Genomic DNA, 57,671 nt, shown 5'->3' on the forward strand with positions numbered 1-57,671 from the left:
TACACCCATTTACAGCGCCGTCAGGGCGTAGCGAATGAATGCGGGCTGTTTACAGAAGACGGGCGGCTTCTGGGGGGCGTGGGGCTGCGTTACAGCAGCGGACCCGATATCCCTGCCGCTCTTGGTTACTGGGTACGACGTAGCGAACAGCGTAAAGGTATTGCCCGTCAGGCTGTGTGCCAGATTGCAGCGCAGGCTTTTGAGCAACCGGATATTGACGTCATCGAAATCCTGGCGGCTGAAAGCAATATCGCCAGCCGCGCTGTTGCCACCCGCGTAGGCGCAGAGCTGATTGCCATACGCTTCGGGCTTATCGTATTAAAGAGTGGGCCAATTAACACTGCCATCTATCGGCTTTACCGCCCGCATCAGGTTGCCGAGTGACTGACGCTGCTGCCCGCTGGCATCAATATTCTCTGCAGAAAGCCACTGAACCAGCGCCTGATTGATCGCAGGCCACTCACTATCAATAATCGAGAACCAGTCTGAATCCCGTGAACGCCCTTTGCGTGCCATCATTTGACGAAAGGTTCCTTCCCAGGTAAACCCCAGGCGCAGTGCCGCCTGACGTGAGGGCTCGTTCAAAGAGTCGCACTTCCATTCACAGCGACGATATCCCAGCGTAAAGGCATTGTTGATCATCAGCCAAAGCGCTTCCGTACCGATCACCGTGCGTTTCATCAGAGGTGACCAGGTGACACCACCAATCTCCAGCACGCCGTTAGACGGATCGATGCGTAAATACGATACCAGGCCGACAGGCTTATCACGCCTTGCACAAAAGAGGGTAAAGGTCACAAAGCCGTTCTCGGCTGCACGCTGACTGAGCCAGATACGAAAGGCCTCCACCGATTCAGGACGTTCTTCCGTCAGCCAGGTCCAGTCCCGACCATCGGGCGCTGAAGCATAGGCCGTATAAAGATCCTCGCAATGAAGCTCAACATTCAGGGGTTCCAGCCGGCAGTAAATGCCGACCATTCGGTTTGCTTCTGGTACCGACACTGATTGCCAATAAGGCAATGCCGGACCGACAGGTTGACCAAATTCATTCATACGCTGCGTCATGTCTCTCTCCTTAATCTGCGTTAATTTTCAGCTTAGAAATAACTTTAGCGGCTTGCCAGCATCATGACTGTGCAGTAGCATCCTTTTTTACCTGCACAGGAAACACTCATGATCCGTTTAGCTCTGGTTGGTGACTATCGCCCCGATGCCGTTGCGCATCAGGCCATTCCAAAAGCAGTTCAACTTGCCTCACACGCCCTTCAGCTCAATGTCAGCCCGCAGTGGCTTCCCACTGAATCCATCACCGACAGCGGTGTTTTACAGGAATATGATGCCCTGTGGCTGACGCCGGGTAGTCCGTATAGTAACGACGAGGGGGCATTCCTCACTCTTCGTTATGCCCGGGAAAACAACGTGCCCTTTCTCGGCTCCTGCGGGGGGTTTCAGTATGCCATTGTTGAGTACGCGCGTAATGTCATGGGTTGGAGCGATGCAGGACATGCCGAAACCGACAGCGGTGGGCGTCTGGTGATCGCGCCATTAAGCTGTTCGCTGGTCGAAAAAACCGGGGATATTGTGATTGAACCTGGCTCGCTTCTGGCACAGGCTTACGGTAAGACAGAAATCAGCGAAGGGTATCACTGTAACTTTGGCGTCAACCCGGATTTTGTTGCCGATCTAAAAACGTATCCGCTGCGACTGACAGCCTGGGATCGTGAGGGGGATGTGCGGGCAATGGAACTTCCGGGACATAAATTCTATACCGCTACATTATTCCAGTCCGAACGCGCTGCACTGCGTGATGAGCTGTCACCACTGGTCGTCGAACTGCTGCGCGCGGCCAGATAATGATGCTGCCTCGCCCGCGATAGCCGACGAGGCAGAGTCTCTTTAGACTGCTTCAGGGGGCGGTGATAACGACCGCTACACGACGATTTTCTGCCCGACCCTGTGATGTTTTGTTGCTCTGTACCGGGTCGCTGTCACCCAACCCCCGGGTCGTGATATTGTTGCGTGCTACACCGGCTCCGCTTGCCCAGGCATCGGCTACCGCGTTGGCACGCTTCAGTGACAACGCCTCGTTATATTTCTCATCACCATAGTTATCGGTATGCCCATCAAGGCGCGCGTGATGCAGCCCAGTGCTGGAGAGTAACTTAGCCATGCGCTGAACGGTTGCAACACTCTCCGGCGTCAGCTCTGACTTATTTTTACCAAACAGGATCTTCTCAGAGATCCCCAACATCCATCCTTCCGGGATTTCACTAAACCCCTGTGATCGCATAGCGCTGATCTGTTCAGGCGAGAATTTACCCTGAGGTGCGCTCTGGCAGGCCGCCAGTAACAGCACCAATACGAGTCCAGTCATCATTCTTATTGTTTTCATCATATCTCCCATGATTATCACTAAGAAGCAGCACGCTGATGGTGCTGCTGCTTCTCCAGATACATACTGCGATCGGCCGCTTCCATCACGCCTTCGGCAGTCGCAGCCTGGCTGGCTACCGCGCGGCCAATACTTAGTGTCATCACCACGGACTCACCGCCCTGAAGATCAATCGGCTCAGCCATGCGCAGATTAATCGCGTCAATCACCGCCTGGACTTCATTATCATGGCTGACATTTTCAAGGATCATGGCAAATTCATCCCCCCCAAAACGGCAGACAAGATGGGTATTTGCAGCACAGTCAGATAATCGCTGCGCTATCGCCATCAGGACTTCATCTCCCGCTGCATGCCCCCAGGTATCATTGATACCCTTAAAGTTATCCCCATCCATAAACAGCAGCGCAGTATGGGTTTTACGGGCACTATCACTCAGCACACTGTCCAGTGCACTGCGAAATGCAGCACGATTGGCCAGCCCGGTCAGCGGATCGTGCAGCGCACGCTTCAGCAGAGAATCTCGCTCCTGTTGCTCACGCAGTTGCCACTTTTCAATTTCGATCAGCAGGCTGTTAAAATCCTCACCGAACACGTGCAGTTCATTAATTTTTGAGGGAGGAACCCGACGTGAAAAATTACGCGTGGCGCGAATATCATGCACAACGCCGGTCATGCTCCTTAACGCAGCGATCAGCCCACTGAATAAATGACGAGTAAACAGGAGTGCGACCAGCGAGGCCAGCAGCAAACAGATCGTCAGCACACTGAGGGAGCGGTAGACAAAGTCCGTCACGGTGGCATCTTCGCCTGTTAGCGTGATATTGCCGACTTTTACCCCATTATGCAGGATGGGTTGCTGTACCGGTTTGGGGAATAACCAGCCGGAGACCGCACGCGCCAGTGGGTCTGTATTCATTTCATGTTCATTCCCCTCACCCCAATGGGCAAGTTCATTGCCTTTTATGTCGGTCACCACTGCCGAAGAGAACTGTCCCTGTTTTCCCAGCTCATTCAGGGTGTCCATCGCGGCATTACCGTCACGAAACACTACTGCAGCTTCCAGGCTGTGGCTGACGGTATAAGCCAGCAGTTGCAGATTCTTATCTGCATACTGACGGAATGACAGCATTGAGGTGGCGGAAATAAACAGCCACGCCACGGTCATCGTGGTCACTACGCTGATCACACTGATACGTAACAGCGCATTGCGAAAGCTGGCCCTGTTGTAATCTGCCGAGGATTTATCCATGTCGCTTACTCCCTGAAGATGCCAGCATTAATACATCGGGATGCACCCGAACGCCGCTTCGACCCAGCGAGTCGAGGTTCACCGAAAAACTCACCCGGTGATTAATAAATTTAAGGCAAAATGCGCTGCCGGTTGCGCACTCAGGGGTTTGTTCAGCAATGGTGAGCAGCGGGCGCAGCTGATAGCTGTTAATCAGTTCAACCTGCTGCTGCGAAGATTCACGGCCAAAGTAGAGAATATCGCACTGCGAGACCAGCGCCTGTTGTGCATCCTCTACGGGGATTGCCTGCCAGACAGCAGGAGGGTGCTCAACTGAAGCTGCGGTGAGCGCAGGAGCGAAGTACGCAGAACGAAAGATACACAGACGGGGAAGCCCGGTAAGGTGTGGCCATCGGGTATAGCTGATAATACCCGCGACGGTCTGGCGCACGTCTGCCGCTGACACGCCCGAAGGTGCATCAGTTAACGTTTCACTCCTGATCGGCAGAGTGACGCTACTCAGCAAGAGTGGCAGTAACAGCACGCATATTTTCGCCATGAAACCTCTATCATCCCGGCCATTAATTTGGCCTCGTCATCACGGGTTTCATCACCCCACCTCTATTCAGAAATATCCTAACATCCTGTGAAACATTCGTCATCATGTGGCAAATGACAAAAAAGGCCAGCCTCACGGCCAGCCCATTATTCATCCCGACCTATTGCTCTCTCAACCGCTCACATTTAGCGGCGTGATCGCCCGGCGATGGCGCCGTTCAAAATACATGGAAATCATCCCACCAGTCACGACCAGACCCGCGCCGAAAATGGTCGCTGACTCTGGCAATGTGTCCCAGAACAGGTAGCCAATAAATACCGACCAGATCAACGTACTGTAATCAAACGGCGCCAGCAAAGAAGCATCTGCATATTTCAAACTCAAGGTCAGCAGGATTTGCGTAATCCCTCCCAGCAGACCGCAACCAAGCAGCAACATCAGTTGCCTGCCATTCGGTATCGTCCAGCCAAACCACAGTGTGAAAAGCGATGTCAGCGTGGTGGTTATCGCAAACCAGAAAGCAATGGCTCCTGGCTTCTCAATACCATTCAGATAACGAATCTGTATCGATGCACCTGCAATACACACTGCTGCCATCAGCGCCAGAATCATGCCAAGCGTAGACAGCCAGCTCACCGAGCTTAATGCCCCTTCCCGACCAAAAAATAGCTGGCCAGACATCATCACCAGGATGCCAATAAATCCGGCAATCACTGCCACCCAGCGATGATACTTGACCTTCTCACGTAGAAAAATTGCCGCCATGATCACGGTAATCAACGGCGCCGCATAGTTGATGGCAGTCACATCGGTCAGGGAGATATAGAGCAGTGCAAGGTAGCTAAAGTACAGGCCCCCCGTTCCGGCCAGTCCACGCAGAAAATGCCCTTTCACATTGCGGGTACGGATGCCATCAAGGATGTTGCCCTGGCACCACAGCCAGATAAACAGAGGGATCAGCGCAACAGAAGAACGAAAGAAGATCACTTCCCCGACCGGAATGGTGCCATCCAGGCCTTTCACGCAGGCCATCATTAACGTAGAGGTCAGGGCACCGGCGATTTTCATCGACACACCGGTCGAGGGACTGGGCGAAGGGCGCATAGCGTGCAGAATTCCTGGCAGTAGATAGGTATCTATCAAACATACGCGGAATTTTTTTTATATCAGCTTAAAAATCAGCATGAAACGACTTTTTATTTTTTTTCGCGGAGGCAAAAGGCAGGAAATTTCGCAAGATGTATGCGATCGTGACAAACTCAAAAAAAAGGGGCCAACCTTTCGGTCAGCCCCTTTATTGCTATTAACTATCAGATGTCGCTTAAGCGCCCAGACGTTCTTTGATACGTGCAGACTTACCAGTACGCTCACGCAGGTAGTACAGTTTGGCTTTACGTACAGCACCACGACGTTTCACAGCAATCGAGTCGATTACTGGGGAGTGAGTCTGGAATACACGCTCAACGCCTTCGCCGTTAGAAATTTTGCGAACAGTGAATGCAGAATGCAGACCGCGGTTACGAATAGCGATAACCACGCCCTCGAATGCCTGCAGACGCTTTTTAGCACCTTCAACGACCCATACTTTCACTTCCACGGAATCACCCGGACGGAATGAAGGTACGTCCTGTTTCATCTGTTCTTGTTCGATCTGCTTAATAATGTTGCTCATAATTAAATCTCTTATCCTGGGTAAACTGATAGTTAAGGCGAACTAAGCGCTATGCCCGTTCAACCGTATCATCGTTTTGTTGCCTGGGTGTGTTCCCGTTGGAACTCAGCCAGCAACTTTGCTTGCTCTTCAGTCAGAGCCAGGTTTTCCAGAAGTTCAGGTCTTCTAAGCCAGGTACGGCCCAGCGACTGTTTCAGGCGCCACCGGCGAATATCAGCATGGTTGCCCGACAGTAAAACTGGCGGAACCTCCATCCCTTCTAACACCTCAGGCCGGGTATAGTGTGGGCAATCCAGCAAACCATCGGAAAACGAATCTTCCTCGGCTGACGCCTGTTTTCCCAGTACCCCGGGAATAAACCGGGAAACCGAGTCAATCAGCGTCATTGCTGGCAGCTCGCCACCACTGAGTACGTAATCCCCAATCGACCATTCTTCATCGATTTCGGTTTTAATCACGCGCTCATCAATCCCTTCGTAGCGACCACAGACCAGAATTAATTTCTGGTTGGTCGCCAGCTCGCAAACCCCATCTTGATCGAGTTTACGCCCCTGAGGTGACAGATAAATCACCTTAGCGCCTTCTCCTGCCGCCGCTTTTGCTGCGTGGATGGCATCCCGTAAAGGTTGAACCATCATTAGCATTCCCGGACCGCCGCCGTATGGACGTTCGTCCACGGTGCGATGCCGATCATGAGCGAAGTCACGAGGACTCCAGCTCTGAATGCTGAGCAGGCCATTTTTTACTGCCCGGCCAGTTACTCCGTAATCGGTAATTGCGCGAAACATTTCAGGAAACAGGCTGATTACACCAATCCACATACTTTGCGCCGGAGTATTACCGTTTTGTTCGGAGCTCAAAAACCAGGATCCCAATCTACCGTGATAACACGAGTAGTGAGATCGACATTCTTGATAACCTGTTCATCGAGGAACGGAATTAACCGCTCCTGCGCACCGAATGCATCCTTCAGGTTTGCCTTAACGACGATAACGTCGTTCGAACCGGTTTCCATCATATCGATGACTTTACCCAGCTCGTAGCCTTCAGTCGTGACCACCTGGCAGCCCATAAGGTCTTTCCAGTAGTAGTCGCCGTTATCCAGCTCTGGCAGTTGCTCTGAGTCCACGACAATTTCGCAATTGGTCAGTAGGCCCGCGGCATCACGATCGTCAATGCCTTTGACTTTGATGATCATGTCCTGATTGTGGCGCTTCCAGCCTTCCAGCTCGACAAGCTGCCATTGACCCGCCCGCTGGATAAACCACGGCTGATAGTCAAAAATGCTTTCGGCGTCTTCGGTGGAGGAAAACACTTTGAGCCAACCACGAATACCGTAGGCCGAGCCCATCTTCCCCAGAATTAACGGGTTAGCGGGAGGCTGGGCGGTGAGTTGCTTGCTCATGTTGACCACCGTGACAGATTAAGCTGCTTTCTTAGCTTGTTTGATCAGCGCGTTAACGCGATCAGACAGAGTAGCGCCCTGGCCAACCCAGTGCTCAATGCGGTCCAGATCCAGACGCAGTGGTTCAGCCTGACCTGAAGCGATCGGGTTGAAGAAACCAACGCGCTCAATGAAGCGACCGTTGCGAGCATTACGGCTGTCGGTTACGACTACCTGATAAAACGGACGCTTTTTAGCGCCGTGACGTGCCAAACGAATTGTTACCATAACATCCTCTTTAGTTAATAAAACAGCCGGGCCCCATTGAGGGAACGGGGCCCGGATGCAATATAAAAAGCCCGAAAATTTTACTCATTTTGGCGCAAAAAGCAATCTAATTCGCCTGAGTCATTTTCTGGCTGACTTAGCGGCCAGGGAAGCCCGGCGGCATCATACCTTTCATGCCGCGCATCATCTTCGCCATACCGCCCTTCTTCATCTTCTTCATCATGCGCTGCATGTCGTCGAACTGCTTCAATAAGCGGTTAACGTCCTGCACCTGCATACCTGAACCGGTGGCAATGCGGCGCTTACGGGAGCCTTTGATAATCTCAGGTTTTTCACGCTCTTTGCGTGTCATTGAATTAATCATCGCTTCCATGCGCACCAGCACTTTGTCGTCCATCTGCGATTTAACATTATCTGGCAGTTGGCCCATGCCCGGCAGCTTGCCCATCAGGCTCGCCATACCGCCCATATTGCGCATCTGCTTCAACTGGTCGAGGAAGTCGTTCAGGTCGAAACCATCCCCCTTCTTCAGCTTACTGGCCAGTTTTTCTGCCTGCGCACGGTCTACTTTGCTTTCAATATCTTCGATCAGCGACAACATGTCGCCCATACCGAGAATACGAGAGGCAATACGATCCGGGTAGAACGGTTCCAGGGCTTCGGTTTTCTCACCGACGCCCATAAATTTAATCGGCTTACCGGTAATATGACGAATCGACAGCGCAGCACCACCGCGGGCATCACCGTCGACTTTCGTTAGTACCACACCCGTCAACGGTAAGGCTTCGTTGAACGCTTTCGCGGTGTTGGCGGCATCCTGGCCGGTCATCGCATCGACCACAAACAGTGTTTCAACCGGATTAATCGCGGCGTGAATCTGTTTGATCTCATCCATCATCGCTTCATCAACGTGCAAGCGACCTGCGGTATCCACCAGCAGCACATCGTAGAATTTCAGCTTCGCCTGTTGCAGCGCGCTGGTAACGATATCGACCGGTTTCTGACTGAGGTCTGACGGGCAGAAATCAACGCCGACCTGCTCTGCCAGTGTTTCCAACTGTTTAATCGCCGCAGGGCGATAAACGTCAGCAGACACCACCAGTACTTTTTTCTTGTGCTTTTCACGCAGGAACTTACCCAGCTTACCGACGCTGGTGGTTTTACCCGCACCCTGCAAGCCCGCCATCAGTACCACAGCAGGTGGCTGAGCAGCCAGATTCAGAGTGTTGTTCTCTTCCCCCATGGCAGCAACCAGTTCGTTTTTAACGATCTTAACGAACTCCTGGCCCGGGGTCAGGCTTTTGTTCACTTCATGACCGACGGCGCGCTCTTTGACGCGTCCGATAAAGTCACGGACGACCGGCAGCGCGACGTCAGCTTCCAGCAACGCCATGCGCACTTCGCGCAGCGTGTCTTTAATATTATCTTCAGTCAGCCGCCCGCGGCCGCTGATATTGCGCAGGGTCTGCGACAGTCTGTCGGTTAAATTATCAAACATCGTCTCTCGCTCAACGTAATGAGAGGCCGCCTCGGCGACACAATGGCGCGGATTATAACATAGAGGCGCTGGGATCTCAGCCATATGCGATGAGATCGTTTGGAGCCAGCAGCCGCTGGCGCTATACTGACTTTTTTCTTCTCTGGCCGATACCTGACGAATTCTATGTCTGTAATTGCGATTCTGGCGCTACTCGCCTACTCATTCAGCCTTGCACTGATCGTTCCCAGCCTGTTGCGTAAAAACAGCACCTGGCGTCGTCTGGCAGTGCTTTCTGCCATCGCCGCCCTGGTTTGCCATGCCGTGGCGCTGGAGCAGCGTATTTTCGGACCAGATGGCGGGCAGAACCTCAGCCTGCTGAACATTGGTTCGCTGGTGAGCCTGTTGATCTGTGCGATTATGACGATTGTTGCCTCCCGCAACCGTGGCTGGATTTTGCTGCCGATTGTTTACAGCTTTGCGCTGATCAACCTGGCATTTGCCACATTTGTGCCTAACGCCTTTATTACCCACCTGGAAACCACGCCGGGCATGATGGTGCACATCGGGCTGGCACTTTTCGCCTATGCCACACTAATTATTGCCGCACTGTATGCATTACAGCTGGCCTGGATTGACTGGCTACTGAAGAACAAGAAGCTGGCCTTCAGCAACGATATCCCTCCGCTGATGACCATCGAACGTAAAATGTTTCATATCACCCAGATCGGCGTGGTGCTGTTAACGCTGGTACTCTGTACCGGATTGTTCTATCTGCAAGATCTGTTCAGCCGTGAAAATATCGATAAAGCCGTGCTGTCTATCCTGGCCTGGTTCCTCTATATCGTCCTGCTGTGGGGCCATTATCACGAAGGCTGGCGCGGTCGCCGTGTCGTATGGTTCAACTGCGGAGGCGCATTTTTACTGACCATGGCTTATTTCGGTAGCCGCATGCTGCAGCACTTCCTAACCTCCTGATTGACCACCACAAGGATTTCCCTTGGAACACGTTTCAACCACGACCCTGATCATCACGCTGGTTATTATGATTTTGGTGTCGGCGTACTTTTCCGGTTCCGAAACCGGCATGATGACACTCAACCGCTACAAGCTGCGTCATCAGGCTAAAAATGGTAACCGTGCCGCACGTCGTGTCGAAAAATTACTGCGTCGTCCTGACCGACTGATCAGCCTGGTGCTGATCGGCAATAACCTGGTCAACATTCTGGCCTCTGCGCTGGGAACCATTGTCGGCATGCGTTTGTATGGCGATGCGGGTGTGGCGATTGCCACCGGCATTCTGACCTTTCTTGTTCTGGTTTTTGCTGAAATCTTGCCAAAAACCATCGCAGCGCTCTATCCGGAAAAAGTGGCCTTCCCCAGCAGCGTGCTGCTCGGCCCCTTGCAGATTGTTATGATGCCGCTGGTATGGCTGCTGAACACCATTACCCGCATGCTGATGCGTCTGGTGGGAATGAAGAGCGATGGCGCAATCAGTGCGGCTTTGAGCAAAGACGAATTGCGTACCATCGTGTACGAATCGCGTTCACTGATGTCACGCCGCAATCAGGATATGCTGCTGTCCGTCCTCGATCTTGAAAAAGTGAATGTCGATGACATCATGGTGCCGCGTAACGAAATTGTCGGTATCAATATTAACGACGACTGGAAATCGATCGTACGCCAGCTGACTCACTCACCCCACGGCCGTATCGTCCTGTATCGCGACACCCTCGACAATGCCATGAGCATGCTGCGTGTGCGCGAAGCTTATCGTCTGATGACCGAGAAGAAAGAGTTCACCAAAGAGGTGATGCTGCGCGCCGCGGATGAAATTTACTATGTGCCAGAAGGAACACCGCTCAACGTACAGCTGGTCAAGTTCCAGCGGAATAAGAAGAAGGTCGGGCTGGTCGTCGATGAGTACGGCGATATTAAAGGTCTGGTGACCATCGAAGATATTCTGGAAGAGATTGTCGGCGACTTCACCACGTCCATGTCCCCGACGCTGGCCGAAGAAGTGGTACCACAGAATGATGGTTCTGTATTGATTGAGGGCAGCGCAAACATACGCGAGCTCAATAAAGCCTTTAACTGGACACTGCCGGAAGTCGAAGCGCGCACCGTTAACGGCATGATCCTTGAGGCATTGCAGGATATTCCGCTCGCCAATACCACGGTACAAATTGGCCATTATGCCGTCGACATTCTTGATGTGCAGGACAATATGATTAAGCAGGTACGGATTACACCGCAAACGTCGCTAAAGGAGTCGGTGGGATCGTCGTAGGGGTCAGGCATGCCTGACCCGGGCGAAGCATGCTTCGCCCCTACGATTTAGATATGCAGTTCTTTCAGTTTTTCTTTCGGCAGCGCCAGTTCATCGTTACGGTTAACGCGAATGTCGTTGTCGAGGATGTTACGCGCGATGTCCTGCGCTTCATCCAGTGAGTGCATTTCACAGGTCCCGCACTGATAAATATTCAGTTCAGGGATATCACTCTGGTTTTTCACTTTCAGCACATCAGCCATCGCGGCTTTCCATGCTTTTGCTACACGCTGCTCGTCCGGCGTGCCAATCAGGCTCATGTAGAAGCCCGTACGGCAACCCATTGGCGAAATATCAATGATTTCCACACCGTCACCGTTCAGGTGATCGCGCATGAAGCCGGCAAAAAGGTGCTCCAGCGTGTGGATACCGCGTTCGGTCAAAATCTCGATATTCGGTCGGCAGAAACGCAGATCGAAAACCGTGATGGTGTCGCCAGCAGGCGTGTTCATGGTTTTAGCTACGCGTACAGCAGGAGCGGCCATGATGGTGTGATCGACGGTAAAGCTATCCAGCAATGGCATACTTGTTACCTCAACAAATGAATTTATTTTTGAACTGATGAAACTTTCTCGAACGCTGCGCGTCTGAATATATGAAAGACGCGCATTTGTTATCATCCATCTCATCCCTGACAACAACAGAGATGCGAATTTTGGCCACAGTTATGTGGCCTTTTTCTTTTGTATCGCTTAGCTCTTACCTTTCAAAAAGGTTTCAAGGTCAAGCGTATCACTTTCTTCAATATCCTGCTGACTATCCTGTGAGCGTTGCGCTTCATCGCTAAACTGCTGTTCGGTCAGCACTTCCAGTGACTCTTCGCTTAACTGAGCACGATACTGTTCGGCCAGGGCCAGCCCGGCACCCGCGATACCGTTCTCTTTTAATATATCCAGGAATCGCGCGGAATAGGTCAGGTCAGGATCGTCGAATGATGCCACCAGTCGGTCACAAACTTCCTGGTAATGATGTTCGTCACTCTGACTGTCGAGCGTTTCCGCCACGCGACGGAGATCGCTGAACAATGCCTTGCCCACATCAACCAGCAAATGCTGCGACTCTTCGCATCCCATGCTGATCGTCTGACCGGGTTTACGCCCTTCAAGGATCACTCGATTCCAGTTTTTACGTGTGCAGGCAAGCTCAGCACTGTTCATCTCAGGCGCATCGGCCAGCGTACACCAGACCAGGAACAAATCGAGGAACCGCACCTGGTTCGCATCCACACCAATCGGTGAGAAGGGATTAATGTCGAGTGAGCGGACTTCGATATATTCAATCCCCCCGCGCTGCAGTGCATCCGAAGGTGCCTCACCAGAACGTGTCACACGTTTTGGTCGGATCGGCGCGTACAGCTCGTTTTCAATCTGCAATACGTTGGTATTTAGCTGTAACCAGTCACCGTTTTCATCTTTCACCCCCATCGCAGCAAACTCTTCCGACGGTGTTTTAATCGCCGCTTTCAGACCAGTAATGTAGTCCGGAAGATTGTTGAAGGTGATGCCAAGATTACTCTGGGATTTATTGGTATAGCCCAGATCGCTCAGACGCAGGGAAGTCGCATACGGCAGTGACAGCATTCCCTTATCACTGCGATCAAACGGCAGTGCGCTCTCTTTACCTTGCAGGAATGAGGAACAGATCGCCGGTGAAGCACCGAACAGATACGGGATCACCCAGCCAAAGCGATAATAGTTACGGATAAGGCGCAGATAGCCATCAGAGATAGCCTCTTTTCCGCTTTCAGCATCCTTCACCCCAGCCCACTCCTGCCAGAAGGAGAGCGGCAGTGAGAAGTTATAATGCACGCCAGAGATAATCTGCATCAGCGCACCGTAACGGTTTTTGAGACCCTGCCGATACAGTGTTTTCATCTGGCCAATATTCGAACGACCATACTGCGCCAGCTCGATATCCTGATCGGGAGCGATCATGCATGGCATGCTCATCGGCCACATACGTTCTTCGCCTAACTCACGGGCGACATGGCGATGGATATCCCGCAAGAATGCCAGCAGATGATCAATATCCTGATGGACCGGCGTGATAAATTCTAATAATGCTTCGGCAAAGTCAGTGGTAATCCACTTATGTGTTAAAGCTGAACCAAGAGAAGCTGGGTGTCCGGTAGTGGCAAGATGGCCATCCGGCCTGACGCGCAGCGTTTCGCGCTCAATGCCGCGACCAATACCTTTAAGTGCGTCAGGATGAGCTTCCAGCCAGGAAAGCGCCTGTGATACGTCCGGGATCAAATTGACCTCCCGCTCAGAGAAAAATTTATTATTGTTCAGCATAATGTTAACCGTAGCGCCGCCTTAAAGCGAATCAATGCCACCATTCCATGCCCTGTAGTGTTGCGGCTGCCAGCACCAGATAACGCAGGGTCTTACCGATAGCGAGACATATCACCATCGGCAGCCAGGCGAAACGTAGCCAGCCAGCAAGAACGCATAGCAGATCACCAATCACTGGTAACCAGCTAAAAAGCAGCGCAGCAGGCCCCATTCGGTGCAGCCACGCCGTTGCTGTGTTGTGCCATCGCCCCTGACTTTTTAATGGAAGCAGGCGACCCATAACGATGTTGGTTAAACCACCCAGAGTATTTCCCAGTGCGGCAATCAGGATCAATGCCGTGACAGAAACCTTCCCCGCCAGCAGTAACCCCACCAGTAACGCTTCAGAACTCCCCGGCAATAACGTGGCGCTCAAAAAGCTACTGGCAAACATCGAACCGTAAGCTAACCATTCACTCACAGCAGACGGACATCCACCGCATCCATACCTGCCGCACGTGCCGCCTGTATACCAAAATCAGCGTCTTCAAACACCACACAGCGTGCAGCGGGTACGCCGATCAATTCAGCGCAACGCAGAAATGTATCAGGTTCTGGCTTATGGCGTTTAACATCATCTGCTCCGACAATGGCATCAAAGTGATTCAGTAGCCCCAGATGCTGTAACAGCCCCACCGCCATTGCATGCTCACTGCCGGTGCCTACCGCCATTGGACGGCGCCCTTTATAGGCCTTCACCACATCAATGAGCGGTAATGGCTGTACGCTGTCGAACAGCATCGTTTTCAGTAATGCCGTCTTTTCTTCGGCCAACCGGTAAGGATCAAGATCGCGTTGCTGGCTGGCAATGATCACCTGCGCAATGTGCCAGGTTGGCGAACCGTTCAGGCCAATGATGGCCGTTTCATCGAAGGTCATGCCATATTGCCCCAGCACCTGATGCCAGGCTTTACGGTGTGTTGGCTCGGTATCGAGGATGGTGCCATCCATATCGAATATCAGGCCGTCATAAGCATCGTACATTCTCGCATCCATTCTGATAACGGAACGATTACTTTAGCGTAAAAGCACCCTCGTTGTCGCTGTTGGCATGGATCAGCAAATGCTTTGAAAAATATAGGGATTTTGATTATCAGATAAATGCGTGAGATAAAGCGCAGGTTAATTTGAGTTAAGTGAGTAATTCGTAAGAAGGATTTTGAGAAAAGTGCAGAAAGGAGTAATGGTGTTACCCGTACAAAGGGGCTTTTAATCTTGTAAAAGATGGTGCATCCAAGAGGATGATTCGGCTTCGCCTTACCCTGACGGGCCGTTGCAAGCGACGTTATCCTCCTTTGTGCTGGCGTTCACTGCTCTACAACATGCCAGTACAGAGGTGCTTCTAATCCTGCAAAATATGGTGCATCCAGGAGGATTCGAACCTCCGACCGCTCGGTTCGTAGCCGAGTACTCTATCCAGCTGAGCTATGGATGCATTGGTAAAACGTATGACGCTGTGTAGTGAAGAATAGAGTGCTTCCCATTCATACAAAATAGGGTGCATCCAGGAGGATGATTCGGCTTCGCCTCACCCTGACGGGCCGTCGCAAGCGACGTTATCCTCCTTTGTTCTGGCGTTCACTGCTCTACAACATGCCAGTACAGAGGTGCTTCTAATCTTACAAAATATGGTGCATCCAGGAGGATTCGAACCTCCGACCGCTCGGTTCGTAGCCGAGTACTCTATCCAGCTGAGCTATGGATGCATTGGTAAAGCTATGCAGTAGTTTACTCTGCACGGTAACACTATTGGGGGAGGTAAAGCGACAAACCTGAGGAGATACTGAAGAAAATCACGACCACTCGTTGAGAATGGTGCATCCAGGAGGATTATTCGGCTTCGCCTCACCCTGACGGGCCGTCGCAAGCGACGTTATCCTGCTTTGTGCTGGCGTTTACTGCTCTACAACATGCCAGTACAGAGGTGCTTCCCACTCTTACTAAAGATGGTGCATCCAGGAGGATTCGAACCTCCGACCGCTCGGTTCGTAGCCGAGTACTCTATCCAGCTGAGCTATGGATGCATTGCTAATTCTTGTATAACGCAGGGTGCTGACTACTCACCATGACGCAGGGCTGCTAACGCTGCATCGGTACTACCCAAAATTAAAGCCGCACTAAGCAGCCTTAAAGAATATGGTGCATCCAGGAGGATTCGAACCTCCGACCGCTCGGTTCGTAGCCGAGTACTCTATCCAGCTGAGCTATGGATGCAAAATGGCGGTGAGGCGGGGATTCGAACCCCGGATGCAGCTTTTGACCGCATACTCCCTTAGCAGGGGAGCGCCTTCAGCCTCTCGGCCACCTCACCACTAGCACTCTTTCGAGTTGTGCTTTAGAACGTTGTATCTGCTCATCGGCACTGCGTGGCGCACATATTACTTTCTGGGCGTTGTAAGTCAAACAATTTCTCCCCCTTTTTTCATCACTCGCGTCTGATTGCACAAAAGCCACGCAAGTCGACCACTTTGACGACAAAAAGAGTGATTTATCAACAAAGAATACCGCGAATTTCAGGTGAAACAACGACGACGAAAATGAGCACAGCAGAAAAATTCTGGCAAAAGAATGATGCAAATGGGGGATAAATGGGGAAAAAGCTAACAGGAGATAGATAAAGGGGGGCGAAAACCGGTAGCGCCTCGCTACTGGGAGCGAGGCGCTGGATCCGTTAGTAACTTGTTTGCTGAGTCTTTTCGGCCTGGATGCGCTGATAGATCTCTTCACGATGCACCGAAACTTCTTTAGGGGCGTTCACACCAATACGTACCTGGTTACCTTTGACTCCCAGCACAGTTACAGTCACCTCATCACCGATCATGAGGGTTTCACCAACTCGACGAGTTAGAATAAGCATTCTTTGCTCCTTGAAAGATTAAAAGAGTCGGGTTACGTGCTTCCCGGCATTATCCATCGTATAACGCTAAATGTAGATTATGACAAATACACCAATAGCGCACCTGTCTGCCAATACATTCTGCTGATACTTAGTTTAGCCGAAAACCAGATCATCAACCTGACTTTATGATTACAGGGGCGTATCGCTTGAACAAACGCCCATCCCAGAGGGGCCTGAGCGCTTCTCCACGATACATTTTTATAGTGTTACAGTTTTGCAGCCACCCATGCCTCAACGCCAGCCAGAGCCGCAGGCAGCGCCTGCGCATCTGTACCGCCGGCCTGAGCCATATCCGGTCGACCGCCACCCTTACCACCGACCCGCTGAGCCAACTCGCCCACCAGTTCGCCCGCTTTTACGCGATCGGTCAGGTCTTTAGTCACCCCGGCAATCAGGGATACTTTGCCATCAGCGACGGTTGCCAGCACGATAACCGCAGAGCCAAGCTGGTTTTTCAGGTCATCGACCATCGTACGCAGCATCTTAGGCTCAACGTTGCTCAGTTCGCTGACCAGCAGCCTGGTGCCCTTCAACGCAATAGCTTTACTGCTCAGTGAGGCACTTTCTTGCGCAGCTTGTTGATCTTTCAACTGCTGCAACTCTTTTTCCAGCCCGCGTGCATGGTCAATCAGCGCGCGAACTTTTTCATTCAAATTACTGTTATTGGCTTTCACCAGGTGAGCAATATCAAGCAACTGCTCATTCTGGCTGTAAACCTGCGCCAGTGCGCCTTCACCAGTCACGGCTTCAATACGGCGTACGCCTGCAGCAGTGCCCGACTCTGACGTAATACGGAACAGACCGATATCACCGGTACGGCTGGCGTGAACACCACCACACAACTCGGTAGAGAAGTCGCCCATGCCAACCACACGCACATGATCATCATACTTCTCACCAAACAACGCCATCGCACCGTGTGCTTTCGCCGCTTCGAGTTCCATGATGTTGGTATCAATCGGCAGGTTACGACGGATCTGGGCGTTGACGATCTCTTCGACCTGACGAATTTCAACCGGCTTCATCGCTTCGAAATGCGAGAAGTCAAAACGCAGGTACTTATCGTTAACCAGAGAGCCTTTCTGCGCGACATGGTCGCCCAGAACCTGGCGCAACGCAGCATGCAGCAGGTGCGTTGCCGAGTGGTTAAGGCGAATGCGTGCACGACGAGTTTCATTGACCTGAGCCGCAATGCGGTCGCCTACACGCAGTTGGCCGGAAGCCAGTTTACCGATATGACCGATCGCTTGTGCGTATTTCTGTGTGTCGTTAACCGTGAACGTGGCACCCTTTTCGCTTTTCAGCTCACCGGTATCACCCACCTGACCACCGGATTCACCATAGAATGGTGTTTCGTCAAGAACGATCACCCCTTCCTGACCGGCACGGATTTCATCCGCCGCCTGTCCGTCAACGAAAATGGCGGTCACCGCCGCATTCAGCGCTAACTGCTCGTAGCCTTTAAAAGCTGACGCCTGCTCGATACGGATAACGTTGTTGTAGTCCGTCCCGAAACCACTGCCACTGCGTGCACGTTGACGCTGCTGCTCCATCGCCTGTTCAAAGCCGGCTTCATCAATTTTCAGGTTACGCTCACGGCACACATCGGCAGTGAGGTCAGCCGGGAAACCGAAGGTGTCGTACAGACGGAAGACGGTTTCACCGTCCAGCGTATCACCCTCCAGGTTTTCCAGCTCTTCATCCAGTAAAGCCAGACCGCGTTCCAGCGTTTTCGCAAACTGCTCTTCTTCCGTTTTAAGGATTTTCTCAACCAGCGACTGCTGATTTTTCAACTCTTCGCCAGCCGCACCCATCACGGCGATCAGCGGAGCCACCAGCTTGTAGAAGAATGTCCCTTCTGCACCCAGCATGTTGCCATGACGTACTGCGCGACGAATGATACGACGCAGCACATAACCCCGGTTTTCACTGGACGGGATGACACCATCAGCGATCAGGAACGCACAGGAACGAATATGGTCAGCGATCACGCGCAGGGATTTATTCCCCAGATCGGTGGCTCCGGTCTCTTGTGCAACTGATTGGATCAGCTGTGCAAACAGATCGATTTCATAGTTGGAGTTCACATGTTGCAGGACCGCGCTGATACGTTCCAGGCCCATGCCGGTATCCACGGAAGGTTTCGGCAGTGGCAGCATCGTGCCGTCAGACTGACGGTTGAACTGCATAAAGACGATGTTCCAGATCTCAATGTAACGATCGCCATCTTCTTCCGGGCTACCCGGAGGGCCACCCCAGATGTGATCGCCGTGGTCGAAGAAGATCTCAGAGCACGGGCCGCATGGACCGGTATCGCCCATTTGCCAGAAGTTATCAGAGGCGTAGGCGCCACCTTTGTTGTCACCGATACGGATAATACGCTCACGCGGTACACCGATCTCGTTTTCCCAGATGCCGTAAGCTTCGTCATCGGTTTCGTACACGGTCACCCACAGTTTCTCTTTAGGCAGACCGAACCACTCGGGGCTGGTCAGCAACTCCCATGCAAAGGCAATCGCTTCTTTTTTGAAGTAATCGCCAAAGCTGAAGTTACCCAACATTTCGAAGAAAGTATGGTGACGGGCGGTGTAACCTACGTTTTCAAGGTCGTTGTGTTTACCACCGGCGCGCACGCATCGCTGCGAGGTTGTCGCCCGGGAGTAGTTGCGCTTATCCTGACCAAGGAAAACGTCTTTAAACTGGTTCATCCCGGCGTTAGTGAATAACAGCGTCGGGTCATTGTTCGGGACGAGGGAGCTACTGGCTACAACCTGATGTCCCTTGCTCTGGAAAAAGTCGAGAAACGCTTGACGAATCTCCGCAGTGCTCTTGCTCATATTTGTCCTGGAATCACGCTAACGAACGTTTCGTGGGTCTTGCTACGCCGGTATTGCTTTCGCCAGCGACGACACACGAACAAAAAGTGGTGAATAAGATAAATTTTCTTCAGGGGGAAGTAAAATCCCATCGACGGTCAATGATCAAAATTCTCGAAAATTGACCGGATATCTTCCATAAAGAAGCCTTTAGCCATCAGATAACGCTGCACTTTCGCTTTTTCCTTCCATTCAGATGGCAGGGGCAGACCAAACTTACGTTCAGCCAGCATAAAAGCCTGAGCTTGCCAGTCAATTTCTGCGGCAAACAGCGTCTCATCGATCAGCGTTTTATCAATCCCCTTCTGCCCCAACTCCATACGAATGCGTTGCGGCCCGTAACCTTTACGGCTTCGCCCTGCCACATAACGCTCAGCGAAACGGGTATCATCCAGCCAGTTATGCTGGTAGCACCATTCGACAACACGGTCGATCTCTTCCGGGGCCAGCGGCTCTGGGGATGTTTCTTGTTTAGCACCCTGCTGTTTCTCGCCCTGTTGTTTAGCGAATTGGGCAGCGCGCTCGCTTGAAATAACCAGCTTGCGGCGAAATTCTGCTTCACTGTGATCGCGCATTGCGAGAATACGCATTGCCCGCTCCAGCAGTTTCGCGTGCCGGGTTCGTTCAGTGGTCTCTGACATAGTGCCCCACACAGCGTTGAGTCAATGTAACAGGTGATCAAGGGTAACGTCTGATGGCAGTGCTTGCGAGGAAAATGCGCAGAAAGAGGAGGATAAGTCGCGGGTTTATACGTTTCGGGTGGAACCCGTCGTTACACAATGAAAAAAGGGAACCGCTTTTGCGATTCCCTTCTGGTACAGCGGGCCGAATCTCATCGACCCCTACCGATAATCAGAGGTCTTCGTTGACTTCATTTTCTGCTTCATGCGGTGCAGGAACAAAATCAGGCTTGGCATCCGGATTGTTCAGCAGCATTTCACGCAGCTTCGCTTCGATTTCGTTAGCAATAGCCGGGTTTTCTTTCAGGAAGTTACCCGAGTTAGCCTTACCCTGACCAATTTTGTCACCGTTGTAGCTGTACCAGGCACCCGCTTTTTCGATCAGCTTGTGCTTCACGCCGAGGTCAACCAGCTCACCAAAGACGTTGATACCTTCGCCGTACAAGATCTGGAATTCAGCCTGCTTGAATGGCGCTGCGATTTTGTTTTTCACCACTTTAACGCGGGTCTCACTGCCCACCACTTCATCGCCCTCTTTGATCGCGCCGATGCGGCGAATATCCAGACGGACAGAAGCGTAGAATTTAAGAGCGTTACCGCCGGTGGTGGTTTCCGGGTTACCGAACATCACACCAATTTTCATACGAATTTGGTTGATGAAGATCAGCAGCGTACCCGAATTTTTCAGGTTACCGGCCAGCTTACGCATCGCCTGGCTCATCATACGTGCCGCAAGGCCCATGTGAGAGTCGCCAATTTCACCTTCAATTTCCGCTTTCGGCGTCAGTGCCGCCACGGAATCGACAATGATGACATCAACCGCACCAGAACGTGCCAGCGCATCACAGATTTCCAACGCCTGCTCACCGGTATCCGGCTGAGAACACAGCAGGTTGTCGATATCCACGCCCAATTTCTTGGCGTAAACCGGGTCCAGTGCGTGCTCGGCATCGATAAACGCACAGGTTTTACCTTTACGCTGCGCAGAAGCAATCACCTGCAGGGTCAGCGTCGTTTTACCGGAAGATTCTGGACCATAAATTTCGACGATACGGCCCATCGGCAGGCCGCCGGCCCCCAGCGCGATATCCAGTGATAAAGAACCGGTAGAGATGGTTTCCACATCCATAGTGCGGTCTTCACCCAGGCGCATGATGGAGCCTTTACCAAATTGCTTTTCAATCTGGCCCAGCGCTGCTGCCAGTGCTTTTTGCTTGTTTTCGTCGATAGCCATTTTTACTCCTAATCATGCGGGTAAAGCACACGTAGATGCTGCTTCGTCTCTAAAATATGCGCTGATTATACTGTATGGTCATACAGTATCAAGTTTAATTTTTGAGAAAATGATCGTGCAAGGTCTGGAGCGCCCAGGCTGTTGCCTGGCGACGAACGGCCTCACGGTCGCCGCTAAAGCGCTGCACCAGCGTCAGCACTTCACCGCTGGCAGAAGCGAAGCCAAACCAGACGGTACCCACAGGTTTTTCGTCACTGCCGCCATCCGGCCCGGCGACCCCGCTGACCGAGATAGCGTACTGCGCCCCGGCTTCACGCAACGCACCCTGCGCCATTTCCTGCACAACCTGCTCACTGACCGCGCCGAACTGCGTCAGCGAGGCTTCCGTCACACCGATCATCTGTTGCTTGGCGTCATTACTGTAGGTCACAAAACCGCGCTGGAACCAGGCTGAGCTGCCCGCAATATCCGTCAGCACTTTGGCAATCCAGCCCCCGGTGCAGGACTCAGCCGTGGTAACACTAGCATGGCGTGCCAGCAAACGCTCGCCAACACGGGTACTCAATTGGATTAATTCGTTATCGGTCATCGTGCTCTCTGCTCCCTGATAATGAAGAGCCAGAGAGTAGCACTTTTCCCGGGTTCACGCGGCGTCGAAACCCGTTTTTGCGGCGCGGCTTCCAGGCTTTCTATCAGACTTTCTGCGCCACCAGAAACAAACGCGGAAAGGCCAGCAGCAGATTGCCATCCTGCCGGGGCGAATACGCGCGGGCGATCTCAGCATGGTAGTCTTCCAGCCATAACGCCTGCTCCGCGTCGTCCAGCGCGGCGAGATACGGACGTAATCCGGTTGCAAGCAGCCAGTCGATAATCGCCTGTGGCGACGGCATCACGTGATAGTAAGTGGTGCGCCAGAGATCAACACGGCAACCGGCTGTGGTCAGCAGATCATAATAGTCATCGGTCGACAGCAGGCGTTTACGCGCCGCAGCCTGCGGGTCCGTTTTCGCCTGCCAGGCCGGACGTTCTGCCACATGACGCATCAGACGATGGCTTGGCTCGTCAAGATTATCCGGCATCTGTATGGCCAGTACCCCGCCAGGAGCAAGCTGAGTCACCAGATGAGGCAGCAACACCGGATGATCGGTCAGCCACTGAAGTGACGCATTGGCATAAATGACATCCTGCGGCGGCGTTGCCTGCCAGTGGCGAATATCCGCTAGCGTAAACTTACAGTCCGGCAGACGGCGTTGCGCCTGATCGAGCATCGCCTGTGAGCTGTCAAGGCCCGTCACCTGAGCCTCAGGCCAGTTCTGATGCAATAATTCAGTGCTGTTACCCGGGCCGCAGCCGAGGTCAGTGACATAAGCGGGGGATAAGAGGGGAATACGGTTGAGGAGTTCCTGCGCCGGGCGCGTGCGTTCAGCTTCGAACTGACGATAAAGATCGGGGTTCCAGTCTTTCATTATTCCTCGCTCAGGGATGAAGTGGCAGTCAGGTCTACTGTAGACCTGGCTACCACTGCGATAAATAACAAAATTGCGTCAAAATACTAAGCCGTGTTTAGCGCGCCTGTTTCACCGCAAGCCCCAGTTGCCACACCGCCATCGCATAATGGTTGCTGTGGTTATAACGGGTAATGGCATAGAAGTTCGGCAAGCCGTACCAGTACTGGTAACGCGTCCCCATATCGAATTTCAACAGGCTGACCTGCTGGTTATTATCCAGAGGGATAACCGGTGACAACCCGGCTTCTGCCAGTTTAGCCACGGTATAGCGGGTTTTAAACCCGCTTTCCAGACCGGGCGCCTGACCATTGGCCTCCACGGCAACGGTACCGTTAGTCAGCCAGCCGTGCGCCTGGAAGTAGTGCGCCACGCTGCCAATCGCATCAACCGGGTCCCACAGGTTAATATGCCCGTCGCCGTTGAAGTCCACCGCGTACTGCTTAAACGCAGAAGGCATAAACTGGCCGTAGCCCATTGCGCCAGCAAACGAGCCACGCAGATCAAGCGGGTCATCATCCTCTTCACGCGCCATCAGCAGGAAGGTTTCCAGCTCACCGCTGAAGTATTCAGCTCGGCGCGGGTAGTTAAAGGACAACGTTGCCAGAGCATCAAGAATACGTGTTTTCCCCATCACGCGGCCCCAACGGGTTTCCACGCCGATAATGCCAACAATGATTTCCGGTGGCACACCATAGGTCTGCTCTGCACGCTGCAAGGCGTCCTGATACTGATTCCAGAATGCCACGCCGTTCTGCACGTTATCCGGGGTAATAAATTTGCTGCGATAACGCATCCACGCGCCGTTTGGCCCGGTCGGTCCCTGCGCCGTGGGGGTTGGCGCCTGACGATCCATCAGGCGGACAATCCAGTCGAGATTCTTCGCCTGAGCCAGCACGTTGTGCAGCTGCTCGCGTTCAAAACCGTGCTTACGCACCATTTTGTCGATAAATGCATTGGCAGCCTGGTTATTGGCAAAATCGCCACCCAATACGGCCCCACTGTGGGAAGGTTCCAGCAGGAATCCACCGTTGCCTTTAAACGGATTGCCATGAGGTTCAGCCGGGGCCGTCTTCGGCTGGCTGCTACAGGCGGTGAGTAATGCGAGGACAGGGAGAAGCGAAACCAGATAACGCATTAGATATCCATATTGCCGTTTAATAGTGTCAGAAACAGATGGTAAAGCATTGATGAGGAGGAGTTAAGCGGATTTACCAAACCTGATAAGGGATTGGTGTGAAAATCTCCCCTGCCCGGGCAGGCAGAGGAGAAAAGAGGATCACGCCTGGCGGAAGACGCTGAGATCCTGGTGCTGCGAAAACAGATCATCCAGCTCGTTCTGATGGGTGATCGCCACCACCGTTGTCCCCGGCAGTTCAGCGCGGACAAGCGTAAGCAGTTGACGGGCAGCCCCCTGATCGAGACTGCTGGTTGCCTCGTCCAGATACAGAGTATCAGGCCGGGCAATCAGCGCACGGGCAAACGCCAGCCGCTGGCGTTCACCGCCGGAAAATACCCGATCCCAGTTCTGCTGCTCCGCCAGCTTGTCACACCAGGCCGACAACCCGACCTTGTCCAGCACATCCCTCAGGAATGCGCTATCCAGCAACGGTGGCTGCGGATAGCAGAGAATCTCCGCCAGCGTCCCCTGCCCGAGATAGCTCTGCTGCGGCAGCAGCAAACTGCGCCCTTCCTGTGCCTGCCACTCTCCATCGTAATAAGGCCACAAGCCGTTCAGGGTACGCAACAACGTCGACTTGCCCAATCCGCTGCGACCAGAGAGCTTGCTCCAGCTACCGGGTACACACTGCAATACCACATTACGCATCAGCGGCTGCCCCTGCGGCGTAGTCAAAGAGAGATCGCGGACGTTCAGCGCTGGCCCCGTCGGTGGCGGTGCCTGCTGCGTCTGGTGCGCCTGGATTTCCGCCCGAAACTGGGAAAGACGTTGCATACTGGCCGACAACAGCGCCAGCTCATGGTACATACGAATAAACCAGCTCAGGCCACTATGTACCTGACCAAAGGCACTGCGTATTTGCATCAATCCGCCCAGCGTCACCGCTTTACTGAGAAATACAGGCAAAGCAGCAAATACCGGGACAATCAGGCTGATGCGCATATAGCCCGTGGTAAATAAACCGAGGTTACGCTTAGCATTCATCAGTGAGCGCCAGTTCTGCACAATGGCTATAAAATTACGCGTCAGGTGGCGTTTTTCCTGCTGTTCACCACCATACTGTGCAATCTGTTCAGCATGGTCATGCTTACGCAGCAGCGAGGCGCGGAAATCGGCTTCCGCCTTCTGTTTATGGTAGTTCAGACCGTGCAATTTTTTCCCGATCAGATGCGTCACCAGGCTGCCCACCAGCGTATAAATCAGCACCACCCATACCAGATAGCCTTTTATCACCCACTCGCGACCTAACAGCGTGAAATGCTGCACGCCGGAGAGCTGCCAGAGAATGATGACAAACGAGAACAGCTGCGCCACTACGATGAGGAAATTGACCGTAAGACTGACGGTTTTATCGACAAACAGCTCCACATCCTGCGCAATACGCTGATCGGGATTGTCGGTATTTCCGGTGAGCGACATACGATAGAACGCCCGCTTTGCCAGCCAGCTGTCCACCAGCTCTGACGTCAGCGCAGTACGCCAGCGAATAATCAGTAGCTCAGTAAACCAGTCCTGATAGACAAACACCCCGATATAAATCGCGATATAGACAAAGTAATCTTTGATCAGCGACCAGAGCAGGCCGCTGTCATACGCCCCCAGCGCGTCATAAAAGCTTTTCGTCCAGCTATTAAACAGTACGTTAAGCCAGACGATGGTCCCCCCCATCGCCACAATCACGGCAATCAGCAGCCAGCCCTGCCAGCTGCGGCGGTTACCCCAGAAGGGCCGACACAGCGCCCAGAATTGTTCGGCAACCCTCTTCACGGTTTACCCTGCTGCGGCAGAGAAATATGGAGCACCCGGTTATCGGCACTCAACAGGTGACCCGCGGCCTCACGCACGCCCGCCAGGGTAATGCTGTCGGCGAGCTGTGCCACGTCGCTCAGATAACGCGGATCGTCGAAGTGGCGATAACTGAGTTCCAGGCGGCGTTGCAGCGTGGTGATATCCTGCTTACGGGCATTTTCAGCACGGATAAAGAGGTGTTTTTGTTCATCCACCTGTTGCTGAGTGATCTGTTCTGGAAGCTGCGCAAGCACCTGTTCAGCCCGCTGCCACAACTCCTGCGCCCGCTGCGGGGAGCTGGTAAATGTCACTTCCGTTTCGATACGCTGATGCAGGTCCGACAGCTCGCTGTTCATTTGCAGGCGATAAATCCCCAGCGCATCGTCACGCAGGCTGTTTTTCAGCGCCTGATTCGCCAGATTACGCGCAATACTCACCTGCACGGCGGCCTGTGGCGACCAGCTGACGGGCGTAAAGCTCCAGGCTTTGACCTCGGCGCGGGGTTCGATATTCACCGCCACGTGGGCATCAAAACGCCCTGTACGCGGCAACTCAGGCGCGGTGGCGTTCATCGGCGCGCGCGGAATGGAAGCCAGATAACGCTCTGCCAGTGGCAATAGTTGTTCAGATGGCATATCAGCCAGTAAATACCAGGTGACCGGGGCCGATGCCGTGATGTGCCACTGCTGCAGTAAGGTGGTGGACTCCAGTTGCTTTAACGCTTGTGCATCCGGTGCCTGCCACCCTGGCTGACCATAGCGCAACAGACGGATCTGTCGTGCACGGCTATCCTGTACCGTTTGTCTCTGCGTTGTTTGCTGACGGGCCAGACGCATCATATTGTCTTTCATGATGCGGGTATCAATACCCGGTTCAACCTGCAGCGCATGGCTCAGCGCCAGCAGATTTTCCAGCTCACTCCGCGAACTCTGGCCGGAATACTGCAATGCTTCAGCCTGCTGAGAAACGGACAGTGACAGCGATCGCTGCTGTTTCCACGCCTGTAGCTGCTCACTCTGCCAGCCCTGCGGGCCACTTTGACCCACCAACTGTGCCGCCAGCTGCGCCTGCCACGGGTTCAGCCCCTGTGAACGGAAGCCAGCCACACTGCTGCCGGATAACCAGACCTTATCTCCTGCCAGCGGCGTACGCAGCCAGACCAGGCGATCGCCGTTGCTCAGTGTCCACTGCTCCACCTGCTGCGCGGGCCAGGTTTTCACCGCCGTACGTGCCCCCCGCGCCTTAACAGCGTTCAACACCATCACGGTCTGATCCACGCTGCGTTCTGGCGCTGCCAGCGGCGCCTTTTTCAACTGCTGCTCCTGGCGTAAAACAGCCTGAACCGTCGGCAGAGTGAAAGGCGTCAGCCCTGGGACGCTGAACTGCACCAGACGGTCCGGGAGACTTAACCAGCGCTGAAACAGTGCATTCACCTGCTGATTATCAATGCTGTCTAACAGCATCAGCGCCTGACGGCCGCGCTGCTGGCTGCCGGTATAAGGCTTGCCCTGTGCCCAGACGGTCGCAATCTGCTGCACCCAGTCGGCAAACTCGCGCTGCTCCTCTTTGCCCGCCATACGCTGAGCGACGTCGCGGATATCCTGCTTCACTGCCGCAATATCCACATCACTCAAGCCATAGCGCCGCATACGCTCCTGCTCACGCAGTAGCACCGTCAGCGCGGCGGCATGACCATCGGGCATCACATCGGCAAACAGGCCCAGCGCCTGGGTCGTTTTACCGATATCGGATTTCCGCACCACCAGACTGCTGACCTCCACCGGCAGCTCAGACTTCTGACGGCGCATCTGGCGGCTCCAGGCTGACAGCGCAATCTGGCTGGTCAGCCGCTCACGCAGCGTGGTTTGTCCGGGATTAAAACGCAGCACCAAAGACACCTGGCTGCTGCCGCTCTCGCTGTCCTGCAGACGTACCACTTTTAACTGCGGTTTCAGCGGCGGCTCATAATAATCGCGTGCCGGGACAGTGCCGGCAGGCAGTGTGGCGAAGGCCCGGTGTATTTCTGCTGCCACCTCAGCCGGTGCAAAATCACCGATAATCAGCAGGCGCATATTGCCGGGGTGATACCAGCGCTGATAGAACTGCTGAAGGGTACTGGCAGGCGTTGTCCGAATCGAGGCTTCAGTGCCAATAGTTGGACGTTCCGGGTAGCGCGAACCGTGACGAATAGCCTGCACGCGCTGCTGGTTCATCCGTGTTGCCACACCCAACTTGCCGCGCCACTCTTCCAGAATGATGCGACGTTCGTCATCAAGATCGCGCTGCGTCAGGCGCGCATGGCCTACCATCTGGCTCAATGCCTGAAAGGCGCTGTTCAGATCCTTTGCACCACCCGGCGGGCTCATCATATACAGCGTGCGTTCGTAGTTGGTCATCGCATTATAGTGTTGCGCCCGCACCCAGCCTTGCTGGTGCAGCTGCGTCGCCACGCCCTGCGGGTAAGCCGCGCTGGCACGGAACACCATATGCTCCAGCATATGCGCCACGCCGGACTGATCGTCCTGCTCATCAATCGACCCCACGTCGACGCTCAGGCGCACATCCACCCGCTGTTTCTGGCCACTGAGCGGCGCCAGCGTGTAACGCAGGCCGTTATCCAGAACGCCCTGAGTGATCTGAGGCAGCGGGCTGAGTGGCTCTGCCGCCCGCACGCTGCTGAAAGAAAAGAGCAGGCTGAGGAGTGCCACCAGCCCGCTGAATTGACGCCATTGCTTCATTGCATTTTTCCTGTGCCGGAGTACGCAAGCACGCACTCACGGTGTGCTGACAAACAGGGCAGACCGGATGACCTGCCCTGGTGAAGAGTTACCAGTTGTAGGCTACGCCCAGCCAGAACTGCCGCCCGGTTTTGTAGGTCACCGTTTTGGTATTTGCCCCGGTGGTTTGTGAGGTTTCAATCACGTTATCCAGCACGTTGATCACGTCCAGCGTCAGATCCACGCTCTGATCTTTGTACAGCGTCTGGGTGTAGTTAAAGCGCCAGTCGTAAGTGAAGTAATCTTTGTATTTGGTTTTCTGGTATTCAGTGGCACTCCCCTCGTAGCTACCGCAGGCGCTGTTCGCATCCGGGCAACTGACTGTCACGGTTGTGTAACCGTTATAGCCAGCGGTATAACCAAAATTCTGATTCCAGTTCAGGCGTAGCGCCGGGAAATAGGTGTTGAGGTTAACGAAGGCGTTCCACGGCGTGTTGAAGTCCAGCGCATCCATTTCGCTTCTTTCCATCAGGCGGCCATCAAAGATCACTTTCTTTTCATCATCCTCGCCACTGCCTGAATCGTAGTAAGCCTGGGCACTGGATTTATTTTTCACATAGCTGGCCCCCAGTGACCAGCTGAGATCAGCCCAGGCAAAGTGGGTCGGGCTGATCGGTTCCGCGGTGAGGGAGAAAGTGCTGCCCTGGGTTTTGGCGTTGTTATCCAGCACGTAGTAACGCTTGCCTTCATCATTGGTAATCGTTTTACGGCCAAACTGGTCCTGCCCGCTGCGCCCGGTCCATTTCACCGTCAGCAGCGTATCCGCCACGCGCTGGGAAACGCCGAGCGACAGCTCATCGCTGTACGGCGTTTTCAAATCGGAGATATCGTAATCAATGGATGCGGTACGCACCTCACCGTCAGTCCAGGCGGCACCGGCATTGTTACGGGTGCGGATAATATTGGAACTGATCCCCGAACGAAGTTTATAGGCCAGCAGGTTCTGCCCGTAGTAGCGGTTCGCCCCACCGAATACGCGGGTGGTACGGTCACCGAACACGTCATAGGAGGCAGCAAAGCGCGGGGCCAGCGTCAGGTTTTTCAGGAAGTCGTCATACTGCGCCCGCACACCCGGCGTCACTTCCAGGTTGCCGACGTTCATACTGTCCTGCAGATAGAGCGCATAGTTGGTGTAGTTGCCTTCCACTTCGCGGGCAGGATAGAGCGTCATGCTTTTAAAATATTGTTCACCATCAATACAATAGGAATCACCCGACTGACAAACTGTACCGCTATTGATAGTCGCTGTGCCACGGTTCGAACCGACATCGTTAAAACGCTTGTAACGTGCACTGTAGATATCAACCTGCCAGCCGAGATCAACCTGATGTTGTAGGCCCGCCAGATTAAACGGATTAAGTTCATAGTCCTGTTTCAGCGTTGTGGTACGTTTTTCCGTAGCATAGGTACCGTACCCCCCCATGATGGCATTTTGCCAACGTGTACCAGGGGCCGTACTCACCCAGTCGATAGCATCAGAAACAAAATTCAGAGTCTTATCGGAATAGCGCCATGTCAGCTGGTTATCAGACTCATGTTCAATCTTATTTTCTTCAAATTGGTAGCCCGCCAGACTGGTTACCTTTCCCCAGTCAGCATTATGTTCCCATTCCATATTGGCGCGGTAGCCACCACCGGTGTTGGTATAATCTCCATTTTTCACGTCTTTTTTTAAATATTTAGACTCATGCGGCGCATACATTCCGGTCAGGCGGAACATATCGCCGTTATCGGCCAGATAGGTCCCTTTCAGTAAATAGGTTTCGGCCAGGCGTTCCTGATCGTGCCACTCGTCCAGGTAAGCATGATAATTCGGGATCGTCGACTTCTGACGGTTATAGGCAAAAATAAATCCGGCCTTATCGCTTAATGGCTGATTGGCGCTAAAGGAGTAAAATTCTTTTTTAAACTTCGGCTGCTGCGTCAGCTTGGTTGCCAGTTCAAAGTCCTCGACCTCGCTGGCGTCAATATGGTATCGCGTCCAGCTGTCGCGCGTGGTGCGGTAAGAAATTTTCCCGGAGGCCTTTTCTAAATTGGGGTCTTTTAAACGTGCATCCACCACGCCGCCGGTAAAGTCACCGTATTTTGCCGACACGTTGCTGTCGAACACTTCCAGCTGCTCCACCAGTTCGGAGTTAATCCAGAACGACTGCGTACCGCCTGCAGGCAGGTCGGTGGGGCTGTAACCGTCGGGCGTGTTGCTCAACTCACCGCCGTTCGCACCGGGATTGATGGTGTTATTATTCGATAACCCATCAATCATAAAGTTGTTGTTATAAAACTTCTCACCGTGGAATGAAACATTCTCCGGGGCCAGTTCGCCAGGGGTATTACTGCTGTCCGTGGTATTAGAGAAGCGCACATTGGGATTGTGCTTCAGCAATTCGGTAATACTGCCGTTGGCGGTGGGAAACTGCTTAATCTGCTCTGCCGTCAGAATTTGCGTGCCCATCGACTGGCTGGTTGGCGTGGAGCGCACCAGAATCGTATCTTCTGTCTCTGTTACGTCCTGTTCCTGCTGTGTTTCTTTTTTGCTGCTGGTTTGCTGTTGCGTCAGGCTATCGTCCTGCTGCGCCCAGGTGGCGGCAGGCAATAACGAAACGGCCATTATCAGGCCAAGTTTTTTATTCACGTCTTTCCCCAGAGATAAATAAACCCGTCATACGTCAAGCCTCCTTATAAGGGCTCGAATTATTTTGGGTATAAGATACATAATGAAAATGGTTATTTATTTTTCCAGCTCAACCTGGCCGTTTAATTTGAAAACGATGGTGACCGTTTGATCGTTCACTTCCGCCTGGGTCTGATAACGCCAGCGGGACATATCTTTGGCGATCGCGGCAGCAAATACGCCGGTCGGTGTTTCAGACAATATGCGCACATCGGTAATCGTACCGCTGGCGGTAATATTGAATTTCACTCTGACGCGCCCTTCCACGCCCATCGCTTTAGCACGCTGTGGGTAATTCACCCGGCGATGTAAGGCTTTAACGTTCTGCGTTGCGCTGCTTCCCGCCCCCACCTGCGCACGGCCGCTGTCGCTGCTGCCGGTTCTTGCCGCGCTGACACTGCTGGCGGCCCCTGCGGTCGTATCCGTCTGCGCCGTCTTCTCGCCGGACGTATCTGTCGCTTTCGCGATCGGTGCCTGAACCGGTTTAACCGTCTGCGGCGGGTTCTGTGGCTGGCTTTCTACGCGCCGCACGGGTGGAGCTTCGCGAACGGACTTCTGCTGCGGCGTTTCCACTTTCCGTGGCGCACTCTCACGTTTTTTCTCATTAGTCGCAGGCAGTTTAATCACTGCGTCAGGCTGGGCTAACGCAGGCATTTTTATCGCCCGGGAAGGCAATTCCGTCTCTGTTTTTTCCTGCGGCGCAGGCTCCGTCAGCGGTTCAGCGGTCGGGGCCACGGGCAATCTGTGGCTGGCCACGCTAACCATCGTCATTGCCACCACGCCGCCTTCAGCACCAGCCATTAATAACGCAGGCACATTATCGTTACGCAAAAAACCGGCAATCAGCGCCAGATGCAGCAGTAGCGACACCACGACAAACACCGGCATACGCCAGGCATACCGCGCCGTAAAAGGGGGCATGACGTTTGCGGTAATGGACTGTGGGTGACTCACTGCGCCTTTCTCCTGATCGCCTGCATCCGTCAGACAAATGACCTGGGTCAGGTGAAGCGCGGATCTGATAAACAAATCAGGCGACACCCTAAGCAGACCTTCCTCTGCGCTGACTCATAAGAGTGCAAGTAAGATCAATAAGTTATTAATCGTAATGTTAATGATAATTATTTTACAGATCATAATGATTATCAATTAATATTTACATCTCACACGAAGTGCATGACAAAAAACACGTTAAAAACGAGAGTAATAATCACACAGGCTATTGAATAAGAAAGGAAAGAAGTAATACTTAAAGATATGTCAATTTACGTCAGCGAGGGGTGAGACAAGAGTGGCACCTTCAGTACCACTCCACGTCAGGGGACGAACAGATGTTATCGTCCCGCCAGGGCTGGCGGGAGTCAGGGGAAACAATTAGCGCTTATAATAAATCTCACCCTGTTTCGCCTGCAGGATTTTTCCTTCCGCGTTGGTGATCAACACGTAGTTGCCGCCCATATAAGTCCAGTGGCTATCGGCTTCGGGTGCTGGCAGGTGGCGCACCTTCCACTGAACGATTTCATATTGTTTAGTGCGGTAGACTTCAGGCACCACATCACCAATAGCAAAACGCTTAAAATCAGCAAAGAAGTATTGCAGATCGTAAGGGTCGTTCGGGTTCGTTTGTGGGACGGTAGCCGGTGGATCCTGCGACAACGAGTTCTGGCTTTCCGGGGTTTGAACGGCAGGTGCCTGTACTTCAGGGGCCGCTTCTGCACTCTGCTCACCTTCCGCCCAGGCGGCAGGGACGCTGGATAACGCCGCAGCCGAGAACAGCGCAGAACACAGTACCACTTTCAACTTACGCATACTTTCTCCAAAAATTAGGCTATCTGGCAGCAATCAGCTGCGAAATCAACAAATATAAATACGGCGATAATCCATCATCAGCCGGTCCCATCAATGCCCGATAATACTTAGAGATCCCCGCAGCAAGATGGTTCCGACACAGTTACTTGCGATAATAATGTGATGTCGGTCAGACACCGCAGAAATTATTGTTAAGAAACATGACCTGACCTGTTTCCGGGCCCCGTCATGCCGCTGCCCTGATACGCCCCGGCAGACTATTTCGGCTGGCGCTGCACCTCGCGCCAGACCTTCAATGCCAGCATCACAAGGCCACCTGCGCCAATAACTAACAGCGCCCAGAGCAGCCCTTTCTGCCACAGTTCGCTTTTCTCTGCCCCGGCAGTGGCGGTTAATCGTTCCCGTCCCCCAAGGGTTTGTATTGATGACGTGGTTCCGGCATCAGGCAGAACCAGCCAGCGATTGGTTTCCGGTGGGATCAGCGTATCCAGACTTATCGCCTGCGCTGCGGCAATCTTATTGCCCCACACCAGCATAAACGGTGGACTGCCCTGAGCATTAAACACCAGCTTTCGCACCTCGCGCTCCCCACTGACCAGCGGTGGCATCCCGCTCCACTGCTGGTTAATGCCTTTAACCCGGATCGCCTGAATCAGCTCCCCCTGCAGCACCAGCGGCACGGAGGCGCTTTCCCCCAGGCTATAAACCACCTGTTTGCCCAGCGGATGCCAGCTGTCCTGCGCGCTGCTGCGGTAATCAATTTCCAGCGGTAACACCGCATTACTCTGGGCAGGTTTAATACTCACCCGGCTGAACGGCTGCGGCGATGACCAGCTGTATTCGGCTTCACTCTCTGACAGCGTTTTTACTGTCGGCGCCAGGGTCACGTAGTGCGAGCGCGGTAACGGGTTTGTCGACTTCTCAATCCCGGTGATAGCGCTGAGGTCGAGATTCGCGGGCTGCGCATCGTCTTTAAACACCAACATCAGGTAGCGCGCACGCGGGGTACGGCGGTCATAAGGCAGGTCGATGGTATCCAGCAACAGCCGATCGCTGCCAGAGGTGAGATCCATCAACGGCGCATCGTCGTTCAACGTATCCCAGCTTTTCAGATCCTGACTGTAAAGCACGCTGACCCGCGCCTGCCAGTTCTGCGGCAAACGCGTCCAGGTCAGTTTCAACCCACTTAGCCTCGGATAGAAGTCTTCCCCCTCCTGCGGCACTTCCAGCAACAAACTGCGTCCTGAGGATTTTTCGCCCTCTGTGGGCAGCGTCACCTCAATCCCATTGGCTGCTTTCACTGTGATCTGCGACTGACCGCTGGCTCCACGCTGCGGATTATCCAGCGGGAAGACGCGGAGCGGCCAGGTCTGACTCTGCGTCTCATGGGTCTCTGTCGAATAGAGAGCAAACGGCACCGTCACACCCTGGCTGTTAAACACCCGCAGGTCGCGCATATCGGGCCAGGCCGTTTGCTGGTACACATCGCCAGGCAATGCGACTTTGAAGAACGGCTCAGAGCCCTGGGTGGTCAGCGGCAGACCATAAGCATAATCCTTCGGCGCTTCGCCCGTCTTCGCGCTCACGCTGGCTGACAGGCACAGTGCGGCCAACAACAGTCCGTGACTCAACTTACTCTTCATGTTTTCCCTCATTGACTGTCACAGCATCCTCTTTATGTCCGGTTTTCGGTGGCAGGGGTGAAAAATACCCGGCAATCAGCACCAGGATTGCCACACCGATAAAGCCCACTGCACGCGCCAGGCCACCGCCATGCGCACTGTCGACCAGAATTAATTTAATAATTACCACACCCAGCAGACCTGCTCCGCCAAACCAACCCTGGCGATCACGGCATCGCGTTGACCACAGCATGATCATCAGTGCTGTCAGCATCCACAGCAGCGCAAAGGTGGTCTGCACCAGACGCGATGACCATAGTGCTTCTGCCTGCCACGCAATAGCACCGTAGTGAGCCAGCAAACGCATCACCAGACCATTGCCCCACCAGAACAGCAGGGCTACCGCGCACACACGCAAAGCGAAATCACACCACGGAAGCACAGCGGCAAAACGGTCTCGCAGCAGCCCGCCCCACAGTAAAAGTGCGAATATCAGCACCAGTGCGCCCTCTTCCAGTGGGTTGAGCAGGGGCAGATAGTGCCAGTCAATCATAACGCCGTCATGCAGGTTACCCAGCAGCAGCAATAACAGCGCACAGGGTGCCAGCGGCAGCAGCCCCAACGTGCTATATAAACGTTGATGAGCCGCAAACGGCCAGAGCCCCCGGCGTAGCGCCCACAGCATCAGCAGAATAATCCCGGCGATAAATACCATCAGTACAGCAATACGCCATTCATCCATGCCCCACGGCAGCATATCCGTGATACGCCAGACCTCTATCCCTGTCGTCAGCAGCATCCAGAACAGCGATAAATGCAACCCCTGTTCCAGCATCAGAGGTTTCAGTCTGCCTTCTTCCCGCTTCAACAGTGCGTAAGCCACACTCAGCACTGGCAGCCAGACCAGATTGAGCCAACCTGCCGCCAGCAGGGAGTTATCGATCACCTGTTGATAAAGCACGACCAGCAGCATAGCCAGCCACAATAGCCACGGCATGTAACCCAGTTCAGGCCAGGCAAAACGTCGGCTGGCCAGATGCCAGGCAACGGCGGACAGGGCAATAAGCCCCAGTAGCGGGAACAGGAAGTCATCATCCGGGACAGGTGTGGCTGCCAGCCCACCGATCAGTGCCGCCAGCCACCAGAGAATGCCGCCGCACAGCAGCACGCGCGACACCACGTTGTTAGCGTTACGCCACAGCCAGGCCCCACCGAGCCAGGTCAGAGCCAGTACGGCAAATATCAGACTGAAGGAGAAAGCATAAATGCCATTGAAGCAGGCCATCAGCGCGGAACCCAGAGCCAGCAGCAGCAATCCGGTACCACTGTAGCTGACACGTGACTGGCGCTGCGACTGCCCCAGCCAAAGGATACCCAGCCCTTCCAGCGCCCAGGCCATTGACGTCCATTGTGCAGAGAGTGCCAGCGGGATCGCCAGGGTGGTGAACACGCCTCCTAACGCCAGCCCGGCAACGGCCAGCTGCCGCCCCAGCGCAGGATAGCGGCGCAACGCGACCCAGGCCAAAAGCAAATAAGCCAGACCAAAGCCCAGCGCGGAGAAGGCCGGACCAAACGCCCAGTGCTGCGTTATGTGGTACTGCATGCCAAAGCCGACCAGTGGCGGACCGAACAGCAGTATGCCATCGATCACCTTCTCGCCTTTCACCTGTCCGCGCAGCGATAACCCCAGAGCCAACACGCCGAAAATCACCATATTGGCGATCAGGAACAGCTGGCAGCTCAGGTAAAATTCTGGCTGATAATCCTTCAGGCCCCACAGTCCCGCCACGCCAAAGGAGAAGGCAAAGCCCAGCAGATTAAGCGGCCGCCAGGGCTGCCAGACGGTGATCGCCAGAATCCCCAGCGACAGCAGCAGGTAATAGGAGAACAGCGCGATATGACTGCCGCCGCCGGTAGACAGCAGCAGGGGAGAAAGATAACCGCCGATACTGGCCAGCATTGCCAGACTGAGGGCGCGTTGCAGTACGGCCAGACCCACGCTGGCGGCACAGATCACCAGCATCAGGGCAAAGGCCAGCAAATGGGGTAGCAAGGCATACAACCGGAAGGCACCAAACACCGTAATATAGAGTGCTCCCACCGCCCCGCCCTGCAGGATCAACGCATAGAGCGACTGTTTTGTCCTGAGCCGCCAACCCAGCCCCAGCATCGCCAGGCTGGCCAGCGCGGCACCCGCCAGGCGCAACTCGATGGGCAGCATATCGCGCTCAACCGAATATTTGAGCAGATAGGCCAAACCGAAGAACATCAACAGCACGCCCAGTTTCGCCAGCGGGTTGCCTTTCATAAACCAGGCCAGCAGGCCTGAAAGCAGGCCCGAGACCCTATCAGGCTGCTTATCATGCGGTTGAGTCTGAACGCGAACCGGAGTGACAGAGGGGGTTTTCGTGTTCTGCACGGCGACAGTAGGGGCTTCTTGCCGGAGGCGTTCCTCGCCCGCCCTGGCCGATGCCTCCGTCGGCACCACCCGTTTCGGTGCATCATCGACGGAGGTTTCACCCCGCTGCCATTTCGCCAGCTTCTGCTGTAACTGGGTGACCGTCTGTTTGAGTTGCACCAGCTCACGCTCATTACGTTTGCTGCGCGACAGTGAAATCATCACCATTATTGGCAGTACGACTACGGTGAATACAGCAACCAGCCCGGCAAAGAGCAGAAGCTCATCCATGACACCATCCCATGTGTGAAATAATAGTTACATTCTGACATGAAAAAGAAGAAGTCATGCAATAAATCAATGCGCCTTTTCCTGCGCAGTTTGCGGGATGCTTTCAATTTTTACCTGTGACAGCGCGTGACCCGCTGGGATAATATAGTCACATTACATATCCTGATGCCTGTCATGCCGTCATGTGCGCGTAAGACCCGGTTTTCACCCCTATCAGCCATCTCCTTGCCAGGATGCTTCATCATCGATACTGTTTGATATGGCAAGGATTTTCAATGGATTGGAGCATTCCACCTGATGAAAGACACCGAAAATTTATCCTCGCATACGCCGATGATGCAGCAGTATCTTCGCCTCAAGGCTGACCATCCGGAGATTCTGCTGTTCTATCGTATGGGTGACTTCTACGAACTGTTCTATGACGATGCAAAACGCGCCTCTCAGCTGCTGGAAATCTCCCTGACCAAACGCGGTGCCTCGGCCGGTGAACCGATCCCGATGGCGGGCGTGCCTTATCACTCACTGGAAAACTACCTGGCGAAGCTGGTACAGCTGGGCGAATCGGTGGCGATTTGCGAACAGATCGGTGATCCGGCGTTAAGCAAAGGTCCGGTTGAGCGTAAAGTGGTGCGCATTGTCACCCCCGGCACCATCAGCGACGAAGCCCTGCTGAATGAACGTCAGGACAACCTGCTCGCGGCGATCTGGCAAAGCCAGCGCGGCTTTGGTTATGCCACACTCGATATCAGCTCCGGCCGTTTCCGCCTGGCTGAACCAACCGATCTTGAAACCATGGCAGCCGAACTGCAACGTACCAACCCGGCAGAGCTGCTGTACCCGGAAGACTTCGCCGCGATGGCGTTGATTGAAAACCGTCGTGGCCTGCGCCGTCGTCCGCTGTGGGAATATGAGCTGGACACCGCGCGCCAGCAGCTAAATCTGCAGTTCGCCACCCGCGATCTCAGCGGCTTTGGCGTCGAACAGGCGTATCATGCCCTGCGCGCCGCGGGCTGCCTGTTGCAGTACGTCAAAGATACTCAGCGCACCTCGCTGCCGCATATCCGCGCGTTGACGATGGAGCGCCAGCAGGATGGCATTATTATGGATGCCGCCACCCGCCGTAATCTGGAGATCACTCAGAACCTCTCGGGGGGCATTGAGAACACCCTCGCCTCGGTGTTGGATAAAACCGTGACGCCGATGGGCAGCCGTATGCTGAAACGCTGGCTGCATATGCCGGTGCGCGATACCCAGATCATTAGCCAACGCCAGCAGAGCATCAGTGCGTTGCAGGATCGCCATGAGGGCCTGACGCCATTGCTGCGTCAGGTCGGCGATCTCGAGCGAATTCTGGCGCGTCTGGCACTGCGCACGGCACGTCCACGCGACCTGGCGCGTATGCGCCACGCTTTCCAGCAATTACCTTTACTGAACCGCGAGTTGGAAAATACCGAGATTGCGCACCTGCAAACCCTGCGTGGTCAAATGGGTGAATTTACCGAACTGCGCGAGCTGCTGGAACGCGCCATTATTGAGGCACCGCCTGTGCTGGTGCGCGATGGCGGTGTGATTGCCCCCGGCTACAATGACGAACTGGACGAATGGCGTGCGCTGGCAGACGGTGCGACCGACTATCTGGATCGTCTGGAGATCCGCGAACGCGAAAAACTGGGGCTGGATACGCTGAAGGTCGGCTTTAATGGCGTTCACGGCTATTACATCCAGGTCAGTCGCGGACAGAGTCATCTGGTACCTATCCACTATGTACGCCGTCAGACGCTGAAAAATGCCGAACGCTACATTATTCCTGAGCTGAAAGAATATGAAGATAAGGTGCTGACCTCCAAAGGGAAGGCGCTGTCGCTGGAGAAAGCGTTATACGACCAGCTGCTCGATATGCTGCTGCCGCATCTGGAAGCCCTGCAGGACAGTGCGGCTGCGCTGGCCGAACTGGATGTGTTAAGTAACCTGGCGGAACGCGCCTGGACGCTCAACTACAGCTGCCCGACACTGACCGATAAGCCGGGAATTAAACTGACCGGCGGCCGCCATCCGGTGGTGGAACAGGTACTGAAAGAGCCGTTTATCGCCAACCCCCTGTCGCTCTCTCCTCAGCGTCGCATGCTGGTGGTAACCGGGCCTAACATGGGCGGTAAAAGTACCTATATGCGTCAGGCGGCGCTGATCACCCTGATGGCATACATCGGCAGCTTTGTGCCTGCAACCCAGGCCGTGATTGGCCCGGTGGACCGTATATTTACCCGCGTCGGTGCAGCCGACGATCTGGCTTCAGGCCGTTCAACCTTTATGGTCGAGATGACGGAAACCGCCAATATCCTGCATAACGCCACCGAATTCAGCCTGGTATTGATGGATGAGATTGGGCGCGGAACCTCAACCTATGATGGTCTGTCACTGGCCTGGGCCTGTGCCGAAAGTCTGGCCAGCCGCATCAAGGCGATGACTTTGTTTGCCACTCACTATTTCGAACTGACCACACTGCCGGAACAGATTGAAGGCGTGGCGAACGTGCATCTGGATGCCGTGGAACATGGCGATACCATCGCCTTTATGCACAGCGTGCAGGAGGGAGCAGCCAGTAAAAGCTACGGGCTCGCCGTCGCTGCACTGGCCGGTGTGCCAAAAGAGGTGATTAAACGTGCGCGCCAGAAGCTGAAAGAGCTGGAAGCGTTATCAGGCAGCGCGGCAGCGACGAAAGCCGACGGATCGCAGCTTCCGTTGCTGGTGGAGGAGACTTCACCGGCATTAGAAGCCCTTGAAGCGCTGGACCCGGATTCACTCTCACCGCGCCAGGCGCTGGAGTGGATCTATCGGTTGAAGTCTCTGGTGTAACACAGCCAGGGCGGGTCATGACCCGCCCCTACGCTAATATCAAAGGTATATCGTAGGAGCGGACATGGCCCGCCCCTACGCCAATATCAAAGGTATATCGTAGGAGCGGACATGGCCCGCCCCTACGCCAATATCAAAGGTATATCGTTGTAGCGGGTCATGGCCCGCCCCTACGCCAATATCAAAGGTATATCGTAGGGGCCAGGCATGCCTGGCCCTCGGATGGTGAATTGCACTGAGATCATCAGCGACGGTTACGCACCAGTTGGTAGCGGCGCGTAAGGTATTCAACTGGCGCACTCCAGATATGCACCAGACGGCAGAACGGGAACAGTAAGAACAGCGTCATTCCCAGTACCATATGCAGACGGAAAATTACCGCCACACCATCAAGATGGTGTGATGCCCCGCCCTGGAACGTCACGATACTCTGCGCCCAGCTTGTCAGCTTCAGCATCTCGCTGCCGTCCATATGCTGAGCCGAGAAGTGAATGGTGGTCAGCCCCAGAAACGCCTGCAGCACCAGCAGCATCATGATCATAATATCAGCAGCACTACTGGTGGCACGGACCCGCGCATCGGTCAGACGGCGTTTAAGCAACAATCCCCCGCCAATCAGCGTCATCGCACCAAAAATCCCGCCCGCAATCATCGCCAGCAACTGTTTATGCGCCGCGGACAGAAAAGGCTCGTAGATCCAGTGTGGGGTCAGCAGGCCCACGAAATGCCCCAGCAGGATCCCGATAATCCCCACGTGAAACAGGTTCGATGCCAGCCTCATTCCTTTCTTACTTAACATCTGGCTGGAGCCTGCGCGCCAGCTGTATTGCCCGTAGTCGTAACGCAGCCAGCTACCCACCAGAAATACGGTCCCGGCGAGATAAGGATAAATATCAAAGAAGAACTGATTTAAAAATGCCATGATTTACTCTCCTCTCGCCGCCTGGCTTGACGCTGAAATATCGAGGTACTGTGGCATCACTGCCGCAGAAGAACGCGGTTGCTGTGCAGGTTCGCAGCCACTACCGCCCGGATTCATCTGAGCGATAAACGCCACCTGCTCCTCTTCCCATACGGCATCCAGCGCAGCGGGCGTATCATCGCGCGCTTCCTGAGCCACCTGCTCCTGGAGCAATGCAGGGTTCGCACTGCTGCCAGACAGCGCCAGCAGTAGCGAAAACAGCGGCGCAAAATCACTCTGTCGCTCCTCCAGTCTTGCCGCCAGCAGCGCCAGAATCGGCGCGACATCCTGAAGGCCTCGCCGGATGCGAGCCCGATCTCCTTGCGCCAGATATTCCAGGTACAGCGGTAAAAAGTCCGGTAACTCTTTCGCATTCAGCTCCAGTCCATCAGCACGGTATTGCGCCAACAGATCCACCATTGCCTGGCCGCGATCGCGCGATTCGCCGTGCACATGTTCAAACAGCAGCAGCGATGTCGCCCGGCCACGATCAAACAGCTCGCAGTACTCTGCCTGCCTGTCCAGCAGTGGCCGGGAGGCTGATTTCTGGATCAGACTGACCAACAACTTCTGCTGCTCAGCATCCAGTTCTTCCGCCTGTGCCAGGGCGGCAAGCACCTCATCCTGGTGGTCGAGAAAGTCCTGCTGTGGGTAATCAAGCAAACGGGCAATAATACGCAGAGCGATCATGATTTGTTCTCCGCGTCATAAGGGGTTTTCTTCGATACATCGATCGCATCAATACGGCGGCTGTTAAACAGGTTAAATTTAACGTCACTGCCGTGGCAGCCATCACCAAAACTAAAACCGCAACCTTTGCTTTCCGGGAACGCCTCACGCGCCATTTCGCGATGACTGCTCGGGATGACAAAGCGGTCTTCGTAGTTGGCAATCGCCAGATAGCGATACATTTCCTGCGCCTGTGCTTCCGTCAGACCCACCTGCTCCAGCGCACGGACATCATGAACGCCGTCAACGGTTTCTGCGCGCTTGTAGTGACGCATCGCCATCAGGCGATTGAGTGCCTGCAGTACCGGTGCAGTGTCTCGGGCCGTCAGCAGATTAGCGAGGTACTGCACCGGAATACGCAGGCTCTCCACGTCCGGCAGTACACCGCTGTGCGCCAGCATTCCGGCATCCGATACCGACTGAATCGGTGACAGCGGCGGGACGTACCACACCATCGGTAACGTGCGATATTCAGGATGCAGCGGCAGCGCCAGCTTCCAGTCCATCGCCATTTTGTACACCGGAGACTGTTGCGCCGCATCGATCACGCTCTGCGGCACACCGTCTTTTAGCGCCTGGGCAATCACGGCCGGATCGTGGGGATCGAGAAACACATCCAGCTGACTTTGATAGAGATCTTTTTCGTTCTCTACCGCCGCAGCCTGCTCAATACGGTCAGCGTCATACAGCAGCACACCGAGATAGCGAATACGGCCTACGCAGGTTTCCGAGCACACGGTCGGCTGGCCGGATTCGATACGCGGATAGCAGAAAATGCATTTTTCCGACTTGCCACTTTTCCAGTTGAAGTAGATCTTTTTGTAAGGGCAGCCGGTAATGCACATGCGCCAGCCGCGACACTTATCCTGGTCGATCAGCACGATGCCATCTTCCTCACGCTTATAGATCGCTCCACTCGGACAGGTTGCCACACAGGTCGGATTCAGACAGTGCTCACACAATCGTGGCAGATACATCATGAAGGTGTTTTCGAACTGTCCGTACATCTCCTTCTGCATGTTGTCGAAGTTTTTATCCTGTGAGCGTTTTGAAAATTCGCCGCCGAGGATCTCCTCCCAGTTCGGGCCATTTTCGATCTTCTTCATGCGTTTGCCGGTGATCAGCGATCGCGGGCGAGCAATCGGCTGATGTTTCCCGGCAGGGGCGTTGTGCAGATGCTGATAATCAAAGTCGAACGGCTCGTAATAATCATCCAGCCCGGGGACATCGGGGTTGGCAAAGATTTTCGCTAGCACGCCCACACGGTTTCCCATACGTGGCACCAGCCTGCCGTTGATCTTACGGATCCACCCCCCCTTCCATTTTTCCTGATCCTCCCAGGCATGAGGGAAGCCCACACCCGGTTTGCTTTCAACGTTATTGAACCAGGCATATTCCATACCTTCACGGCTGGTCCAGACGTTTTTACAGGTCACCGAACAGGTGTGACAGCCAATACATTTGTCGAGATTGAGCACCATCCCGACCTGAGAACGAATTTTCATTGGCCTGCCTCCTGCTGACTACCCTGGCAATCATCGTTGCCTTCACCATCTAACCAGTTAATCTGATTCATTTTTCTCACAATCACGAACTCGTCCCGGTTGGAACCGACGGTGCCGTAATAGTTAAAGCTGTAAGCCAGTTGCGCATAGCCACCAATCATATGAGTCGGTTTAGGGCACACGCGCGTGACGGAGTTATGGATACCACCGCGCTGGCTGGTGATCTCCGACCCGGGAATATTCACGATGCGTTCCTGAGCGTGATACATCATGGTCATGCCCGCCGGGACGCGCTGGCTGACAACCGCACGGGCGGTCAGTGCACCGTTGGCGTTAAACGCCTCGATCCAGTCGTTATCGACGATCCCCAGCGCCTGCGCATCCTCCTCACTCATCCAGACAATCGGCCCGCCGCGAGACAGCGTCAGCATCAACAGGTTGTCGCTGTAAGTGGAGTGAATGCCCCATTTCTGGTGCGGCGTCAGGAAGTTCAGCGCTCTTTCCGGGTTACCGTTCGGCTTTTTGTTCAGCAGCGGCTGCACCGTGCGGGTATCAATCGGCGGACGATAGACCAGCAGGCTTTCACCAAAGTCACGCATCCACTGATGATCCTGATACAGCTGCTGGCGGCCACTTAGGGTACGCCACGGGATCAGTTCATGGACGTTGGTATAGCCAGCGTTATAAGAGACGTGTTCATCTTCCAGGCCTGACCAGGTCGGGCTGGAGATAATTTTGCGCGGCTGCGCCTGAATATCGCGGAAGCGGATCTTTTCATCTTCTTTATTCAGCGCCAGATGGGTGTGATCGCGTCCGGTAAACTCGCCCAGTGCCTGCCAGGCTTTTACCGCGACCTGACCATTGGTTTCCGGTGCCAGCGACAGGATGACCTCGGCAGCATCAATCGCGCTGTTGATGTTCGGACGGCCGGCTGCCGGGCCTTCTGCCTTGACGTAGTTGAGTTTTTTCAGGAAATCGACTTCCGTCTGGGTATTCCAACTGATGCCTTTACCGCCATTGCCCAGCGTATCCAACAGCGGGCCCAGCGAGGTAAAGCGTTCCCAGGTCGCCGGATAGTCGCGCTCGACGGTGACAATATGGGGTGCGGTTTTCCCAGGGATCAGATCGCACTCGCCCCGGTGCCAGTCCTGTACCCCCAACGGCTGCGCCAGTTCCGCAGCCGAGTCATGCTGAATCGGTTGGAGCACCACATCGGTTTCTTTACCCAGATGACCGATGCAAAGTTCAGAGAAAGTTTTGGCAATGCCTTTGTAGATCTCCCAGTCACTGCGGGATTCCCAGGCCGGATCGACCGCCGCCGACAGGGGATGAATAAACGGATGCATATCCGAAGTATTCATATCGTCTTTTTCATACCAGGTGGCGGTTGGCAGAACAATATCGGAATAGAGGCAGGTGCTGGACATACGGAAATCGAGGGTCACCACCAGATCGAGTTTTCCTGTGCCCGGATTATCCTGCCACTCAACCTCCTGCGGTTTGACAGCCCCCTGCGCACCCAGGTCGGTCCCCTGAATACCATTTTCCGTCCCCAGCAGATATTTCAGCAGGTACTCATGCCCCTTACCGGATGACCCCAGCAGGTTGGATCGCCAGACAAACAGGTTACGCGGGAAATTCTGCTCATTATCTGGCTGTTCAGCGGCAAAGCGCAGGCTGCCCTCTTTCAAACCGTCGACGGTGAAATCCAGCGGTGTTTTACCTGCAGCCTGTGCCTGCGCAGCAAGGCGCAGCGGATTGGTATTTAATTGCGGGGCGGAAGGCAGCCAGCCCATGCGTTCGGAACGCACGTTAAAGTCAATCAGGCTGCCGCCGTAGCGCGATTTATCGGCCAGCGGTGACAGCAACTCATCAGTGCGCAATGTTTCATAGCGCCACTGGCTGGAGTGGTTGTAGAAGAATGAGGTGCCGTTCATCTGGCGCGGTGGACGCTGCCAGTCAAGGCCGAAGGCCAGCGGCAACCAGCCCGTTTGCGGACGGAGCTTCTCCTGACCAACATAGTGCGCCCAACCGCCGCCGCTCTGCCCCACGCAGCCACAGAACACCAGCATATTGATCAAACCCCGGTAGTTCATGTCCATGTGATACCAGTGGTTCAGGCCGGCACCAACGATAATCATCGAACGTCCACGGGTTTTTTCGGCGGTTTCTGCAAATTCACGCGCTATACGCACAATATTCTGGCGGGATACGCCAGTGATCTGTTCTGCCCAGGCCGGGGAATATGCTTTCACTTCGTCATAGCTGGCGGCACAGTTAGCATCATCCAGCCCGCGATCTACGCCGTAGTTTGCCAGCGTCAGATCATACACGCTGGTGACAAGGGCACTCGATCCATCGGCCAGTTGCAGCCGTTTTACCGGCAGCCTGTGCAGCAGAATTTCATCCAACTGCACGCGGTTGAAATTCGGGTTATCTATTGCACCAAAGTAAGGGAAGCCGACATCGACCAGCTCGTCATACTGGCCCAGCAGGCTCAGTTGCAGCTCCACTTCCTGCTGGTTTTTACCTTCACGCTGCTCAAGGTTCCATTTGCCTTTCTCACCCCAGCGGAAACCAATTGACCCCTGCGGGGCCACCAGCTCACCGTTTTTCTGGTTAATGGCGATGGTTTTCCACTGCGGGTTATTCTCCTGCCCCAACCCGTCCACCAGATCGCTGGCGCGCAGCATACGTCCGGCTGCGTAATAGCCACCTTCGCGCTGCTCCAGCAGCACCAGCATCGGCATATCGCTGTACTGGCGCACATAGTTGCGGAAATACTCCACCTCACGCTGCTGGTGGAACTCGGTCAGGATCACATGACCGAACGCCAGCGCCAGCGCGCTGTCAGTACCCTGCTTCGGGCTCAACCAGTGATCGCACAGCTTGGCAATTTCGGCGTAGTCCGGGGTGATCGCAACGGTTTTGGTGCCTTTATAGCGGACTTCGGTAAAGAAGTGTGCATCCGGGGTTCGCGTCTGCGGCACGTTACTGCCCCAGGCAAGAATATACGCAGAGTTATACCAGTCAGCCGACTCGGGAACATCGGTCTGCTCACCCCACGTCATGGGTGATGCTGGTGGCAGGTCGCAGTACCAGTCATAAAAGCTCAGACAGATGCCGCCAATCAGTGAGAGATAGCGTGAACCGGCCGCATAGGACACCATCGACATCGCCGGAATAGGCGAGAACCCGATAATACGGTCAGGCCCGAACGCTTTAGCCGTATAGATATTGGCGGCGGCAATCAGTTCATTCACTTCTTGCCAGTCGGCACGAACAAAACCGCCGCGCCCACGAGCCTCTTTATAGCTTTTTGCCTGCTCCGTATTTTCCACAATCGACTGCCAGGCGAGGACCGGGTCACTGTGCTGCGCTTTTGCCGCGCGCCAAAGACTGACCAGGCGTTTGCGCACCAGCGGGTATTTCAGGCGGTTGGCGCTGTACAGATACCAGGAGTAACTGGCACCACGCGGACAACCGCGCGGCTCGTGGTTAGGCAGGTCGGGTCGGGTACGCGGGTAGTCCGTTTGCTGGGTTTCCCAGGTCACCAGACCATTTTTGACATAGATCTTCCAGCTGCACGAACCGGTGCAGTTCACACCGTGAGTAGAGCGGACGATTTTGTCATGCTGCCAGCGGCTGCGGTAACCATCCTCCCAGTCACGGTTGGTGTTCAGTGTTTGCCCGTGCTGGCCGGAGAACGGCTCACCCAACTGTTTAAAATAACGTAACCGATCAAGAAACTTGCTCATTCGACATGCTCCAAAAACACTAAAAGGATGCTCGCGTTTATTTCGTTTTTTTACGGCCGTAAACCAGCCAGGTAATCGCGATACAGATCAGATAAAACACCAGGAACACCTTCATCGCTCCGGCGGGTGAACCGCTGAGTGACAGTGACATTCCGAAAGTTTGCGGGATAAAGAACCCACCCAGTGCGCCAATTGCCGAGATAAAACCGAGTGCGGCACTGGTATCGGTAACGGCTTCGTGCTGGGCGGCTTCATCGCTTCCGCCTGCTGCCTTAACCCGATCAATGGTGATTTTGCGGAAGATGACGGCAATCATCTGGAAGGTGGAACCACTCCCCAGGCCCGCCGCGAAGAACAGCACCATAAACACGCCATAAAAGGCGATAAATGAACCTGACTGGCCTTCACCCGGAAGCGTCAGGAACAGCAGTGCGGTAAATACCGCCATCAGAATGAAGGTGAACAGCGATACCCGCACGCCACCAAGGCGATCGGAGACGATGCCACCCGCAGAGCGTGCCAGTGCCCCAATAAAGGGACCAAAGAAGGCGTAATGCATGATGACCACATCGGGGAATTGTGTTTTGGACAGCATGGCAAAACCGGCAGAGAAACCGATAAACGATCCGAACGTTGCAAGGTACAACAGCGACAGAATCCACAGATGCCCGCGTTTCAGCACGGGCAGTTGCTGGCGCAGAGAACTTTTCGCCGCAGCCAGATCGTTCATACCAAACCAGGCGGCGAACGTGGCGATGAGCAAGAACGGCACCCACATCCAGGCCGCATTTTCTAACCACAGCCCATTTTCTGCATGAGAAGACGGGCCGCTAAACCAGCTAAACAAGGCTACCGAGATAGCGATGGGCGCAAACAACTGCATCACGCTGACACCCAGGTTACCTAACCCGCCATTAATGCCCAGCGCGGCACCCTGACGGGCCTTCGGGAAGAAGAAGCTGATGTTGCCCATGCTGGAAGCGAAGTTAGCCCCGGCAAAACCGCACAGCAGAGAGATCACCACAAATACGGCAAAGGGCGTGGCTGGGTTTTGCACGGCAAAACCCAGCCAGATGCAGGGCACCAGCATTAGAGCAGTGCTGAACGCCGTCCAGCGACGGCCACCAAATACCGGGACCACAAACGAATAGGGGACTCGCAGCAGCGCACCGGAAACCGACGGCAGCGCGGTCAGCAGGAACAGTTGATCGGTAGTGAAGTTGAAACCGACTTTATTGAGATTGACTGCAACGGTGCTAAACAGCATCCAGACGCAGAAGGCGAGTAACAGGCAGAACACAGAAATCCACAAATTGCGGCTGGCAATCCGTTTACCAGTTTGTTGCCAGAAAACGACGTTCTCAGGCTGCCAGTCCTGAATAAGCGCACGATTTTCCGTCCCTGGCGATGCGTTAATTTTCGACATAATTTTCTCACTGACTGTGTATTTATCAGCCTATCCTGGGCATCTCAGGCATTGTTTAAATTGACGTGTATCAATCAGGTTGCAGGTGAGAACATGCCCATGCAGAGGGAGTATGTCGGTTAATGTGGAGGGGGTAGGATATTAAGATGAATATAATCAGTTAGTTAATATCACTATATTGTTTTATTTGCTGAACCATCAAAATACAGATATTTAGTATTACCACAAAATAGGTATGGGAATAGAAGGGCCAATCGGTGACAATCCTCCGCTGCCACTTCATCTGAAGAGATAGCATTCCGCGAATCGGCCACCAGCAGGAAGACAGGATGACAACCCAGCTTACGCAATTGCTCTCCAACAAACCCGCCAGTGTATTATTGATCGACGATCATCCGATGATCCGTAACGGGCTTAAGCAACTTATCGGTCTCGATTCACGTCTGTGCGTAGTAGGGGAAGCCAGTAACGGGGCGGATGGTGTGGCGCTGGCAGAACAGCTTGAAGCGGATTTGATCCTGCTCGATCTGAATATGCCCGGCATGAATGGTCTGGACACACTGGAACAGCTGCGGGCTATTGATGCCTGCGGTCACATTGTGGTTTTCAGCGTGTCAGATTATGAAGATGATGTGATCAATGCATTGAAACGTGGGGCTGATGGCTACCTGTTGAAAGATATGGAGCCTGAAAGCCTGTTGGAGTGCCTGCATCGGGCTGCTGCCGGGGAGCTGGTATTGAGTCATACCCTGCCCTCTTTGCTGGCCGCCAGTCTTCGCCAGCAACGTGCCCCACCACTGGCCGAAAAACCGGACTTCACCACACGCGAGCGCGATGTTCTCCGGTTAATCGCCCAGGGCATGAGTAATAAGCTGATTGCCCGCAGACTGGGGATCAGTGAAAGTACTGTGAAGGTGCATGTCAAACATCTGTTGAAAAAACTGAATATGAAATCCCGCGTCGAGGCCGCCGTCTGGGCACTTCAATGCGGAGAGGTGTGAGATAACCTGTAGGCAAAAAAAAACGGTGACCGAAGTCACCGTTTCTCACATTACTTTATTCATCAGGCGGTTGCGCAACCTGTCCCGCTTAATTATTCACGAAACAGGGCTTCAATGTTCAGCCCCTGAGCCTGCAGGATCTCACGCAGGCGGCGTAAACCTTCAACCTGAATCTGGCGTACACGCTCGCGGGTCAACCCAATTTCACGACCCACATCTTCCAGTGTTGCCGCTTCATAGCCCAACAGGCCGAAACGACGTGCCAGCACTTCACGCTGCTTGGCGTTCAGTTCGAACAACCATTTAACGATGCTTTGTTTCATATCATCGTCCTGCGTGGTGTCTTCCGGGCCGTTCTCTTTCTCATCGGCCAGGATGTCCAGCAGCGCTTTTTCAGAATCACCGCCCAGAGGCGTATCAACTGAGGTAATGCGTTCGTTGAGACGCAGCATCCGGCTGACATCATCAACAGGTTTATCTAACTTCTCGGCAATCTCTTCCGCACTTGGCTCATGGTCGAGCTTATGGGAAAGTTCACGCGCGGTACGCAGATAAACATTCAATTCTTTCACGATATGAATCGGCAGGCGGATAGTACGGGTTTGATTCATTATCGCCCGTTCAATCGTCTGACGAATCCACCATGTGGCATACGTTGAGAAGCGGAAGCCTCTTTCCGGGTCAAACTTCTCTACGGCGCGGATCAGACCGAGGTTACCTTCTTCAATCAAGTCCAGCAGTGCCAGACCACGATTGCTGTAGCGACGGGCGATCTTCACCACCAGACGCAGGTTACTTTCGATCATGCGACGACGAGAAGGAATGTCACCACGGAGTGCACGACGAGCGAAGAACACTTCTTCCTCTGCCGTAAGCAACGGAGAATAACCAATCTCTCCTAAGTAGAGCTGCGTTGCATCCAGTACGCGCTGGGTTGCGCCCTGTGATAACAGCTCTTCTTCTGCTAAGTCGTTATCACCAGGTTCATTTCCGACAAGTGCCTTCTCGTCAAAAACCTCAGCTCCGTTTTCGTCGAATTCCGCGTCTTCATTTAACTCGTTAACTTTCAGCGTATTCTGGCTCATAAGCGGCTCCTACCCGTGATCTCAGGGCAGAACACCAGGTTCTGCCGGATTAACGTTGCGGTAAATAGCGCAACGGATTTACGGATTTCCCCTTGTAACGAATTTCAAAGTGCAATCTAACCGAACTCGTGCCGGTACTACCCATTGTGGCGATCTTCTGACCCGCTTTCACTTCTTGTTGTTCACGGACCAGCATGGAATCGTTGTGGGCATACGCACTCAGGTAGTCATCATTATGTTTGATGATAATCAAATTACCGTAGCCACGCAGAGCGTTACCGGCATAAACCACGCGGCCAGAGGCGGTGGAGATGACGGACTGACCGCGCGAACCCGCGATATCGATGCCTTTATTGCCCCCTTCGGAAGCAGAGAAGTTATCGATGATCTTACCGTCTGTCGGCCAACGCCAGCTTCCCACAGGGGTTGCGCTGTCTGTTGTACTACTGACGGTCGGGGCGGTAACCGGAACTGTTGTCGTTGCAGCAGTTTGCCCGGACGAAGGCAACATTTTGCCTTCACTTGGTGTACCTGAATCCTCAGAATACGTAATTACCGGTTGGTGTGCAACCGTTCCGGTGTTCATTTGTGAACCGGAAGAGGCCGTGGTCACGCCACCCGCATTCGCATCTGCTGCCGTGACTGCGTTGCCCCCAGTGATTGGGGTACCAGAGCCGTTAGCTACCTGTAATTGCTGGCCAACGTTGAGCCCATAAGGCGCGGCAACGTTATTGCGCTGGGCAAGATCACGGAAATCGTTACCGGTAATCCAGGCAATATAGAACAGCGTATCACCCCGTTTTACGGTGTAGGTATCGCCGCCATAACTACCTTTAGGAATATTCCCATAACTACGGTTGTACACAATTCGACCGTTTTCGGTAACCACATTCTGATTCTGGCTCGCGCTGGCAGAAGAGGAGGAAATCATTCCCCCACCCGACGCCGGAGGGCGAGCCGGGCGGATAAACCCGCCGTTGCTGCCACCGGAGCTGCTGTTCATGCCCGGGTTGCCAGAATTGCTGCTCATCATGCCGGAGTCATTTCCGCCAACAGAGCTGATGGGGGCCTGCGCGTTATCGCTGCTGGTACAACCTGCCAGCCAAAATCCTACCAATGAAACGGCCGCAAGACGGCGTAACTTAAATACTGGGCTTCCCGTGCTCATTCAATCCCCCATTACGGCAATGCTTTGACGAAAAAAATATAAACAACATAACAGCTGCACGACCGACGGCATTAAGCCCGCATGCGCAAATTTAGTCAGATACTAGCAATATCAATGACTGCGTGCCATGAAACAGTTGTATAGAAATATCCTGGTTGTTGCGGATATCAGGCAAGATCACCTTTTACCAGTGGGACAAAACGGACGGCCTCCACGGTATCGATGATAAATTCGTCACCTTTACGGCGAATGCGCTGCAAAACCTGCTGCTCTTCCCCCACAGGCAACACCATGATACCGCCCTCATCAAGCTGCGACATCAATGCTTCAGGAATTTCGGGCGGTGCTGCCGTGACAATAATTGCATCAAACGGCCCACGCGACGGCCAGCCAAGCCAGCCATCACCATGACGGGTAGAGACATTATGCAGATCCAGCTGCTTCAGGCGGCGCTTGGCCTGCCACTGCAAACCTTTAATCCGCTCGACGGAGAAAACATGTTCCACCAGATTGGCCAGAATGGCGGTCTGATAACCGGAGCCCGTGCCGATTTCCAGCACGCGTGACTCCGGCGTCAGGGCCAGCAGGGACGTCATTTTTGCGACCATGTAAGGCTGGGAAATCGTCTGCCCTGACCCTATCGGCAACGCTGTATTTTCCCAGGCTTTATGTTCAAAAGCCTCATCAACAAAGCGTTCACGCGGCACATCTTCAATGGCTTTCAGCAGCCGTTCATCATCAATACCCTGTTGCCGCAATTGTGCCAACAGTGTATCTATCCGCCCACTCACCATTCGCGATTGACCTCAACATTGGCTAACCAGGAAGAGACGACCTCCTGCGCGGCATGAGCAGTCAGGTCAACATGCAGTGCGGTCACCGAGACATAACCCTCATCAACAGCGGCAAAATCCGTGTCCGGGCCGGCATCAAGCTTTTCACCCGGCGGCCCAATCCAGTACATCGTATTACCGCGCGGGTCCTGCTGTGGGATGGCCTGATCGCTGGGATGGCGGCTGCCACAACGGGTGACGCGAATCCCTTTGATTTGATCGAGCGGCAAATCTGGCACATTAATATTCAAAATACGCCCGGTGCGCAGTGGCTCGCGCAGTAACGCTTTCAGGATTGAACAGGTGACGGCAGCGGCGGTGTCGTAATGCACATGCCCGTCAAGGGAGACCGCCAGCGCAGGCAGGCCCAGATGACGTCCTTCCATCGCAGCGGCTACCGTGCCTGAATAAATCACATCATCGCCCAGATTGGGGCCCGCATTGATTCCTGACACCACGATATCCGGCTTAGGACGCATCAGGGTATTCACCCCGAGGTAGACGCAGTCAGTCGGCGTGCCCATCTGCACCGCAATATCCCCGTTAGGATAGTTAAAGGTACGCAGAGGGGTTTCCAGCGTCAGCGAGTTCGACGCTCCACTACGATTACGATCGGGCGCGACAACCTGCACCTCAGCAAACTCACGCAGCGCTTTTGCCAGCGTCTGTATGCCTGGCGCATGGATACCGTCATCGTTACTCAGTAAAATGCGCATTGAGACCTAACCTGTTGATAAATTTTGTTCACCCTCCCCCGAAAACTGACTCGTGTTCCCGGGGCGTCGGATGCGGCTGAAAACATTTTAGCTGGATGCGCCAGGGAGTGGTAGGTGTAAATATCTGGTAAATAAAGGATGCCAGTGAGCCATCGCAGGGCGGGCCGATCAGCTTTCGGCCTTGTCTTCCCCCAGTTCCTGTAAAAAACGTTGCTGCGAACTCATCAGTTGAGTGAGCGTCAGGCACTGATAATCATAACCATAACGTGCGGCGATCTGCGCAATGATCCCCGCCAGCATCGGGTAGTGACGATGGTTCCAGTGGGGGAACAGATGATGCGTTAAGTGCAGATTCATTCCGCCCAACCAGTAACCCAGCCAGTGCGGCCGCGTCGTCCAGTCGCAGGTTGTCGCAAACAAGTGACTGTAGCGGCTGTGGGGCAATTTCCCCTGTTCGGTGGGCTGGTAGCTGTTTCCTTTCGCCCAGTGAGTACCGATAATCAGCATGACAAAAACCAGCGATGCCAGCATCTGACAGGAAAGATAAACCAGCACGATTGTGCCGATGCCTAATGAAGGCGGCAACAGCCATAAGGGCAGCGCCAGCACCAGTAAAAAATGGCCCACTTTTACCAGTAAAAAAGCCGCCCAGCCTTTAATACCCTGCAAGCGCATTTTCGCCCCTACGCGTGTCTGCCCGGCGCGATCCAGCCAGTCAAACAGCCAGATATAATAGGGAAACGTCAGAGCAGCCACCAGCGGCCAGTAATAGCGCTGATAGCGCATTAGCGGGCGCAGGCGCTGAAAACGCGACTGGCGAAGAATGCCATTCTCTTCCATATCCGGGTCATACCCGATGACATTATTTCCGGTGTGATGCATCAGCACATGGCGCACACGCCAGCACTCCGGGTCCAGCCCCAGCGGAATGGTAGCCAGCACATTCAGCCAGCGATTGGCCGATTTTGACCTGAAAAAAGCCTGATGCGAGGCATCATGTACCACGTTGATCGTCAGCAGCATGGCAAAGAAACTGACCCCGGCCTGGCAAGCCGCCCAGCCCGTCCAGTGAGTCTGCTGCAGGCCAAGCCAGCCGCAACCGGCAGCCAGTAAGGCCAGCAGCACCGCTTTGGCGATCATCGCCCCGTTGGCAAAACGGTGGTCGCCGTGCTGATCGAGCCACGCCTGAGTGGCTCGCGTCAACTCGCGGTGAAATTGCAGATTTTCACGGGAAAAACGCAGCGGTGGCGGGTTCATGCAACCTCCTCCGGCTGTCCCATCCGGCGTAAAAATGTCTGCTGACGCCGCAGCAGTTCGCGATAACTGATACAGCGGTAATTCATGCCGTGTTCGCTGGCAAGCCGGGCAAGTCTCTCCGCCAGTGCCGGATAATGCCGGTGATGCCATCCGGGAAACAGATGGTGCGTCAGGTGCATATTTAGCCCGCCAGTGAAATGCCCGATCCAGGCAGGCGAAGGCAGCCAGTCGCAGGCGGTGGCGAAGTTATGGCGATACCAGCCTTGCGGCAGCTTCCCGTCAGGCCCGACCTCGAAAAACTCCGCCTCAGCCCAGTGGGTGCCCAGCAGCAGGAATACCACCAGCAAAGAAGCTACCATCTGGCTACACAGCCAGGCACCCAGCACCACGGACATCGCGATGCCATTCTGTTCTGCAGCCCACAGCGGTACAGCGAGAACCAGCAGCAGATGCAAGACTTTACTGCCGCAAAACAATAGCCAGCCGCGGACACCCGGCATCACACGCCTTTCCGCCAGCGGCGTTTTTCCACAGCGGTCGGCCCAGTCAAACACCCAGGCCAGATACGGCAGCGACAGTGCGGCCACCAGTGGCCAGTAAAGATGCTGCCAGCGCATCCACGGTCGCCAACGCTGATACGGGGTTTGCCGGAAGAAACCGTTCTCTTCGGTATCGAGATCGTAATGTTCGATATTGGCGTAAACATGATGAAAATGGACATGGCGCACGCGCCAGTAATCCGGGTCCAGCCCCAGCGGCAACGTCACCAGGCGGCTGATAAGACGATTAACACGCGGCGAACGGCTGAAGACACCGTGGCTGGCATCATGGTTAACCACAATATTAAGCAGCATTGCCATCAGCATAAACAGGAGATAGCAGAGAACAAATCCACCGCTGCTGGACTGAAGCAGGCTCAGCCCATAGCAGGAGACACAAAGTATCAGTAACACCCCTGCTTTCAGCCAGTCCCCGCGCCCGGCGAAACGATGATCTTTGGATGCGGAAAGATACTGATGCGCTGCACGCTGCAACGCCTGGTGGAATGCCTGTTCGCCGTCCGGAGGATAACGCAGCGGTGGCAGTGAATCAGCCATGTTCTGCCTCCGGGATCAGCACCTGACGCCCCCACCCCGCCGCCAGTGCGATGCTGTGCAGCATCACCAGCAGTGCGCCAGCCAGCCAGATCTCAACCGACTCGCGGCACAGGATAAACCACGCCGGATACGCCAGCCCCACCACCAGCCACAGCAGCGGGCTCCAGCGCCGTCCTTCCGACAACCCACCTAATGCCACCGCCCCGAGCGCCAGTAACACAAACAGCGCCACCTGCTCCCGGCCGATATTTTGATAGCCGTAGCCATATATCCAGACATAACTCGCCACCAGCACAAATAACAGCAGCATACCGCTGGTCAGTGCGCGGGCGCGGCAATGAAACGTGGCCGCGCTTTTCGCCGGAGAAAATGGCAGTTTAAGCAGCCGGAAAAATGGCCGGTTACTGGCCCAGAACGGGTTACGGGATGAGCGCTCCCCACCGGTGCCGAAGCGATACTCTGTTTCTGGCAGGCGGGCAAACGTCCCAAACATTTTGTCCCAGAAAATAAAGCTGCCGCCAAAGTTCTTATCGGAATAAGCGCGATCGCAAACGTGATGGACACGGTGATGATTCGGCGTCACCAGAATATATTCCAGCCAGCCCAGCTTCGGCGTCAGCGCGTTGTGGTTAAACAACTGCACGCTGTAGTGGAAAATCGATACGGTGATAAACACCGACAGCGGCACACCGGCTATCGCCAGCAGCAGGAAAAAGGGAATCGAGGTCAGTGAAGAGTACCAGGAGTTACGCACCCCCAGCGACAGATTAAAGTGCTCGCCCTGGTGATGGACGACGTGCACGGCCCACAGCAGACTGAAACGATGATGCAGGCGGTGCAGCCAGTAAAAGGCAAAATCCCAGGCCAGCAGCGCAAACAGCCACAGTCCCCAGGTCGGCAGCACATCCAGCCAGTGCTGGCTGAAGTGCAGCGCCACATAGCCGTAACAGGTCACCTCAAGGCCACGAAACAGCCACAGCATGATATGGCCGGAGTTGAGGTTAAACACCACATCATGCCAGTTGACCCGCTGCTTATCCTGACGGTTCAGCACCAGCGCCTCGGCCATTACCAGCAAGACCATCGCCACAATCGGCACGACCAGATCACTCATTGCCGCTCTCTCCATGAATAAGGAAACGTCTGTGCTGCCCGCAGGCAGATCCAGCCGCAGACCAGCGCCACCAGCGCACCGCTGACCAGGTCAATAAACAGGTGGCGGCGCAGTTGCAGAATCGATACCGCGATCAGCGCCCCCCACAATAACAATAGCCCGCTGCGCCAGCGTTGTTCAGGCTGATACAGCGCCCAGACCGCCAACAGCGACAGCGCCATATGCAGCGAGGGCAAACAGTTCTGTGTTGAGTCGGCGGCCACCAGCTGCGCCAGCAGATGCGAACTCAGCCCCTGACCGTGATCGATGGGATAGACCAGCGTGGTGGGCCACAGCAAATACACCGCACCGCATACCAGCGCGGTGAGGATCATTGAGCCCGTTAACCAGCGCAGTTTCTCCGGACGGCAGAACAGATAACCCGCGGGGATCAGCAGGAAAAAAGAGAGGTAGAGCCAGATGCCATCGGCACTGAACGGAATCATCCGGTCAACGAAACCGGGGTGCATCACCGTGCCGGGCCCCTGCCAGCGATCGCTGAACGTGTAGATCACGCCGACACTGCCCCAGCCCAACAGCATTGCCACTAAGCGACGTAACAGATTCATACGCCTTCTCCTTTTTGGCGAATAATACGCCGCCGCTTGCGGTCAAACTGCGGCATCAGCGGCTGTACACTGAGCTGCCAGCACAGTCTCTCCGTGGCGATCCCCTGCTGTGCGAACAGCGCAATCAGCGCCTGCTGGCAGGCGACCAGCGACGCTTCATCCGCATC

At 54.4% G+C, this 57,671-nt stretch carries 48 protein-coding genes and 5 tRNA genes (2 of these 53 running past the window's edge); 6 read left to right on the top strand and 47 right to left on the bottom strand.

What is annotated here, in order from left to right; translation table 11 throughout:
• Positions 1 to 384 carry the 3' portion of a GNAT family N-acetyltransferase gene (locus LJN55_RS17815; protein ID WP_133845978.1) on the top strand. The gene continues 144 nt to the left of window position 1, outside the view, so the window shows 384 of its 528 coding nt (coding positions 145-528); its start codon lies off the left edge, out of view; its stop codon occupies positions 382 to 384.
• Here the strand turns inward: LJN55_RS17815 and LJN55_RS17820 are convergent.
• Positions 319 to 1,065: a GNAT family N-acetyltransferase gene (locus LJN55_RS17820; protein WP_133845979.1), complete on the bottom strand. Its 747-nt coding sequence runs from the start codon at positions 1,063 to 1,065 to the stop codon at positions 319 to 321. The genes LJN55_RS17815 and LJN55_RS17820 overlap by 66 nt on opposite strands.
• Before the next feature lie 108 nt (positions 1,066 to 1,173).
• Here LJN55_RS17820 and LJN55_RS17825 point away from each other — a divergent pair, with 108 nt between their 5' ends.
• Positions 1,174 to 1,854, top strand: coding sequence for a CTP synthase C-terminal region-related (seleno)protein (locus tag LJN55_RS17825; RefSeq protein ID WP_133845980.1), 681 nt, complete (start codon positions 1,174 to 1,176; stop codon positions 1,852 to 1,854).
• 52 nt (positions 1,855 to 1,906) lie between these two features.
• Here the strand turns inward: LJN55_RS17825 and LJN55_RS17830 are convergent, their stop codons facing one another.
• The 9 genes from LJN55_RS17830 to ffh all read right to left on the bottom strand — a co-directional run bounded on the left by LJN55_RS17830 (position 1,907) and on the right by ffh (position 9,022).
• Positions 1,907 to 2,377, bottom strand: coding sequence for an OmpA family protein (locus tag LJN55_RS17830; protein ID WP_407647762.1), 471 nt, complete (start codon positions 2,375 to 2,377; stop codon positions 1,907 to 1,909).
• Positions 2,378 to 2,412: 35 nt separating this feature from the next.
• Entirely contained in the window at positions 2,413 to 3,642 is a 1,230-nt protein-coding gene (dgcN, locus tag LJN55_RS17835; RefSeq protein WP_133845982.1) for a diguanylate cyclase DgcN, read from the bottom strand.
• Positions 3,635 to 4,180 (bottom strand): YfiR family protein, encoded by a 546-nt coding sequence (locus LJN55_RS17840; RefSeq protein ID WP_133845983.1) that lies wholly within the window; start codon positions 4,178 to 4,180, stop codon positions 3,635 to 3,637. Before LJN55_RS17840 ends, dgcN begins: the two co-directional genes overlap by 8 nt.
• A 171-nt stretch (positions 4,181 to 4,351) precedes the next feature.
• Positions 4,352 to 5,284 (bottom strand): DMT family transporter, encoded by a 933-nt coding sequence (locus LJN55_RS17845; protein WP_133845984.1) that lies wholly within the window; start codon positions 5,282 to 5,284, stop codon positions 4,352 to 4,354.
• A 217-nt stretch (positions 5,285 to 5,501) separates the two neighbouring features.
• Positions 5,502 to 5,852: a 50S ribosomal protein L19 gene (gene rplS / locus LJN55_RS17850; RefSeq protein ID WP_133845985.1), complete on the bottom strand. Its 351-nt coding sequence runs from the start codon at positions 5,850 to 5,852 to the stop codon at positions 5,502 to 5,504.
• 68 nt (positions 5,853 to 5,920) lie between these two features.
• Complete coding sequence (gene trmD, locus LJN55_RS17855) at positions 5,921 to 6,673, bottom strand: tRNA (guanosine(37)-N1)-methyltransferase TrmD (protein WP_133845986.1); 753 nt, start codon at positions 6,671 to 6,673, stop codon at positions 5,921 to 5,923.
• A gap of 35 nt (positions 6,674 to 6,708) precedes the next feature.
• Positions 6,709 to 7,257 carry a ribosome maturation factor RimM gene (gene rimM / locus LJN55_RS17860; protein WP_133845987.1) on the bottom strand — a complete coding sequence of 183 codons (549 nt, stop codon included), beginning with the start codon at positions 7,255 to 7,257 and terminating at the stop codon, positions 6,709 to 6,711.
• A gap of 18 nt (positions 7,258 to 7,275) precedes the next feature.
• Complete coding sequence (rpsP, locus tag LJN55_RS17865) at positions 7,276 to 7,524, bottom strand: 30S ribosomal protein S16 (protein WP_004155935.1); 249 nt, start codon at positions 7,522 to 7,524, stop codon at positions 7,276 to 7,278.
• A gap of 136 nt (positions 7,525 to 7,660) precedes the next feature.
• The gene (gene ffh / locus LJN55_RS17870) at positions 7,661 to 9,022 is read right to left on the bottom strand and encodes a signal recognition particle protein (protein WP_133845988.1); all 1,362 of its coding nucleotides are present in this window, start codon (positions 9,020 to 9,022) and stop codon (positions 7,661 to 7,663) included.
• 165 nt (positions 9,023 to 9,187) lie between these two features.
• Here ffh and LJN55_RS17875 point away from each other — a divergent pair, with 165 nt between their 5' ends.
• Positions 9,188 to 9,979 (top strand): cytochrome C assembly family protein, encoded by a 792-nt coding sequence (locus LJN55_RS17875; RefSeq protein ID WP_133845989.1) that lies wholly within the window; start codon positions 9,188 to 9,190, stop codon positions 9,977 to 9,979.
• Positions 9,980 to 10,001: 22 nt separating this feature from the next.
• The gene (locus LJN55_RS17880) at positions 10,002 to 11,291 is read left to right on the top strand and encodes an HlyC/CorC family transporter (RefSeq protein WP_159337964.1); all 1,290 of its coding nucleotides are present in this window, start codon (positions 10,002 to 10,004) and stop codon (positions 11,289 to 11,291) included.
• A gap of 47 nt (positions 11,292 to 11,338) precedes the next feature.
• Here the strand turns inward: LJN55_RS17880 and luxS are convergent, their stop codons facing one another.
• The 23 genes from luxS to LJN55_RS17995 form a co-directional block, all read right to left on the bottom strand.
• Positions 11,339 to 11,854: an S-ribosylhomocysteine lyase gene (gene luxS, locus LJN55_RS17885; protein ID WP_133845991.1), complete on the bottom strand. Its 516-nt coding sequence runs from the start codon at positions 11,852 to 11,854 to the stop codon at positions 11,339 to 11,341.
• A gap of 168 nt (positions 11,855 to 12,022) precedes the next feature.
• Positions 12,023 to 13,624 (bottom strand): glutamate--cysteine ligase, encoded by a 1,602-nt coding sequence (gene gshA, locus LJN55_RS17890; protein WP_171149914.1) that lies wholly within the window; start codon positions 13,622 to 13,624, stop codon positions 12,023 to 12,025.
• Positions 13,625 to 13,655: 31 nt separating this feature from the next.
• On the bottom strand, positions 13,656 to 14,084 hold the full coding sequence (locus tag LJN55_RS17895) for a YqaA family protein (protein ID WP_133845992.1): 429 nt from the start codon (positions 14,082 to 14,084) through the stop codon (positions 13,656 to 13,658).
• Positions 14,081 to 14,647 carry a fructose-1-phosphate/6-phosphogluconate phosphatase gene (gene yqaB, locus LJN55_RS17900; RefSeq protein WP_227534966.1) on the bottom strand — a complete coding sequence of 189 codons (567 nt, stop codon included), beginning with the start codon at positions 14,645 to 14,647 and terminating at the stop codon, positions 14,081 to 14,083. Before yqaB ends, LJN55_RS17895 begins: the two co-directional genes overlap by 4 nt.
• A gap of 374 nt (positions 14,648 to 15,021) precedes the next feature.
• Positions 15,022 to 15,098 (bottom strand) — tRNA-Arg (locus tag LJN55_RS17905).
• Positions 15,099 to 15,292: 194 nt separating this feature from the next.
• Positions 15,293 to 15,369, bottom strand: a tRNA-Arg gene (locus LJN55_RS17910).
• A 241-nt stretch (positions 15,370 to 15,610) separates the two neighbouring features.
• Positions 15,611 to 15,687, bottom strand: a tRNA-Arg gene (locus LJN55_RS17915).
• 113 nt (positions 15,688 to 15,800) lie between these two features.
• A tRNA-Arg gene (locus tag LJN55_RS17920) sits at positions 15,801 to 15,877 on the bottom strand.
• 4 nt (positions 15,878 to 15,881) lie between these two features.
• Positions 15,882 to 15,974 (bottom strand) — tRNA-Ser (locus LJN55_RS17925).
• A gap of 360 nt (positions 15,975 to 16,334) precedes the next feature.
• The gene (gene csrA, locus LJN55_RS17930; protein ID WP_004155916.1) at positions 16,335 to 16,520 is read right to left on the bottom strand and encodes a carbon storage regulator CsrA; all 186 of its coding nucleotides are present in this window, start codon (positions 16,518 to 16,520) and stop codon (positions 16,335 to 16,337) included.
• A 248-nt stretch (positions 16,521 to 16,768) separates the two neighbouring features.
• On the bottom strand, positions 16,769 to 19,399 hold the full coding sequence (gene alaS / locus LJN55_RS17935) for an alanine--tRNA ligase (protein WP_133845994.1): 2,631 nt from the start codon (positions 19,397 to 19,399) through the stop codon (positions 16,769 to 16,771).
• Between the two features lie 137 nt (positions 19,400 to 19,536).
• Complete coding sequence (locus tag LJN55_RS17940; protein ID WP_133845995.1) at positions 19,537 to 20,079, bottom strand: regulatory protein RecX; 543 nt, start codon at positions 20,077 to 20,079, stop codon at positions 19,537 to 19,539.
• 211 nt (positions 20,080 to 20,290) lie between these two features.
• On the bottom strand, positions 20,291 to 21,352 hold the full coding sequence (recA, locus tag LJN55_RS17945; protein ID WP_133845996.1) for a recombinase RecA: 1,062 nt from the start codon (positions 21,350 to 21,352) through the stop codon (positions 20,291 to 20,293).
• A gap of 94 nt (positions 21,353 to 21,446) precedes the next feature.
• Positions 21,447 to 21,941 carry a nicotinamide-nucleotide amidase gene (pncC, locus tag LJN55_RS17950; RefSeq protein ID WP_227534967.1) on the bottom strand — a complete coding sequence of 165 codons (495 nt, stop codon included), beginning with the start codon at positions 21,939 to 21,941 and terminating at the stop codon, positions 21,447 to 21,449.
• 103 nt (positions 21,942 to 22,044) lie between these two features.
• On the bottom strand, positions 22,045 to 22,818 hold the full coding sequence (gene tam, locus LJN55_RS17955; RefSeq protein WP_227534968.1) for a trans-aconitate 2-methyltransferase: 774 nt from the start codon (positions 22,816 to 22,818) through the stop codon (positions 22,045 to 22,047).
• A 97-nt stretch (positions 22,819 to 22,915) separates the two neighbouring features.
• Positions 22,916 to 23,995 carry a lytic murein transglycosylase B gene (gene mltB / locus LJN55_RS17960; RefSeq protein ID WP_133845999.1) on the bottom strand — a complete coding sequence of 360 codons (1,080 nt, stop codon included), beginning with the start codon at positions 23,993 to 23,995 and terminating at the stop codon, positions 22,916 to 22,918.
• A gap of 141 nt (positions 23,996 to 24,136) precedes the next feature.
• Positions 24,137 to 25,804, bottom strand: a complete 1,668-nt coding sequence (locus LJN55_RS17965) for an ABC transporter ATP-binding protein/permease (RefSeq protein ID WP_133846000.1) — start codon at positions 25,802 to 25,804, stop codon at positions 24,137 to 24,139.
• Positions 25,801 to 28,563, bottom strand: coding sequence for a M16 family metallopeptidase (locus LJN55_RS17970; protein WP_227534969.1), 2,763 nt, complete (start codon positions 28,561 to 28,563; stop codon positions 25,801 to 25,803). The genes LJN55_RS17965 and LJN55_RS17970 overlap by 4 nt, the downstream gene beginning before the upstream one ends.
• 88 nt (positions 28,564 to 28,651) lie before the next feature.
• Positions 28,652 to 31,234, bottom strand: coding sequence for a TonB-dependent receptor plug domain-containing protein (locus tag LJN55_RS17975; protein ID WP_227534970.1), 2,583 nt, complete (start codon positions 31,232 to 31,234; stop codon positions 28,652 to 28,654).
• Positions 31,235 to 31,330: 96 nt separating this feature from the next.
• Positions 31,331 to 32,227, bottom strand: coding sequence for a TonB family protein (locus LJN55_RS17980; protein ID WP_227534971.1), 897 nt, complete (start codon positions 32,225 to 32,227; stop codon positions 31,331 to 31,333).
• Positions 32,228 to 32,647: 420 nt separating this feature from the next.
• Positions 32,648 to 33,082, bottom strand: coding sequence for an RcnB family protein (locus tag LJN55_RS17985; protein WP_133846003.1), 435 nt, complete (start codon positions 33,080 to 33,082; stop codon positions 32,648 to 32,650).
• Between the two features lie 257 nt (positions 33,083 to 33,339).
• Positions 33,340 to 34,725, bottom strand: a complete 1,386-nt coding sequence (locus LJN55_RS17990) for a DUF3999 family protein (RefSeq protein ID WP_227534972.1) — start codon at positions 34,723 to 34,725, stop codon at positions 33,340 to 33,342.
• Positions 34,715 to 37,393, bottom strand: a complete 2,679-nt coding sequence (locus LJN55_RS17995; protein WP_227534973.1) for a DUF2339 domain-containing protein — start codon at positions 37,391 to 37,393, stop codon at positions 34,715 to 34,717. The genes LJN55_RS17990 and LJN55_RS17995 overlap by 11 nt, the downstream gene beginning before the upstream one ends.
• Before the next feature lie 297 nt (positions 37,394 to 37,690).
• Here LJN55_RS17995 and mutS point away from each other — a divergent pair, with 297 nt between their 5' ends.
• Positions 37,691 to 40,246, top strand: a complete 2,556-nt coding sequence (mutS, locus tag LJN55_RS18000; protein WP_227534974.1) for a DNA mismatch repair protein MutS — start codon at positions 37,691 to 37,693, stop codon at positions 40,244 to 40,246.
• 244 nt (positions 40,247 to 40,490) lie between these two features.
• Here the strand turns inward: mutS and narI are convergent, their stop codons facing one another.
• From narI to LJN55_RS18025, 5 genes are read right to left on the bottom strand one after another with little or no spacing between them, the layout of a single operon-like run.
• Entirely contained in the window at positions 40,491 to 41,168 is a 678-nt protein-coding gene (narI, locus tag LJN55_RS18005) for a respiratory nitrate reductase subunit gamma (protein WP_227534975.1), read from the bottom strand.
• Between the two features lie 3 nt (positions 41,169 to 41,171).
• Positions 41,172 to 41,897, bottom strand: coding sequence for a nitrate reductase molybdenum cofactor assembly chaperone (gene narJ / locus LJN55_RS18010; RefSeq protein WP_227534976.1), 726 nt, complete (start codon positions 41,895 to 41,897; stop codon positions 41,172 to 41,174).
• The gene (gene narH, locus LJN55_RS18015; RefSeq protein ID WP_227534977.1) at positions 41,894 to 43,441 is read right to left on the bottom strand and encodes a nitrate reductase subunit beta; all 1,548 of its coding nucleotides are present in this window, start codon (positions 43,439 to 43,441) and stop codon (positions 41,894 to 41,896) included. Before narH ends, narJ begins: the two co-directional genes overlap by 4 nt.
• A complete protein-coding gene (locus LJN55_RS18020) occupies positions 43,438 to 47,199 on the bottom strand; it encodes a nitrate reductase subunit alpha (protein WP_227534978.1) in 3,762 nt (1,253 codons plus the stop codon). Before LJN55_RS18020 ends, narH begins: the two co-directional genes overlap by 4 nt.
• Before the next feature lie 37 nt (positions 47,200 to 47,236).
• Positions 47,237 to 48,625 (bottom strand): NarK family nitrate/nitrite MFS transporter, encoded by a 1,389-nt coding sequence (locus LJN55_RS18025; protein WP_133846011.1) that lies wholly within the window; start codon positions 48,623 to 48,625, stop codon positions 47,237 to 47,239.
• Positions 48,626 to 48,954: 329 nt separating this feature from the next.
• On the opposite strand from LJN55_RS18025, the gene narL reads away from it, so the two are divergent.
• Positions 48,955 to 49,626, top strand: coding sequence for a two-component system response regulator NarL (gene narL / locus LJN55_RS18030; protein ID WP_133846012.1), 672 nt, complete (start codon positions 48,955 to 48,957; stop codon positions 49,624 to 49,626).
• 92 nt (positions 49,627 to 49,718) lie between these two features.
• Here the strand turns inward: narL and rpoS are convergent, their stop codons facing one another.
• The 9 genes from rpoS to LJN55_RS18075 all read right to left on the bottom strand — a co-directional run.
• Positions 49,719 to 50,711, bottom strand: coding sequence for an RNA polymerase sigma factor RpoS (gene rpoS, locus LJN55_RS18035; protein ID WP_133846013.1), 993 nt, complete (start codon positions 50,709 to 50,711; stop codon positions 49,719 to 49,721).
• Positions 50,712 to 50,760: 49 nt separating this feature from the next.
• A complete protein-coding gene (gene nlpD / locus LJN55_RS18040; protein ID WP_227534979.1) occupies positions 50,761 to 51,879 on the bottom strand; it encodes a murein hydrolase activator NlpD in 1,119 nt (372 codons plus the stop codon).
• A gap of 167 nt (positions 51,880 to 52,046) precedes the next feature.
• Complete coding sequence (locus LJN55_RS18045) at positions 52,047 to 52,673, bottom strand: protein-L-isoaspartate(D-aspartate) O-methyltransferase (RefSeq protein WP_133846015.1); 627 nt, start codon at positions 52,671 to 52,673, stop codon at positions 52,047 to 52,049.
• The gene (gene surE / locus LJN55_RS18050; protein WP_133846016.1) at positions 52,667 to 53,428 is read right to left on the bottom strand and encodes a 5'/3'-nucleotidase SurE; all 762 of its coding nucleotides are present in this window, start codon (positions 53,426 to 53,428) and stop codon (positions 52,667 to 52,669) included. The genes LJN55_RS18045 and surE overlap by 7 nt, the downstream gene beginning before the upstream one ends.
• 168 nt (positions 53,429 to 53,596) lie before the next feature.
• Positions 53,597 to 54,685 carry a fatty acid desaturase family protein gene (locus LJN55_RS18055; protein WP_133846017.1) on the bottom strand — a complete coding sequence of 363 codons (1,089 nt, stop codon included), beginning with the start codon at positions 54,683 to 54,685 and terminating at the stop codon, positions 53,597 to 53,599.
• A complete protein-coding gene (locus LJN55_RS18060; RefSeq protein WP_227534981.1) occupies positions 54,682 to 55,782 on the bottom strand; it encodes an acyl-CoA desaturase in 1,101 nt (366 codons plus the stop codon). Before LJN55_RS18060 ends, LJN55_RS18055 begins: the two co-directional genes overlap by 4 nt.
• Positions 55,775 to 56,896 carry a sterol desaturase family protein gene (locus LJN55_RS18065; RefSeq protein ID WP_212813221.1) on the bottom strand — a complete coding sequence of 374 codons (1,122 nt, stop codon included), beginning with the start codon at positions 56,894 to 56,896 and terminating at the stop codon, positions 55,775 to 55,777. The genes LJN55_RS18060 and LJN55_RS18065 overlap by 8 nt, the downstream gene beginning before the upstream one ends.
• A complete protein-coding gene (locus LJN55_RS18070) occupies positions 56,893 to 57,504 on the bottom strand; it encodes a phosphatase PAP2 family protein (RefSeq protein ID WP_227534984.1) in 612 nt (203 codons plus the stop codon). Before LJN55_RS18070 ends, LJN55_RS18065 begins: the two co-directional genes overlap by 4 nt.
• On the bottom strand, positions 57,501 to 57,671 hold the 3' end of the coding sequence (locus LJN55_RS18075; protein WP_212815663.1) for a F390 synthetase-related protein. 1,119 nt of this gene lie beyond the right edge of the window; only the last 171 of its 1,290 coding nucleotides appear in the window; its start codon lies beyond the right edge, outside the window; its stop codon occupies positions 57,501 to 57,503. The genes LJN55_RS18070 and LJN55_RS18075 overlap by 4 nt, the downstream gene beginning before the upstream one ends.

The organism is Erwinia rhapontici (assembly GCF_020683125.1).
GTDB classification, from domain to species: Bacteria; Pseudomonadota; Gammaproteobacteria; order Enterobacterales; family Enterobacteriaceae; genus Erwinia; species Erwinia rhapontici.

Excerpts from the sequence above, each read along its gene's own strand:
- LJN55_RS17820 (WP_133845979.1), bottom strand. The coding sequence starts at position 1,065 with ATGACGCAGCGTATGAATGAATTTGGTCAACCTGTCGGTCCGGCATTG.
- LJN55_RS17825 (WP_133845980.1), top strand. The coding sequence starts at position 1,174 with ATGATCCGTTTAGCTCTGGTTGGTGACTATCGCCCCGATGCCGTTGCG.
- LJN55_RS17830 (WP_407647762.1), bottom strand. The coding sequence starts at position 2,377 with ATGATGACTGGACTCGTATTGGTGCTGTTACTGGCGGCCTGCCAGAGC.
- dgcN (WP_133845982.1), bottom strand. The coding sequence starts at position 3,642 with ATGGATAAATCCTCGGCAGATTACAACAGGGCCAGCTTTCGCAATGCG.
- LJN55_RS17840 (WP_133845983.1), bottom strand. The coding sequence starts at position 4,180 with ATGGCGAAAATATGCGTGCTGTTACTGCCACTCTTGCTGAGTAGCGTC.
- LJN55_RS17845 (WP_133845984.1), bottom strand. The coding sequence starts at position 5,284 with ATGCGCCCTTCGCCCAGTCCCTCGACCGGTGTGTCGATGAAAATCGCC.
- rplS (WP_133845985.1), bottom strand. The coding sequence starts at position 5,852 with ATGAGCAACATTATTAAGCAGATCGAACAAGAACAGATGAAACAGGAC.
- trmD (WP_133845986.1), bottom strand. The coding sequence starts at position 6,673 with ATGTGGATTGGTGTAATCAGCCTGTTTCCTGAAATGTTTCGCGCAATT.
- rimM (WP_133845987.1), bottom strand. The coding sequence starts at position 7,257 with ATGAGCAAGCAACTCACCGCCCAGCCTCCCGCTAACCCGTTAATTCTG.
- rpsP (WP_004155935.1), bottom strand. The coding sequence starts at position 7,524 with ATGGTAACAATTCGTTTGGCACGTCACGGCGCTAAAAAGCGTCCGTTT.
- ffh (WP_133845988.1), bottom strand. The coding sequence starts at position 9,022 with ATGTTTGATAATTTAACCGACAGACTGTCGCAGACCCTGCGCAATATC.
- LJN55_RS17875 (WP_133845989.1), top strand. The coding sequence starts at position 9,188 with ATGTCTGTAATTGCGATTCTGGCGCTACTCGCCTACTCATTCAGCCTT.
- luxS (WP_133845991.1), bottom strand. The coding sequence starts at position 11,854 with ATGCCATTGCTGGATAGCTTTACCGTCGATCACACCATCATGGCCGCT.
- gshA (WP_171149914.1), bottom strand. The coding sequence starts at position 13,624 with ATGCTGAACAATAATAAATTTTTCTCTGAGCGGGAGGTCAATTTGATC.
- yqaB (WP_227534966.1), bottom strand. The coding sequence starts at position 14,647 with ATGTACGATGCTTATGACGGCCTGATATTCGATATGGATGGCACCATC.
- csrA (WP_004155916.1), bottom strand. The coding sequence starts at position 16,520 with ATGCTTATTCTAACTCGTCGAGTTGGTGAAACCCTCATGATCGGTGAT.
- alaS (WP_133845994.1), bottom strand. The coding sequence starts at position 19,399 with ATGAGCAAGAGCACTGCGGAGATTCGTCAAGCGTTTCTCGACTTTTTC.
- LJN55_RS17940 (WP_133845995.1), bottom strand. The coding sequence starts at position 20,079 with ATGTCAGAGACCACTGAACGAACCCGGCACGCGAAACTGCTGGAGCGG.
- recA (WP_133845996.1), bottom strand. The coding sequence starts at position 21,352 with ATGGCTATCGACGAAAACAAGCAAAAAGCACTGGCAGCAGCGCTGGGC.
- pncC (WP_227534967.1), bottom strand. The coding sequence starts at position 21,941 with ATGACCGATAACGAATTAATCCAATTGAGTACCCGTGTTGGCGAGCGT.
- tam (WP_227534968.1), bottom strand. The coding sequence starts at position 22,818 with ATGAAAGACTGGAACCCCGATCTTTATCGTCAGTTCGAAGCTGAACGC.
- mltB (WP_133845999.1), bottom strand. The coding sequence starts at position 23,995 with ATGCGTTATCTGGTTTCGCTTCTCCCTGTCCTCGCATTACTCACCGCC.
- LJN55_RS17970 (WP_227534969.1), bottom strand. The coding sequence starts at position 28,563 with ATGAAGCAATGGCGTCAATTCAGCGGGCTGGTGGCACTCCTCAGCCTG.
- LJN55_RS17985 (WP_133846003.1), bottom strand. The coding sequence starts at position 33,082 with ATGCGTAAGTTGAAAGTGGTACTGTGTTCTGCGCTGTTCTCGGCTGCG.
- LJN55_RS17990 (WP_227534972.1), bottom strand. The coding sequence starts at position 34,725 with ATGAAGAGTAAGTTGAGTCACGGACTGTTGTTGGCCGCACTGTGCCTG.
- LJN55_RS17995 (WP_227534973.1), bottom strand. The coding sequence starts at position 37,393 with ATGGATGAGCTTCTGCTCTTTGCCGGGCTGGTTGCTGTATTCACCGTA.
- mutS (WP_227534974.1), top strand. The coding sequence starts at position 37,691 with ATGAAAGACACCGAAAATTTATCCTCGCATACGCCGATGATGCAGCAG.
- narI (WP_227534975.1), bottom strand. The coding sequence starts at position 41,168 with ATGGCATTTTTAAATCAGTTCTTCTTTGATATTTATCCTTATCTCGCC.
- narJ (WP_227534976.1), bottom strand. The coding sequence starts at position 41,897 with ATGATCGCTCTGCGTATTATTGCCCGTTTGCTTGATTACCCACAGCAG.
- narH (WP_227534977.1), bottom strand. The coding sequence starts at position 43,441 with ATGAAAATTCGTTCTCAGGTCGGGATGGTGCTCAATCTCGACAAATGT.
- LJN55_RS18020 (WP_227534978.1), bottom strand. The coding sequence starts at position 47,199 with ATGAGCAAGTTTCTTGATCGGTTACGTTATTTTAAACAGTTGGGTGAG.
- LJN55_RS18025 (WP_133846011.1), bottom strand. The coding sequence starts at position 48,625 with ATGTCGAAAATTAACGCATCGCCAGGGACGGAAAATCGTGCGCTTATT.
- narL (WP_133846012.1), top strand. The coding sequence starts at position 48,955 with ATGACAACCCAGCTTACGCAATTGCTCTCCAACAAACCCGCCAGTGTA.
- rpoS (WP_133846013.1), bottom strand. The coding sequence starts at position 50,711 with ATGAGCCAGAATACGCTGAAAGTTAACGAGTTAAATGAAGACGCGGAA.
- nlpD (WP_227534979.1), bottom strand. The coding sequence starts at position 51,879 with ATGAGCACGGGAAGCCCAGTATTTAAGTTACGCCGTCTTGCGGCCGTT.
- LJN55_RS18045 (WP_133846015.1), bottom strand. The coding sequence starts at position 52,673 with ATGGTGAGTGGGCGGATAGATACACTGTTGGCACAATTGCGGCAACAG.
- surE (WP_133846016.1), bottom strand. The coding sequence starts at position 53,428 with ATGCGCATTTTACTGAGTAACGATGACGGTATCCATGCGCCAGGCATA.
- LJN55_RS18055 (WP_133846017.1), bottom strand. The coding sequence starts at position 54,685 with ATGAACCCGCCACCGCTGCGTTTTTCCCGTGAAAATCTGCAATTTCAC.
- LJN55_RS18060 (WP_227534981.1), bottom strand. The coding sequence starts at position 55,782 with ATGGCTGATTCACTGCCACCGCTGCGTTATCCTCCGGACGGCGAACAG.
- LJN55_RS18065 (WP_212813221.1), bottom strand. The coding sequence starts at position 56,896 with ATGAGTGATCTGGTCGTGCCGATTGTGGCGATGGTCTTGCTGGTAATG.
- LJN55_RS18070 (WP_227534984.1), bottom strand. The coding sequence starts at position 57,504 with ATGAATCTGTTACGTCGCTTAGTGGCAATGCTGTTGGGCTGGGGCAGT.